The sequence below is a fragment of the Aeromonas sp. 604176 genome (assembly GCF_049170755.1).
GTDB classification, from domain to species: Bacteria; Pseudomonadota; Gammaproteobacteria; order Enterobacterales; family Aeromonadaceae; genus Aeromonas; species Aeromonas veronii_A.
Genome location: NZ_JAAKNE010000031.1, coordinates 1 through 40,801, shown reverse-complemented (window position 1 = coordinate 40,801; position 40,801 = coordinate 1). Strand labels below are relative to the sequence as shown.

At 60.3% G+C, this 40,801-nt stretch carries 37 protein-coding genes and 1 tRNA gene; 24 read left to right on the top strand and 14 right to left on the bottom strand.

The genetic code is table 11. The features are described from left to right. From G5358_RS07925 to G5358_RS07915, 3 genes are all read left to right on the top strand, one after another. On the top strand, positions 1 to 399 hold a 399-nt coding region (locus G5358_RS07925; RefSeq protein WP_421323919.1), incomplete at its 5' end, for a prolyl oligopeptidase family serine peptidase. Positions 400 to 813: 414 nt separating this feature from the next. Next, the gene (locus G5358_RS07920) at positions 814 to 1,785 is read left to right on the top strand and encodes a TAXI family TRAP transporter solute-binding subunit (protein WP_005339950.1); all 972 of its coding nucleotides are present in this window, start codon (positions 814 to 816) and stop codon (positions 1,783 to 1,785) included. A 103-nt stretch (positions 1,786 to 1,888) separates the two neighbouring features. Beyond that, positions 1,889 to 4,444: a TRAP transporter permease gene (locus G5358_RS07915; protein WP_421208897.1), complete on the top strand. Its 2,556-nt coding sequence runs from the start codon at positions 1,889 to 1,891 to the stop codon at positions 4,442 to 4,444. A gap of 75 nt (positions 4,445 to 4,519) precedes the next feature. Here the strand turns inward: G5358_RS07915 and pmbA are convergent, their stop codons facing one another. Further along, on the bottom strand, positions 4,520 to 5,863 hold the full coding sequence (gene pmbA / locus G5358_RS07910; protein WP_421323918.1) for a metalloprotease PmbA: 1,344 nt from the start codon (positions 5,861 to 5,863) through the stop codon (positions 4,520 to 4,522). Positions 5,864 to 5,977: 114 nt separating this feature from the next. Here pmbA and yjgA point away from each other — a divergent pair, with 114 nt between their 5' ends. Together yjgA and G5358_RS07900 are read left to right on the top strand one after the other, a co-directional pair. Beyond that, positions 5,978 to 6,502 carry a ribosome biogenesis factor YjgA gene (gene yjgA / locus G5358_RS07905; protein WP_005336359.1) on the top strand — a complete coding sequence of 175 codons (525 nt, stop codon included), beginning with the start codon at positions 5,978 to 5,980 and terminating at the stop codon, positions 6,500 to 6,502. Positions 6,503 to 6,894: 392 nt separating this feature from the next. Beyond that, complete coding sequence (locus G5358_RS07900; RefSeq protein WP_421323917.1) at positions 6,895 to 7,671, top strand: gamma-glutamyl-gamma-aminobutyrate hydrolase family protein; 777 nt, start codon at positions 6,895 to 6,897, stop codon at positions 7,669 to 7,671. 3 nt (positions 7,672 to 7,674) lie between these two features. On the opposite strand, the gene G5358_RS07895 is transcribed toward G5358_RS07900, so the two are convergent. Beyond that, positions 7,675 to 8,058, bottom strand: coding sequence for a hypothetical protein (locus tag G5358_RS07895; protein WP_227343122.1), 384 nt, complete (start codon positions 8,056 to 8,058; stop codon positions 7,675 to 7,677). A 145-nt stretch (positions 8,059 to 8,203) separates the two neighbouring features. On the opposite strand from G5358_RS07895, the gene G5358_RS07890 reads away from it, so the two are divergent. Both G5358_RS07890 and G5358_RS07885 read left to right on the top strand, forming a co-directional pair. After that, positions 8,204 to 9,730 carry a cyclic nucleotide-binding domain-containing protein gene (locus G5358_RS07890; protein WP_421323916.1) on the top strand — a complete coding sequence of 509 codons (1,527 nt, stop codon included), beginning with the start codon at positions 8,204 to 8,206 and terminating at the stop codon, positions 9,728 to 9,730. Positions 9,731 to 9,775: 45 nt separating this feature from the next. Then, positions 9,776 to 10,174 carry an STY0301 family protein gene (locus G5358_RS07885; protein WP_421244873.1) on the top strand — a complete coding sequence of 133 codons (399 nt, stop codon included), beginning with the start codon at positions 9,776 to 9,778 and terminating at the stop codon, positions 10,172 to 10,174. Between the two features lie 75 nt (positions 10,175 to 10,249). On the opposite strand, the gene G5358_RS07880 is transcribed toward G5358_RS07885, so the two are convergent. The 6 genes from G5358_RS07880 to lptM form a co-directional block, all read right to left on the bottom strand. Further along, positions 10,250 to 10,960: an HAD-IA family hydrolase gene (locus tag G5358_RS07880; protein ID WP_421244874.1), complete on the bottom strand. Its 711-nt coding sequence runs from the start codon at positions 10,958 to 10,960 to the stop codon at positions 10,250 to 10,252. A gap of 33 nt (positions 10,961 to 10,993) precedes the next feature. After that, positions 10,994 to 11,971, bottom strand: a complete 978-nt coding sequence (gene xerC, locus G5358_RS07875; protein ID WP_421244875.1) for a tyrosine recombinase XerC — start codon at positions 11,969 to 11,971, stop codon at positions 10,994 to 10,996. After that, positions 11,964 to 12,644, bottom strand: coding sequence for a DUF484 family protein (locus G5358_RS07870; protein ID WP_005336370.1), 681 nt, complete (start codon positions 12,642 to 12,644; stop codon positions 11,964 to 11,966). The genes xerC and G5358_RS07870 overlap by 8 nt, the downstream gene beginning before the upstream one ends. 91 nt (positions 12,645 to 12,735) lie before the next feature. Beyond that, positions 12,736 to 13,566 (bottom strand): diaminopimelate epimerase, encoded by an 831-nt coding sequence (gene dapF, locus G5358_RS07865; RefSeq protein ID WP_182969924.1) that lies wholly within the window; start codon positions 13,564 to 13,566, stop codon positions 12,736 to 12,738. A 185-nt stretch (positions 13,567 to 13,751) separates the two neighbouring features. Next, positions 13,752 to 15,002: a diaminopimelate decarboxylase gene (gene lysA / locus G5358_RS07860; RefSeq protein WP_421323915.1), complete on the bottom strand. Its 1,251-nt coding sequence runs from the start codon at positions 15,000 to 15,002 to the stop codon at positions 13,752 to 13,754. A gap of 32 nt (positions 15,003 to 15,034) precedes the next feature. After that, positions 15,035 to 15,211, bottom strand: coding sequence for an LPS translocon maturation chaperone LptM (gene lptM / locus G5358_RS07855; RefSeq protein ID WP_019444858.1), 177 nt, complete (start codon positions 15,209 to 15,211; stop codon positions 15,035 to 15,037). A 73-nt stretch (positions 15,212 to 15,284) separates the two neighbouring features. On the opposite strand from lptM, the gene cyaY reads away from it, so the two are divergent. Then, positions 15,285 to 15,599 carry an iron donor protein CyaY gene (gene cyaY, locus G5358_RS07850; protein WP_158110378.1) on the top strand — a complete coding sequence of 105 codons (315 nt, stop codon included), beginning with the start codon at positions 15,285 to 15,287 and terminating at the stop codon, positions 15,597 to 15,599. Continuing rightward, positions 15,596 to 16,249 carry an alpha/beta hydrolase gene (locus G5358_RS07845; protein WP_421323914.1) on the top strand — a complete coding sequence of 218 codons (654 nt, stop codon included), beginning with the start codon at positions 15,596 to 15,598 and terminating at the stop codon, positions 16,247 to 16,249. The genes cyaY and G5358_RS07845 overlap by 4 nt, the downstream gene beginning before the upstream one ends. Positions 16,250 to 16,312: 63 nt before the next feature. On the opposite strand, the gene G5358_RS07840 is transcribed toward G5358_RS07845, so the two are convergent. Further along, positions 16,313 to 18,832 (bottom strand): class I adenylate cyclase, encoded by a 2,520-nt coding sequence (locus G5358_RS07840; protein ID WP_421323913.1) that lies wholly within the window; start codon positions 18,830 to 18,832, stop codon positions 16,313 to 16,315. 323 nt (positions 18,833 to 19,155) lie between these two features. Here G5358_RS07840 and hemC point away from each other — a divergent pair, with 323 nt between their 5' ends. From hemC to G5358_RS07820, 4 genes are read left to right on the top strand one after another with little or no spacing between them, the layout of a single operon-like run. Continuing rightward, positions 19,156 to 20,085: a hydroxymethylbilane synthase gene (gene hemC / locus G5358_RS07835; protein ID WP_139731431.1), complete on the top strand. Its 930-nt coding sequence runs from the start codon at positions 19,156 to 19,158 to the stop codon at positions 20,083 to 20,085. Beyond that, positions 20,082 to 20,816, top strand: coding sequence for a uroporphyrinogen-III synthase (locus G5358_RS07830; RefSeq protein WP_421323912.1), 735 nt, complete (start codon positions 20,082 to 20,084; stop codon positions 20,814 to 20,816). Before hemC ends, G5358_RS07830 begins: the two co-directional genes overlap by 4 nt. Further along, positions 20,813 to 21,862 (top strand): uroporphyrinogen-III C-methyltransferase, encoded by a 1,050-nt coding sequence (locus G5358_RS07825; RefSeq protein WP_005355191.1) that lies wholly within the window; start codon positions 20,813 to 20,815, stop codon positions 21,860 to 21,862. Before G5358_RS07830 ends, G5358_RS07825 begins: the two co-directional genes overlap by 4 nt. A gap of 10 nt (positions 21,863 to 21,872) precedes the next feature. Beyond that, on the top strand, positions 21,873 to 23,036 hold the full coding sequence (locus G5358_RS07820) for a heme biosynthesis HemY N-terminal domain-containing protein (protein ID WP_421323911.1): 1,164 nt from the start codon (positions 21,873 to 21,875) through the stop codon (positions 23,034 to 23,036). 77 nt (positions 23,037 to 23,113) lie between these two features. Here the strand turns inward: G5358_RS07820 and G5358_RS07815 are convergent, their stop codons facing one another. Both G5358_RS07815 and glpX read right to left on the bottom strand, forming a co-directional pair. After that, positions 23,114 to 23,365, bottom strand: coding sequence for a YkgJ family cysteine cluster protein (locus tag G5358_RS07815; RefSeq protein WP_033115487.1), 252 nt, complete (start codon positions 23,363 to 23,365; stop codon positions 23,114 to 23,116). Between the two features lie 153 nt (positions 23,366 to 23,518). Beyond that, positions 23,519 to 24,529, bottom strand: coding sequence for a class II fructose-bisphosphatase (gene glpX, locus G5358_RS07810; RefSeq protein ID WP_421230877.1), 1,011 nt, complete (start codon positions 24,527 to 24,529; stop codon positions 23,519 to 23,521). A 221-nt stretch (positions 24,530 to 24,750) separates the two neighbouring features. Between glpX and G5358_RS07805 the strand changes: the two genes are divergently transcribed. From G5358_RS07805 to G5358_RS07770, 8 genes are all read left to right on the top strand, one after another. Further along, positions 24,751 to 25,806 carry a porin gene (locus G5358_RS07805; RefSeq protein ID WP_019444867.1) on the top strand — a complete coding sequence of 352 codons (1,056 nt, stop codon included), beginning with the start codon at positions 24,751 to 24,753 and terminating at the stop codon, positions 25,804 to 25,806. Positions 25,807 to 25,926: 120 nt separating this feature from the next. Next, positions 25,927 to 26,847, top strand: coding sequence for an ABC transporter substrate-binding protein (locus G5358_RS07800; RefSeq protein ID WP_374809753.1), 921 nt, complete (start codon positions 25,927 to 25,929; stop codon positions 26,845 to 26,847). Positions 26,848 to 26,880: 33 nt separating this feature from the next. Next, entirely contained in the window at positions 26,881 to 27,759 is an 879-nt protein-coding gene (locus tag G5358_RS07795; RefSeq protein WP_421323910.1) for an EamA family transporter, read from the top strand. A 435-nt stretch (positions 27,760 to 28,194) separates the two neighbouring features. Further along, on the top strand, positions 28,195 to 29,661 hold the full coding sequence (gene yjeM, locus G5358_RS07790; protein ID WP_279490100.1) for a glutamate/gamma-aminobutyrate family transporter YjeM: 1,467 nt from the start codon (positions 28,195 to 28,197) through the stop codon (positions 29,659 to 29,661). Positions 29,662 to 29,919: 258 nt separating this feature from the next. Beyond that, positions 29,920 to 30,831 carry a D-alanyl-D-alanine endopeptidase gene (gene pbpG / locus G5358_RS07785; protein ID WP_042053464.1) on the top strand — a complete coding sequence of 304 codons (912 nt, stop codon included), beginning with the start codon at positions 29,920 to 29,922 and terminating at the stop codon, positions 30,829 to 30,831. Positions 30,832 to 31,056: 225 nt separating this feature from the next. Further along, positions 31,057 to 32,094: an acyltransferase gene (locus tag G5358_RS07780; protein ID WP_421323909.1), complete on the top strand. Its 1,038-nt coding sequence runs from the start codon at positions 31,057 to 31,059 to the stop codon at positions 32,092 to 32,094. A gap of 291 nt (positions 32,095 to 32,385) precedes the next feature. Continuing rightward, positions 32,386 to 34,428, top strand: coding sequence for a TonB-dependent receptor (locus G5358_RS07775; RefSeq protein ID WP_120416099.1), 2,043 nt, complete (start codon positions 32,386 to 32,388; stop codon positions 34,426 to 34,428). A gap of 64 nt (positions 34,429 to 34,492) precedes the next feature. After that, positions 34,493 to 35,116 (top strand): PepSY-associated TM helix domain-containing protein, encoded by a 624-nt coding sequence (locus G5358_RS07770; RefSeq protein WP_421323908.1) that lies wholly within the window; start codon positions 34,493 to 34,495, stop codon positions 35,114 to 35,116. Positions 35,117 to 35,353: 237 nt separating this feature from the next. Here G5358_RS07770 and G5358_RS07765 read toward each other — a convergent pair. Further along, positions 35,354 to 35,439 (bottom strand) — tRNA-Leu (locus tag G5358_RS07765). Positions 35,440 to 35,582: 143 nt separating this feature from the next. On the opposite strand from G5358_RS07765, the gene G5358_RS07760 reads away from it, so the two are divergent. Continuing rightward, complete coding sequence (locus G5358_RS07760; protein ID WP_421323907.1) at positions 35,583 to 36,116, top strand: RDD family protein; 534 nt, start codon at positions 35,583 to 35,585, stop codon at positions 36,114 to 36,116. A 66-nt stretch (positions 36,117 to 36,182) separates the two neighbouring features. Here G5358_RS07760 and lptG read toward each other — a convergent pair whose 3' ends face one another. Continuing rightward, the gene (gene lptG, locus G5358_RS07755) at positions 36,183 to 37,253 is read right to left on the bottom strand and encodes an LPS export ABC transporter permease LptG (protein ID WP_216952705.1); all 1,071 of its coding nucleotides are present in this window, start codon (positions 37,251 to 37,253) and stop codon (positions 36,183 to 36,185) included. Between the two features lie 25 nt (positions 37,254 to 37,278). Further along, positions 37,279 to 38,391 (bottom strand): LPS export ABC transporter permease LptF, encoded by a 1,113-nt coding sequence (lptF, locus tag G5358_RS07750; protein ID WP_216952704.1) that lies wholly within the window; start codon positions 38,389 to 38,391, stop codon positions 37,279 to 37,281. Positions 38,392 to 38,563: 172 nt separating this feature from the next. Between lptF and pepA the strand changes: the two genes are divergently transcribed. Together pepA and G5358_RS07740 are read left to right on the top strand one after the other, a co-directional pair. Beyond that, a complete protein-coding gene (gene pepA, locus G5358_RS07745; protein ID WP_005336423.1) occupies positions 38,564 to 40,072 on the top strand; it encodes a leucyl aminopeptidase in 1,509 nt (502 codons plus the stop codon). Between the two features lie 174 nt (positions 40,073 to 40,246). Next, a complete protein-coding gene (locus G5358_RS07740) occupies positions 40,247 to 40,702 on the top strand; it encodes a DNA polymerase III subunit chi (protein WP_421323906.1) in 456 nt (151 codons plus the stop codon). Positions 40,703 to 40,801 lie beyond the last annotated feature (99 nt).

Here is a 40,801-nt window from a genome sequence, read left to right as displayed (position 1 = left end):
TATCGCGGCGTGGTGGCGCAGGTGCCGTTCGTCGATGTGGTCACCACCATGCTGGACGAGTCCATTCCCCTCACCACCGGGGAGTATGACGAGTGGGGCAACCCGAACCAGAAGCGCTACTACGACTACATGAAGAGCTACAGCCCCTACGATCAGGTCAAGGCGCAAGCCTACCCCAACCTGCTGGTCACCACCGGGCTGCACGACTCGCAAGTGCAGTATTGGGAGCCCGCCAAGTGGGTCGCCAAGCTGCGCGAACTGAAGACAGATGATAACAAGTTGTTACTGAACACCGACATGGACGCCGGCCACGGCGGCAAGTCGGGCCGCTTCAAAGCCTACGAGGATATCGCGCTGGAATACGCCTTTATCCTGGATCTGGCCACCCCGGCCAACTGATCCATTATGACCTCGGCCCTTGTCATTCAAGGGCCGCATAAGAATCCTCTCGCAGTTTTTCCCTCTTCCATTTCCCTCCATATCAAATTAATCTTCGGCAAGAAAATGAATGATCGAGGTCATGTTTCTCAAGATTAAACTCCGTGATTTTGCCATTTCGTTTGATTTATGTTGGGTGAATGTGCTTAATCGGAGTGCTTGCAACTTTTTATTTGGCCCCTCAGGGGCCAATTTATCTTCGACCGACAGGAGGTCGGTAGCCTCACCACAGGATGAGGGTGACCGCCGGAAAAGGGGGCAATCAACTCCCCCGCTTTCGCGCAACGAGAAGAGCGGGCAAGCCCGGCGCAGAACGGGATTGCCATCAATTTATCCGGGGATCGGATAAACAAAATCAAAGAAAAGGGAGAAAAAATGAAAGGATTAACTTTGGCATGCGCCCTGTCGGCGGCTCTGGTCGGTGTCTCATTCGGTGGTCCGGTACAAGCGCAGGAGCGCTTCGTGACCATAGGCACCGGCGGTCAGACCGGCGTCTACTATGTCGCTGGCCAGTCCATCTGCCGCTTCCTCAATCGCGGCGCCGCCGATCACCAGATCAAGTGCAACGCCCCGGCCAGTGGCGGTGGTGTTGCCAACGTCAACGGCATCCGCAGCGGTGAATTCAACTTCGGCATCATGCAATCCGACCACCAGTTCAAGGCTATGAAGGGGCTGCCACCGTTCCAGGCCGAAGGGGCCATGGACGATATGCGCGCCGTCTTCTCCCTGCAGAGCGAGGTGTTCACCATCCTGGCTCGCCGCGATGCCAAGATCGCCAGCTTCGACGACCTGAAAGGCAAGCGCGTCAACATCGGCAACCCGGGCTCCGGCCAGCGTGACACCATGGAAGAGATCATGGCGGTCAAAGGCTGGAAGAAGGGTGACTTCGGTCTGGTCTCCGAGCTGAAGCCGGCCGAACAGGCCTCCGCCCTCGGTGACAACAACATCGACGCCATGAGCTACTTCGTGGGTCACCCGAACGGGGCCATTCAGGAAGCCTCCACCACCACAGATGCGGTACTGGTACCTGTTACCGGCGCCGACATCGACAAGCTGCTGGCCGAGAAGAGCTACTACAGCAAGGCCGAGATCCCGGGCGGCATCTACAAGGGCAGCGACAAGCCGACCCCCTCCATCGGTGGCAAAGCGGTGCTCTCCACCAGCGCCAAAACCGATCCGGAAGTGGTCTATCAGCTGGTCAAGTCGGTGTTCGACAACCTGGATCGCTTCAAGCGCCTGCACCCTGCCTTTGCCGACCTGAAAGAGGCCGACATGATCAAGGTGGGTCTCTCTGCACCGCTGCATGAAGGGGCTGCCCGCTACTACAAAGAGCGCGGCTGGCTCTGATTGAAGGCCCCGGGGCCTTTGTCACTCTCTTCGACACCCGTCTGCCGCCTGATTGCGGGGGCGGGTGTCGCTCTTGTTGTACTCGTTGGCACAAGTTAACCCTATGCAAGATAAACAACTCTCTACCGAGGAACTGATCGCCCAGGATGTGGGCGCTCGCCTGCCGCTGGGCCCGCTGGGCTGGATCATCACCACGCTGGCACTGGCCTGGTCGCTGTTCCAGCTCTGGATCGCCTCGCCACTCCCCTTCATGGTGGGGTTTGGCGTACTCAATGACACCGAAACCCGCTCCATTCACCTCACCTTTGCCCTGTTGCTGGCTTTTCTGGTGTTCCCGGCGTTTCGCTCCTCGCCGCGGGATCGGGTCCCCCTCGGTGATATCGCCCTCGGTCTGATCGCCGCAGGCGCCGCGTCTTACCTGTTCGTGATGTATGAAGCGCTGGCGCTGCGTCCCGGCACCCTCACCACCGCCGATCTGGTGACCGCCTGCATCGGCATTCCGCTGCTGCTGGAAGCGGCGCGCCGCGCCCTGGGGCCAGCACTGGCGGTCATCGCCATCGTCTTTCTGATCTACAGCCTGGCGGGCCCCTGGATGCCGGGACTGCTTGCACATCGCGGGGTAGGTTTCACCGCGCTGGCCAACCACCAGTGGATCACCACCGAAGGGGTGTTCGGCATTGCCCTTGGCGTCTCCACCAGCTTCGTGTTCCTGTTCGTGCTGTTTGGCGCCCTGCTGGAGCGTGCCGGTGCCGGTCACTACTTTATCCAGCTCGCCTTCAGCCTGCTCGGTCACCTGCGCGGCGGCCCGGCCAAGGCAGCAGTGGTCGCCTCCGGCCTGACCGGTCTGATTTCCGGCTCGTCGATTGCCAACGTGGTGACCACCGGCACCTTCACCATCCCGATGATGAAGAAGGTGGGCTTCAGTTCAGAGAAAGCGGGGGCGGTGGAAGTGGCCTCCTCGGTCAACGGTCAGATCATGCCACCTGTGATGGGGGCTGCGGCTTTCCTGATGGTCGAATACGTGGGCATCCCCTATGTGGAGATCATCAAGCACGCCTTCCTGCCTGCCACCATCTCCTACATAGCGCTGCTCTACATCGTCCATCTGGAGGCCCTGAAACTGGGCATGCAGCCCATCGGCAACCATCAACCCAAACCCTGGCTGCGTCGCCTGACCGGTTTTGCCTTTGGCGCAGCCCTCATCAGCGGCCTGTCACTGGCGGTCTACTATGGCCTCGGCTGGCTCAAACCTGCTCTGGGTGACTACGCCCTGCCGGGGATCTCGGTACTGCTGGCTGCCGCCTATGTGGCCCTGCTGAAGATCGCTGCCAGCAATGAACCGCTGCCTGCTGAAGATCCCGACAAGCCGCTCACCGAGTTGCCCAACACCCGCGCCGTGCTGCTCTCCGGCCTGCACTTCCTGCTGCCGGTGGTGGTACTGGTGTGGTGCCTGATGGTGGAACGCCTCTCGCCGGGGCTGTCGGCCTTCTGGGGGACCGTGATGCTGGTGATCATCCTGCTGACCCAGCGCCCGCTGCTCAACTGGCTGCGCAAGGACGGCAAGCACGACTACGGCACCGTCGCTGACGGCGTGGTGGATCTGCGGGAAGGGCTGGTCGCCGGTGCCCGCAACATGATCGGTATCGGCATTGCCACCGCCACCGCGGGGATTATCGTGGGTGCGGTCTCCCAGACCGGGGTCGGTCTGGTGCTGGCGGATCTGGTGGAGTTCCTCTCCATGGGCAACCTGCTGCTGATGCTGCTGCTCACCGCCCTGTTGAGCCTGATCCTCGGCATGGGGCTGCCCACCACTGCCAACTACATAGTGGTGTCCAGCCTGCTGGCACCAGTGGTGGTGACGCTGGGGCAGCAAAACGGGCTGATCGTGCCGCTTATCGCAGTGCACCTGTTCGTATTCTACTTCGGCATCATGGCGGATGTGACGCCGCCGGTGGGACTGGCCTCCTTCGCGGCAGCGGCTGTCTCCAAGGGCGACCCCATCAAGACCGGGATCACGGCGTTTTACTACAGCCTGCGTACCGCAGCGCTGCCGTTCCTGTTTATCTTCAACACCGATCTGCTGCTGATCGACGTGGACTTCGCCCACGGGGTGCTGATCTTCATCGTGGCGACCATCGCCATGCTGATCTTCGCCGCCGCCACTCAGGGCTGGTTCCTGGTGAAGAGCCGCTGGTACGAGAGCGTGCTGCTGTTGCTGGTCGCCTTTACCCTGTTCCGCCCGGGTTTCTGGATGGACATGGTGCACGACCCCTATCGCGAGACCCCGCCTGCCCAGCTGGCCCAAACCATGGGTGAAGTGGAGGCGGAGAGCACCCTGCGGCTGCGGATCCTCGGTGAAGATGCAGTGGGCAAGCCACGCAAGTTCACCCTGCTGGTCGCCGTACCGGATGGGGCAAATGGCGAAGAGCGGCTGGCCAATCTGGGGCTGAGCCTCTATGAGCAGGATGGCAAGACGCTGATCGACAACGTCGCCTTTGGCAGCCCGGCCGCCACCATGGGGCTGGAGTTCGATCAGGAGATCCTCACCGTCAAGGCGCCCACCGATCGCTGGCGCAAGGAGTGGATGTGGATCCCGGGCTTCCTGCTGTTCGGGGTGATCGTCTGGCTGCAGCGTCGCCGCAGCGTCAAGGCCGGTTAATCCGCCAGGCAAATAAGACAGAGGGCCGCGATTGCGGCCCTCTTTTTATGGATATCGATCTCGCTGCAGCGGCGATCAGTGACCCGCCAGCTTCATATTCTCTACCAGCACCGAGCCGGTCTTGAGACTGGAGCGCTCATCCTCGTCACTACCCACCGCCACGATATGACTGAACATCTCGGTCAGATTGCCGGCGATGGTGATCTCCTCGACCGGATAGGCTATTTCGCCATTCTCGACCCAGAAACCGGCAGCGCCGCGGGAGTAGTCGCCATTGACGATATTGACCCCCTGCCCCATCAGCTCGGTCACCAGCAGACCGGTACCCATCTCTTTCAGCATGCCCTGAAAATCCTGGCCGGTATTGGAGACCTGCCAGTTGTGGATGCCACCGGCATGACCCGTAGTGGTCAGCCCCAGCTTGCGCGCAGAGTAGGAGGTAAGCAGCCAGCTCATCAGCTCGCCGTTACGGATGATATCCATGTCGCGGGTACGCACCCCTTCGCCATCGAACGGGGTACTGGCGAGCCCCCCCAGCAGGTGGGGGAACTCCTGAATGGTGAGCCACTCTGGCAGGATCTGCTTGCCCAATTTGTCGAGCAGGAAGCTCGACTTGCGATAGAGGTTGCCACCGCTGATGGCCATCACCAGATGGCCCCACAGGCCGGAGGCAGTATCGGGGTGGAACAGCACAGGGGCATGGCGGGTAGAAATCTTGCGGGCGCCGAGACGGGAGACGGTACGCTCCACCGCCTCGTCGGCGATGCGCTGCGCGCTCCAGAGCCCGTCGAGGGAACGGCTGGAGGAGTAGCCGTAATCCCGCTGCATGTCGCCATCCTGCTCGCCGATCAGCACGCAGCTAAGGGAGTTACGCGACGCCGCGTAGCCTTTGACGAAGCCGTGGCTGTTACCATAGACCTTGATGCCAAGATGGCTGGAGAAACCGGCACCGTCGGAGTGCTTGATACGGACATCGCGACCCAGAGCGAGTCGTTCGCACTCGATGGCCAGATCGATGCCGCGCTGGGGATCCAGCTCGATTTGGTGACACAGTTGCAGGTCGGGGGCATCCCAGGCCAGCAGCTCGGCGTCCGCCAGACCGGCGCAATCATCCGCCGAGGTGTGGCGGGCAATCTCGATGGCCGCTTCAACGGCGGCACGAATGGCGGGTTTGCTCAGATCGGTGGTCGAGGAAGATCCCTTGCAACCAGCGCGATAGACGGCGATGCCGAGGGCGCCATCCTTATTGAATTCAATGCTTTCCAGTTCACAACCCCGGGTGTTCACCGACAACCCGGTCTGCTTGCTGATGGAGACTTCGGCCAGCGAGGCGCCCAGTCCTTTGGCTATCTCCAGGGCTTCGGCAACCACGGCCTCGAGATGGGCTTGATCCTGGCGGATTTGGTCTTGCTGATCCATAACTCACATCTGTATGAAAGAAGGAAAGGGGGGTAAGCATATCAGACCCCTGCGCCCAGCGGGAGAAGCTGGTAACATATCCGCCAAACGTGAATGACAGGAATCAAGAGACCGATGAGTCAATATCAAGACGACAACGAGTTCGAAGACTGGGGCCCCAGCAAGAGCCAGCTCAAGCGCGATGCCGAAGCATTGCAGAAAATGGGGGAAGAGATCGTCTCCCTCAGCCACAGCGAGCTGGAAAAAATCCCGTTGGATGAAGAGCTTGCAGAAGCTGTCGAGCTGGGTCGCAAACTCAAGCCGAAGAAGGATGAGTCCTTCCGTCGCCATCTGCAGTTCATCGGCCGCCTGATGCGCAGCCGCGATATCGAGCCGATTGCCGAAGCGCTCTCCATCATCAAGAACCGTCACTCCACCGTGAATGCGCGCCTGCATCGCCTGGAGCAGTGGCGCGAGCGCCTGATCACCGAAGGTGACAGCGCCCTCAACGAGCTGATGTCCCAGTTCCACGAACTGGATCGCCAGAAGCTGCGCCAGCTGATCCGCTCCGCCAACAAGGAGCGGGAGCTGAACAAGCCGCCGGTCGCCTACCGCGAGATGTACCAGTATCTGCGCGGCGAGATCGAAGACCTGCTGTGATCCCCGAAACACGCCTCCCCTCGGGGAGGCGTGTTTATCTTGATGCCTTTTCCCCTACCCCCTCCCTGTGCGTTTAATATATCCACCACTCTGGTGTTCTTGGCATACATCCCTATCCGTTTTTCCCAGTAAAATCGGCACTAAAGAACCATTCAAAACTATGGCATTAACAATCTTGCATCATTTTGTTTGACATATTGAACAGCCTTGGCAGACTGGGGAGAGGATCCAGGCTGTCGCTGCCGAGGCTGACCGACGATTCGATTCTGCCACCCGGTAAGACGCGGGATCCCATGACCATACCTTGAGGCATGCCCTTGCCCAGCCGATGTGCAAGGGTCTGCCCAAGGTGCAGGATGAGACTTCAACGCCAGGGATAATCAGGGTGTTCTATGCCAAATTCCATACTCGTCACCAACCGTAAACCCGTCGTGCTGATGACCATGGGGGCCCAGCCCCGCAACGGCCACGCCTATCAGGTAATGACCCACAAATACATCATGCCGCTGGTCGAGATCAGTGGCTGTGTCCCGCTGCTGGTGCCCACCTGCTGTGGCACCGCCGATCTGGAGCAGTATCTGGATCTGGCTGACGGCATCTATCTGAGCGGCGCCGGCTCCAACATCGATCCGGCGCTTTACGGACAGGAGAACCTCACCCCGGAGAAACAGCAGGACAGGGATCGCGACCTGTTCGATCTGCCCCTCATTAAGGGAGCCCTCGCCCGTGGCTTGCCGATCCTCGGGATCTGTCGCGGCATGCAGGAGATCAACGTGGCACTGGGCGGCGATATCCACCAGAAGGTCTACACCGAACCGGGTTATGACGATCATCGGGAAGATGCCGACGATCCGGTCGACGAACAGTATGGGCCAAGCCATCAGATTGAGCTGCTGCCGGGCAGCTGGTTTGCCGAACTGATGGGGGCTGAACAGATACCGGTCAACTCCCTGCATGGACAGGGGCTAAACCGTCTTGGTGATGGCCTAGAGCCGCTGGCCCATGCCGAAGATGGACTGATCGAGGCCATCCATGCCCCTACCCTCTCCCCTTTCCTGCTGGCAGTACAGTGGCACCCGGAGTGGAAAGCCAGCGAGAATCCCCACTCCATCAAGATCTTCCAGGCCTTTGGTGACGCCTGCCGACGCCGTCAGAGAGATAATCGTTAACGCTTATTCACCAAATCCTCGCGCCTTGAGCTTGGGCAATCCGCCCCGCTCGGGGCGCAGGGTACGGCAAATATCCATCCCCTTGAGCCCACGCTGGATATGGTCAGGCGAATGGCCAAACACCATGCCGTTGCTGCGGTAGAGGTTGTTGTCATCCAGCTCGAACTTCTCGCCGCCGATCAGCAACTGCTCGCGGCCATTGACCGTATCACCCCGTTTGATGGGCACCTTCATATCGCTCAGCACCTCGCCGGTGGCACACCCCTCGCGCCAGCGCGCCTCGCTGGAGAAGGGGGTAATAGCTATTTCACGCCAGGAGCCATCCCGGAATTCGACCCGATACTTCTCGACCAGCAGATCGCAGCCAGCCAGTGGCAACAGGGCCATCAAACAGATGATTTTCTTTGAAAATTTCACTCAATCGCACTCCTTTGCCCGGTTCTGCACAGGATAAATAAATTGCTGCCCCAACGCACCATTTCCCCGTGCCGGAACGGCTATGCTGGAAATAAAACCATCACAAGGGGCCGTCATGTTCAGCGACAACCTCACTGCGCTACCCACACTGATATGGATCCGCGAACACCCGTTCTGGACCCTGCTCACACTCTCTCTGATGCTGCTCCACTTCTGGCGCCGCCCCGGGCAACGACGGGAGCTGCTCTCCGAGCTCAGCTTCGTGATGATAAGCACTGTCGTGATCCTGCTGATCCAGTTGGAAGGGGGCTGGTTCAAACTGCCGCTGCCCCATCAATTGCTGATCGAGATCTCCACCCTGCTGGCGGGCCTGATATTGGTAAAAGTGTGGGGGATACTGCTGTTCGAATTTCTTCTGCCCCTCTGCCAGATCAGCATCCCGCGGATCATCGCCGACATCGTCATCACCATCGGCTATATCGGCTGGGGTCTGTTTCGCCTCTACGCCTCCGGCATGGCGCTCGGGGAGATAGTCACCACCTCGGCGGTGATCACCGCGGTCATCGCCTTCGCCATGCAGGATACTTTGGGCAATCTGCTGGCCGGGGTCTCCATTCAGCTCGACAACTCCATCGCCATCGGGGACTGGCTGCAAGTGGACACCACCCAGGGCCGGGTAGTGGAGATCAACTGGCGTGCCACCACCATCGAGACCCGCAACTGGGAAACTGTGGTCATCCCCAACAGTCATCTGCTCAAACAGCGCTTCACCGTGCTCGGGCGTCGCCGTGGCGAGCCGCTGCAGTGGCGACGCTGGGTCTGGTTCGATCTGACCCTGGATACCCTGCCGACCCAGATCATCGCCCTGATCGAGAAATCCCTGCGAGAGACCAAGCTCCCCTGCGTCGCCAAGCATCCGCAACCGGATTGCCTGCTGATGAATGTCGAGGGGGGGATTGCCCGTTATGCGGTGCGCTACTGGCTGACCGATCTGGCTCGCGACGATCCGACCGACTCCATGGTACGCAGCCTGATCGATGCCGCCCTGCGTCGCAACGATCGCCGTCTTACCCCACCGATCTTCAATGTCTTTATGGCCAAGGAGAAGCAGCACCTGGATGCCCGCCACAAGCGCCACACCGCCGAACGAACCGATACCCTGCGCAAGCTGCCGCTGTTTGCCATGTTGCAGGAGGATGAGCTGATCAGACTGGCGGACCAGGTGAAGTTTGCCCCCTTCGTCAGCGGCGACATCATGCTGGAGCAGGGAGATGTCTCCAGCTGGCTGTTCGTGCTGGTCAAAGGGGAAGCCGAGATGGTGGTCAATGTCGAGGGGCGAGAGCTGAAGCTTGGTACGCTCAACGCGGGAGACTTTTTTGGCGAACTGAGCCTGCTCACCGGCGAGCCCAGCTCCTTCACGGTACGGGCGGTGGCCACCGTCGAAACCTATCGCATCAATCAGGCAATGTTTCAGGAGCTGGTGATGCAGCGTGAGGCGCTGGTCGAGCCCCTCTACCGGGTGCTGAGCGACCGCCAGCAGGAGCAGCGGGCGCTGCTGGAACGAGAGGCGGAGTCAATGAAACGGCCACCACAACAGCTTGATCTGCTTGATAAACTGATGAAGCTGTTCGGCGGCAGATGACGTAGCATGGCATCTTGTTGAGGACGTGAAGAGAGAACAGCAGCCATGTTACTGACAACCCTGGCCCTTGCCGCCAGCCTGCAATTTGATTGTCCTGCCACCATCGAGGCTCGCCAGCAGCTGCTGACCCCGCAGCAGGGCTGGCAGGCCGTGACCCGCAACGACAACGGCAAACCTGGCGAGCGCCTCACCCATCGGCTGGATCGTCTCTCCCTGTTTGACGGAAATCCCGATGAGCGGGTCCAGCTCAAACCGGATAATGGCGACAGCGACGAGATCCACTACTGGAGCCAGCTCGATGGCAGTCTGCGCCCGCTCTATCTGGTCTGCCGCTATCAGGACAGCGCCATCACCCTGCAGCAGGCGCTGCCCGTCGGCATCAGCTACTGCCGCGTCAACCAGCGCGATCGCTACACCCTGCTCGGCTTGGTTTGTCGCAAATAGCGGCGTAACCCCTTGCCATATATCGCGATTCGATGACAGCCATTACCGCCTGAGCCGGGCCACCCGCCAGCGCCATCAGAGCAGCAGCTCGGCCAGCTCCTCCAGTGCCGTCAGCTCCACGTCCGGCAACAGTTGCAGCTGTTGCCACGGTTGCTGCCGCTCGTTGAGCCAGGCGGCGCGAAAGCCGTGCAAACGAGCCCCCAGCACATCGGTCTCGGGATGATCCCCCACATGGAGGATCCGCTCTGCTGGCAGCTTGAGGGCACTGCGGGTCTGCTCAAACATATCCGGCGCCGGTTTCATTCTGGCGCCCGCCCCCGCCTTGCAGACAAGTGTGAAGTAGCGATCCAGCCCAGCCTGAACCAGATCCAGATTGCCGTTGGTGATCACCACCAGCGGGTAGCGTTCGGCTAGTCTGGCCAGCAGCTGATGAGTGGACTCGCTCACCTCGATCTTCGAGCGCTCTGCCAGAAACGCAGCAAACACCTGCTCCGCCTCGCGGCTGGCCTGCTGGTCGGCCATCCCCCCCTCAACCATGGCGGTACGGATGGTCTGCTGGCGCGCCAGGCTGACATCGTGGCGCAGCTCGGGCCGTGCCATCAACACGGCGCGTTTTAACTCCAGCCAGCGTGGCTTGTCGAGCATGGCGGTAGCCAGATATTCGCTGCGCAGATGGCTCAGCATCCACTGCTCGGCGCGCACGATGGCGGGGCCGTTGTCATAGAGGGTGTCATCGAGGTCAAACGAGATGGCAGCAATCGGCTGCCAGCGGCGATAGAAGTGCATGGACTCTCCTCTGCATCGCGGGCTCAGGGCCCGTTATTCATCGTCCCGCGCATCCGGGTCACGCTTGGCCCTGGGGTGGGCACTGTCGTAGACCTTGGCCAGATGCTGGAAGTCGAGGTGGGTATAGATCTGGGTGGTGGAGAGATCGGCATGCCCCAGCAGTTCCTGCACCGCCCGCAGATCGCCGGAGGACTCCAGCATATGGGTGGCAAAGCTGTGGCGCAGTTTGTGGGGATGGACATGGGCGTTGAGCGCCTGCTTGTTGCCCCAGCCATCGAGGCGGGCTTGCACCGAGCGGGCCGACAGCCGCTGCTTGCGGCTGGAGACAAACAGCGCCTCGCTCTCGTCCCCGGCCAGCAGCGGGCGCACCTTGAGCCACTTCTGCAGCCACTCGACCGCCATCCGGCCGATGGGCAGCACCCGCTCCCGCGAGCCCTTGCCGGTCACCTTGAGCTGGCGGTCGTCGAGCTTAAGATCCACCAGATTGATCCCCACCAGCTCGGCCAGACGCAGCCCTGAGGAGTACATCAGCTCCATGATGGCGCGATCCCGCACCGCCAGCGGATCCTGTTCATCGGTAATGTTGAGCAGCTGGTGCATCTCGTCCACATCGAGGTTTTTCGGCAGCGGCCGCCCCTGTTTGGGGGTGACGATGCCGCGAGCCGGATTGGCGGTCAGCCGACCCTGCCGCACCTGCCAGTCGCAAAAGCTGCGCAGGGCAGAAACCTTGGTGGAAAGGGAACGAGGAGCAAGGCCCGCCTTGTGCATCCGGGTCACCAGAGTGCGCACCTGACTCGCCTCGAGCCGACCCCAGTCAGCCAGACCCAGCGTTACCAGCTCGGCGGTCATCGCCTCCAGATGGGCTTGATAGTTATTGCGGGTATGAGGGCTGAGCTGACGCTCGACCCTCAGGTATTCGATAAAGGCCGCCAGCTCTTCCGCCAGTGCCGCGGGCAATGGCGGTGCGACGACGGGTGCTTTGGCAGGCCCCTTGGCGGGTGTTCTAGCCATGAGTCAACTCGGGCAGACGCAGTTGCAGCAGGCGCCCCAGTTGGCCCAGCAGCAGGGTGTCGTTGTGGGGAGTAAAGTGGCCGGGATCCGAGCTGGCGAAGGCCAGCACACCGAGATCGCCGAGCCGCATCAGGGCCACCGAGTTGACCAGCACATCGTGGCCAAACAGCGCCTGCTTCTCGCTCTGGCTCAGGCGGCCAAAGTAGTAATCCTGCCCCGGCAGACGCTGACCCAGCAGGGATTCGAGCTGCTTGCCCTGTGCCAGAAAGCGCTGCTCGGGCCCGCTCAGGGCAAACTTCTTGGGATTGAGCCAGAGCCGCAACCCGGTCAGGCGCAGCCGCTGTACAAAGGCCTTGCCCATCACGGCACTCACCTCGAACAGGGTCTGGCAACCGTACAGCTCGCCGTAGAGATCGGCATAGACCCGGAAGATCCGCTCGTTCTCGCTGGCGATCCCCATCAATTCGGTGATCTCCTGCTCCAGCTGTTCGATCCGCTCGCGCTGACGCTCCAGCTGGCGCTCGACCAGCGAGACCGACCCTTTGCGTTCATGGGGAATGCGGATCCGATCCAGCACGGCGGCATGGCGTTGGAAAAACTCGGGATAACGGGCCAGGTACTCCAGCACAGTGGCTTCATCCACCGATTGCTCCTGCCGTTTGAGTTCGCTCATAAATTGGTTGATCCATCAGAGAAATGGGGCTCGCTGCCCCGACATCATGGGCAAAGGGGGCCAACGCCCCCCGCACCTGAACCTTTATCGGCTAAACCTCTATCTGGCCGTCAAACACATGCTCGGCGGGGCCTGTCATATAGACCGGCTGGCCCGGCCCCTTCCAGGCGATGGTCAGCTTGCCGCCCGGCAGACTGACGGTGACCCGCTCCTTGAGCTTGCCCTGACTGATGCCAATCACCGCCGCCGCACAGGCGCCGGTACCGCAGGCGAGTGTCTCCCCCACCCCACGCTCGAACACCCGCAGCTTGATCTCGGTGGCGTTGACCATCTCCATGAAGCCGACGTTGACCCGCTCGGGAAAACGCTCGTGACGCTCCATGATGGCACCGAGCGTCTCGACGGGCGCATCGGCGACCGAAGGCACCTCGATGACGCAGTGGGGATTACCCATGGAGACCACGCCACACATCACGGTATGCTCCTGCGCCCGCAACAGATAGGTTTTCTCTGCCTTCTGGGCCCGGAACGGGATCTTGCCCGGCTCAAACTGGGGAACACCCATGTTGACCGTGACCTGATTCTCCCCCTCCAGCTGCAACACGATGCGACCCCGGGCGGTACTGACCGCGATGCGATCCCGGTTGATCAGCCCCTTGAGACGCACGAAACGGGCAAAACAGCGGGCGCCGTTGCCGCACTGCTCCACCTCGCTGCCATCGGCATTGAAAATGCGATAGTGAAAGTCGAGTTCAGGGTCATAGGGCGGCTCCACCAGCAGCAGCTGGTCAAAGCCGATCCCGAAGTGGCGATCTGCCAGCTTCTTGATGACGTCATTGCTGAAAAATACCTTCTGGGTGACGCCATCCACCACCATGAAGTCGTTGCCCAAGCCATGCATCTTGGAAAAATCTATCAACATCGTGCATTCCTGTGCTGTTAGGGCTGTAAAAATTCACCGAACCAAGGGTCGCTAAACGCCATGAAGTCGTTGTCCAAAGCCCCATGCATCCTGGAACAATCTGTCAACATCGTGCATTCCTGTGCTGTTAGGGCTGTAAAAACTCACCGTCAACCGTTATGAAATCATTGTCCCAGCCTGCGCCATCAGGGCAGCAGGTGCTCACCGCGCCAGAGATCGGCCAACTGCTCACGCTCGCGGATCAGGTGCGCCTTGGCACCATCCACCAGCACTTCGGCTGCGCGCGGACGGGTGTTGTAGTTGGATGACATGGTAAAGCCGTAGGCTCCGGCCGAACGCATCGCCAGCAGGGAGCCCTCGGCAATGGCCAGGGTGCGCTCCTTGCCGAGGAAGTCGCCGGTCTCGCACACCGGGCCCACCACGTCATAGAGCGCGGGAGCATGGCCGGCACGGCTATCCACCTCGATGATGTTCATCCAGGCGCCGTAGAGCGAAGGGCGCAGCATGTCGTTCATGCCGGCATCGATCAGCGCGAAGTTGCGGGTCTCGCCCGGCTTCAGGTACTCGACCCGGGTCAGCAGCACGCCGGCATTGGCGACGATGGCGCGGCCCGGCTCGAACAGCAGGGTCAGATCCCGGCCCGCCAGCTTCTGCTTCAGCGCTTCGGCGTACTCGGTCGGATGGGGCGGCTGCTCGGAACCGTAGTTGACCCCAAGGCCGCCCCCCACGTCCAGATGATGGATATGAATGCCTTCCGCTGCCAGACCGTCGATCAGCCGCAGCAACTTATCAGCCGCTTCCATAAAGGGATTCAATTCAGTGAGTTGCGAGCCGATATGGCAATCCACCCCGACGATCTCGATGTTCGCCATCGCGGCCGCCTTGCGATAGATGGCGGGCGCCAGCTCGATGGGAATGCCGAACTTGTTCTGCTTGAGGCCGGTGGATATATAGGGGTGAGTACCGGCATCGATATCCGGATTGACCCGCACCGAGACGCGAGCCTTCTTGCCCATGCTGCCCGCCACCCGATTGAGGCGCTCCAGCTCGGCTTCCGACTCCAGATTGAAGCAGAGGATCTCTTTATCCAGCGCGAGGCGCATCTCCGCTTCACTCTTGGCGACCCCGGAGAAGACCACTTTGGCCGGATCACCGCCCGCCGCCAGTACCCGCGACAGCTCGCCACCGGAGACGATGTCAAACCCCGAGCCCAGACGGGCCAGCAGGTTGAGCAGCGCCAGGTTAGAGTTGGCCTTCACCGCATAGCAGATCAGATGGGGAATATCGCCAGCGGCCTTGTCGAAGGCGTGCCAGTGGCGCTCGAGGGTCGCACGGGAGTAGACGTAAAGCGGGGTACCGTACTGCTCGGCAAGCTGTTGCAGCGAGGTTTGCTCGGCCTGAAGCTGGCCGTCGGCGTCGTAGTTAAAGTGATCCAAGGGGGCGGTTCCTTCCTAGAATGGGTGCGGCATTAGTGCGGCGCGGCCTCGGTGGCAGCCTCAGTGGTCGCAGGCGGCGCTGCTTGCGGTGTACTCTGGCTCTGTGGCTGCTCGGGGGGCGGCATATAGAGCGGCCCCTTCAGACCGCACGCGGCCAACCCGAGGGACAGAAGAGTGGCAAGCAGACACTTGGTGAACTGGGTGATCATAATGGTTCGCTGCGAAAAAATTTTTGGCCCTCTATAATCGCACTCACATTGTTAAAAGCAACAGGATAAACCGATGAAGGATCACGAGTATCACGCCCTGACCGACGCCTTTTTCCAATATGTGGAAGACACGCTCGACGAGGGGTATCCGGATATCGACTGCGAACGCAACGGTGGCGTATTGACCCTCTCTTTCGAGAACAAGACCAAGGTCATCATCAACAAGCAGGAGCCACTGCACCAGATTTGGGTCGCCACCCGCGAGAACGGCTTCCACTTCGAACTGCAGGGTGACACCTGGATCGACAACCGCTTCGGCCACGAGCTCAAGGCGCTGTTGAGCCAATCCTGCTCCGCCCAGGCGGGTGAAGAGGTGATGTTTCCATGATCGACCTGCACCCGCAGGGCGCCCGTCACGCGGTGATCTGGCTGCACGGGCTGGGTGATTCCGGCGCAGGTCTCGCCCCGCTGGTGGACGCGCTGGATCTGCCCGCCGAGCTGCCGGTGCGTCACCTGCTGCCGGATGCCCCCGAGCGCCCCATCACCATCAACATGGGCTACAAGATGCGCGGTTGGTACGACATCAAGAGCTTCGAGGATCCCGCCGAGCGGGCCGTGGAGTCCCATGTCCGTGAATCGGCCGACCAGATTGCCGCCCTGCTCGATCAGCTGGTGGCCGACGGGTTTTCCCCCGAGCATATCGTGCTGGCAGGTTTCTCTCAGGGCGGGGTGATTGCCTCCTTCACCGCGCTGCGCTATCAGACAACGCTGGCGGGCCTGCTCTGCATGTCCACCTATCTGGCAGCCCCAGACAAGCTGCTCGGCGAGATGAGCGAGGCTGCTCGCACACTGTCCATCTGCTACATGCACGGCATCTATGACGATGTGGTGAGCCTGTCGCTCGGTTGGGATGCCAAGAACCGGCTTGAAGCTGCCGGGCTCGCCCCCGAGTGGCACGAGTACCCAATGCGTCACGAGATCTGCCGTCCGCAGCTGGGCGACATTCGCAGCTGGCTGCTGGCCCGCCTCGGCGCCTGAGCAACCGCAAAAGCAAACGGCCTGCATCTGCAGGCCGTTTTTATGGCGACTTACCCTCGCGGGTCACCCGACATCACGAGTGGGTGACACCTGCTCACGCGGAGCTCCCTGGCTGCGATAGGGGATCACTGCCAGCTCGCTCCCCTGCTGCACTATCTCGTAGTACTGGGGCAGGTTGAAGTTGATGAACTGACCATCATCGCTGAACCGCTCGTGGTTGGAGGTGTAGAAGCGGTTGACCCCCGCCACCAGCTCATCCTTGTTGCCGGCAAAGTGCTGGTAGATCTCCACCCGGTTCGCCTCATCGAGGATGTAGATGTTGGTGCCCGCATCCCGGGTATCGAAGAAGAACTGCACCAACCCTTCGCTGGCGTAGGCATCGACTATGCTCGGCAGATGCTGGCTGTGGGTCTTGTCGAGCCGCAGCGGCAGGTGATCCAGCTTGTTGTGGGAGATGTGACGGTAAAAATCGATGGCGTTCTCCAGCTTCTTCACCGACACCCCGCGCCGCTCGAAGAAGATGCCGTACTTCTCGCGGCCAAGGGCCATGGTCTTGACTAGCTGCTGCTTGTCGCGGGCAAGGCGCAGATCGATACACTCCGCCACCAGCTTCTGGAAACGGGAGCGCACCAGAGATCGGAAGTGCTGGCTATAGCAGAACACCTCGATCATCTCGGGGGCGGCGGCATCCTGATGCATCTTGCCGAGGATGGTGGTGAGGGCATCGACCACAGCTTCATCCCCCTGGAAGTGCAGGGTACGGATCTCGCTCCAGGAGTTGCGGTAGACCAGATCTACAGATCCCACCAGACACTCCTGATTGCGACCAAACGAGAAGACATCCACGGTGTTGGCGTCAAATTCGATCACCTGACCGACCCAGTGGCTGGTCGGGTCCATCTCCAGGTTGAGGAAGATGGAGAGCTGACGGATCTCGCACGGCCGACTGAGCGCCAGGTTGGTGGCCAGCGGGTACTTCTCGGGGAAGCAGCCGGAGAGATCGCGGCAGAACTGGTGCAGATTGTCGATGTGCAGATCCGAGCCCTGATTGAACAGGTGCACCCGCGACTGGGGGGTCAGCAGATCGTTGAAGTAGGCCCAGGAGACCAGCTTGCTGATGTAGCCGTTGAACTCGAGCGGCGCGCGACCAATGATGTCCACCGGCTCCAGCGAATGTTTGTATAGATACCAACCGGCGCGGTTGAGGCGACCGTGGGGCACCTGCACGAAGCTGAGATCCGGCTCGCTCAGATCTGGCGCTATCTTGAGGTTCACCCGCTGCACCTTGCCCGGCAGGCTCTCGAACGCGGCGTATAGTTTACGCGACAGGATGCCGATATCTTCCGGGTTGATCGACTCGCTGATGTTGTTGCGGCGGGCGAACTGGATCAGGTTGCGGTAGCTCTGCATCAGGGCTTCCAGCAGCTCGGCGTGAGCGATCTTCACCTCCTCGACCTTCCACTCGTGGCGATGATCGAGGTGGTACAGTTTATCCTGGCTCCAACCCCAGTAGGAGACCAGTTGGCTCATCTGCTCGCGGCGCCACTCGGGGGAGTGATCATCCTTGGGATGGCTGAGACCGTCGCACACCTTGAGGTAGAAGCAGCGGCGCACCAGATCGAGCCGCGCCATGTCGCCGATGGACTTGAGGTAGTTGGTCACCTTGTCCAGCATCAGACAATAGTTGTCGAGCCGGTAGTGCATCCCCTCGTTGTGCTGGAACCAGTCGCGACCAATCATCGACAGCAGGCGGGTGTTGGGATACTCGTGGGAGTAGGCTTCCATCAGCACCGACTTGAGCACCGCCTTGTAGGGAGAGTCGATCCCCTTATAGAGCTGCCACAGGGCGGAGCCGAAATACTCTTCGGCCGGAATACGGTCAAAACTGCCGAGATCGAGCCAGTCGTCCTGCTTGAGCTTGCCGCTCTCGAACAGCTCGTTCACATACGCATCGTAGTGATCATCACACTCGGTGGGCACCAGATACCAGATCAAGCGTTTGCCCGCGATACGCATGGCACTGCGGTAGAACTCGTCGAGCAGCAGCAGGTGCTGGGCACTGCCGCAGCTCTCCCCCTGCATCTGGGCATCGTTGGTCTGGCGGAACTTGTCTTCCGGGATCAGGAAGAAGTTGAGATCGACCCCGCGCTGTTCGGCCCACTTGGAGAGTTGCTGGCACTTCAGCTCCAGCAGATCGAGCCGCTCCTGCGACAAACCGGCCACGTGGCAGACCCAGATATCGAGATCGGAGTGACAGCATTGACCGATGGAGGAGGTGCTGCCCATGGAGTAGAGCCCCTGAATGGCCCGATCATGGGTGGCAAGGCCGCTCTGACAGTTGGCGTTGCGGCAGAGGTCATCGATAAAGGCTTGCTGCTCGGCGGTGGCGCTGAAGCTCCAGATGCCATGAGGGACATCACCGGAGACATAACCGGGCAGCAGGGGATGATTGAAGTGCAGCATGACAGGCAGCAGTTGGAATACCTGCTGCCCATAGCGACTCATGAGGCCTAACGCCCGCTGCGTCTTGAGACGGGTAATGTCGTCATAACGCGCAACCAGCGTATCGATGTGTTCCTGCAATGCCCTGCCTATCACCTAAGTGAAAATGACGCACCAAAAGGGGGATACGTCAAAAAAGTGTGATCATGTTAACAATGCAAACAGCGGTGGTAAACAAGCCTTCAGCTAAACGCCAGATTATTTCTGGTATGACCACATCAAGTATCAGGGGAAATCATTAAATTCCAATACATTCAATGAATTAATCAACACCCCTTGCTTAATGAAAATCATTTTCAGCATGCATTTTTGAGCTTGGCCCCGCTTTTGCCGGCTCCGCCATGAAAGCCCGGGCAAAGGGTGGTAATATCGATTTCCTTCTAAAAATGAAACAACTGATTGATATGGCAGCCCGAACCCTGAAAATTGCCACTCGCAAGAGCCCTCTGGCCCTGTGGCAGGCCAACTTTGTCAAAGACCGGCTCGAAGCCCTGCACCCGCAGTTGCAGGTCGAACTGGTGCCCATGAGCACTCAGGGTGACAAGATCCTCGATACCCCGCTGGCCAAGGTCGGTGGCAAGGGGTTGTTCGTCAAGGAGCTGGAGACCGCCATGCTGGAAGGGCGGGCCGATATCGCCGTTCACTCCATGAAAGACGTGCCGGTGGAGTTCCCCGAGGGACTTGGTCTGCACACTATCTGCGAGCGGGAAGATCCCCGCGACGCCTTCGTTTCCAACCGTTTCAAGGCTATTGCCGAACTGCCGCAAGGGGCCGTGGTCGGCACCTCCAGCCTGCGCCGCCAGTGCCAGCTGCGCGCCGCCCGCCCGGATCTGGTGATCCGCGACCTGCGTGGCAACGTCAACACTCGCCTCGCCAAGCTGGATGCGGGTGAGTACGATGCCATCATCCTCGCCGCCGCCGGTCTGAAACGACTGGAGATGGCGCACCGCATCACCGCCTTTATCGAGCCGGAGCAGAGCCTGCCGGCCAACGGTCAGGGGGCTGTCGGCATCGAATGCCGTCTCGACGATCACGAGCTGCACGCCCTGCTGGCGCCGCTGGAACACGCCGAGACCCGCGCCCGGGTGCTGACCGAACGCGCCATGAACCGCGCCCTGCAAGGGGGATGTCAGGTCCCCATCGGTGCCTACGCACTGGTCGAAGGCGAGCAGATCTGGCTGCGTGGTCTGGTGGGTAGCCCGGATGGCAGCCAGGTGATCCGCGACGAGATCCGCGGCCCACTGGCCGATGGTGAGGCCCTCGGCGAGCAACTGGCCCAGCGCCTGCTGGCCGCCGGTGCCGACGAGATCCTCGCCGAGGTCTACCGCACATGATCCCGCTGGTGGTGCGTCCGGCCGCCCAGGCCGCCGAGCTGGTGCAGTTGCTGCGCCAGCACGGCCATGCACCACTCTGCTGCCCGCTGCTGGAAACCGTGGCGGGCAGCGAACTCCCTCTCCTGCCCGACCTGCTGCGCAGTGCTGACGCGGTTATCGCCGTCAGCATCCATGCCGTTCATTTTGCACACGATTTTCTGTTGCAAACTGGTCAGACCTGGCCACATATTGAGTACTTTGCGGTGGGTCAGGCCAGCGCAGATGCGTTTGACGCCATCGGCATCACGGCAAGCTGCCCGGATGACCCGCGCAGCGAAGGGCTGCTGGCCCTGCCCGCCCTGCAGCAGGTAGCAGGCAAACGGGTGCTGATCCTGCGCGGCAATGGCGGGCGGGATCTCATCGCCAGCACACTGGCCTCACGCGGTGCTCTGGTGCACTATTGTGCGGCCTATGAGCGCCACTACCCCGAGCTAGACGGGGACAGATTGACCCGCCACTGGCAGGCAGCGGGGCTGGACAGCCTGCTCATTACCAGTGGTGAACTGCTGCAACGGCTGCTGGAGCTGGTTCCCGACCACCAGCGGCCCTGGCTTTTTGACCGCCTGCTGGTGGTCCCCAGCCCGCGCGTGGCCGAGATGGCCAGTGCTGCGGGCTTTATCCATATCACGATTGCCCAAGGTGCATCCAACCAGGCCCTGACGGCCGCACTGGAACTGAGGAAGATGGAATGACAGAACAACAAGAATCCCAGGTAAAACCCCAGCCGACCGCTGCGGTCAATGGCAGCAAGAGCCGCTCCGGTGCCGTACTGGGAGGGGTCGCCATCCTGCTGGCCCTTGGCCTGACCGGCGGTCTCTATCTGCACGGTCACAAGAATGCCGTGGCCCAGCAAGCCGAACTGGCCCAGCTCAAGCAGCAGCTGGCGAGCGCCCTGAGCAAGATCGACCAGACCAGCAGCAAGGATGCCGAGCAGCTGGCCGCGCTGGATCAAACCCAGCAGCGGCTGCAAGGGGAGATGCAGGGTCTGCAGAACCGGGTACTGGATCTCAACGATAAACGCCCCAACGACTGGATGCTGGCCGAATCCGAGTATCTGGTTCGGATGGCGGGTCGCAAACTGTGGCTGGAGCATGACCTCGTCTCCGCCATCACATTGCTCGGCAATGCCGACGAGCGGATCGCCGCCCTCAACGACCCCAGCCTGATGCCGATCCGCAAGGCGCTGGCCGAGGATATCGCCAAGCTCAAGGGGATGCCGCGCATCGATCGCGAGGGGCTGACCCTCAAGCTGGCCGCGCTCTCAGATCAGATCGAGCTGCTGCCCCTCTCCACCGTCAGCATGCCGGAAGCCAAGGCCGAGCCGGATCAGGCGGTCAGCGCCAATCCCGACGAGTGGGAGAGCAACCTGAAGAAAAACTGGGTCAAGTTCACCGAGAACTTCGTCACCATCCGTCGCCGCGATGGCGCGGTCGAGGCGCTGCTCTCGCCGCAGCAGGAGATCTTCCTGCGTGAAAACCTCAAAACCAAGCTGTTGCAGGCCCAGCTCTCCGTCTATCGCGAGCAGCAGGCGCTCTACGAAGACAGCCTGGACAAGGCCCAGCGCTGGCTGACCCAGTATTTCGACACCGACAACAGCGCCACCCGCTACATGCAGGGCGAGATCGACAAGCTCAAGGGTGAGCAGATCCAGATAGACTATCCGGCCCAGTTCAAGACCCAGGCCATGCTGGAGCAGGTGCTGACCGAACGCCTGCAACGCATTCTGGCAAGCAGCTGAGGAGGGCACCATGATCCGTATAATCATTCTGGTTGCCGTGATGGTCGCAGGGCTGATCTTTGGCCCGCAAGCCTCCGGTAACAAGGGCTATGTGCTGATTGCCCTTGGCAATTACACCATCGAATCCTCCGTCACCAGCGCGGTGATCCTGGCCGTGCTGTTCTACGGCGCCCTGCTGATCGTCGAGTGGCTGCTGGGACGGGTATTCGGCCTGCGCCGCAAGACCCTCGGCTGGTACGGCTCGCGCCGCCGCCGCAAGGCCAATCAACAGACCGTCGCCGCCACCCTGGCGATGGCCGAAGGGCACTACAGTCAGGCTGAAAAGCTGATGATCAAGGGGGCCAGCAACAGCGACACCCCGCTGCTCAACTACCTGAGCGCCGCCAAGGCGGCACAGGCCCGTGGTGACGACGCCCGCCGGGATCAATACCTGCAAAAAGCGCAGGAGGAAAATCCCAAAGCCGAGCTGGCGCTCACCCTGACCCAGACCCAGTTGCAAATCGAGCAGGGACAGTACGATACCGCGCTGGCGATGCTGGAGTCGGTCTACGCCCTCAACCCGCGCCACCCCATGGTGCTGGACCAGCTGCGTCAGGTACATCTGGCCCGTCAGGACTGGAGCGCCCTGTGCGACCTTATTCCCAGCCTGCACAAGGTGGGCAAGCTGACCCCGAAACAGGAAGAAGATCTGCTGCAACAGGCTTGGTCTGGTCGCCTGCAACAGGCTGCCGGCAGCCTCGAGACCCTCAAGGCGGTGTGGCAGGATCTGCCGCGCAAGCTGCGCCTCGAGCCAGAACTGCTGGCCTGCTACGGCGATCTGCTGCGCCAGCTGGGTGCCGACGGCGAAGCCGCCACCCTGTGGCAGGAGGCGCTGCGCAAACAGCCGATGCCGCAGCTGCTGGCTCGCCTGCCCAAGCTGAAACTCGACAGCTACCAGCCGCTGCTGGCGCTGCTGCAAAAGCAGCAGGGGCAACCGGAAGTGGACACTGCACTGGCCCAGCTCTATCTGCTGGCAGGCCAACTGGATGATGCCCAGAAGCTGCTGGAGCAGGAGGTGGTGCGGGCGCCGAGCGCCGCCGCCTACCACGCCCTCGGCCAGCTGATGGACAAGCGCCGCCTTACCAACAAGGCCAATGAGTACTACCGTCAGGCACTGGAACTGGCAGGGATTTGATCCTCAGACTACAAACAGCAAAAAGATAAGAGGCCGCACAATGCGGCCTCTTTTTTTATCTCTTTGCCCAGCCCTCGTCAGGTGGTAAGCCGCTCCAGCTCGCCAATCAGCCAGATGGCCTCGGCGCGGTGGCTACCGCACACATCCGCCATCGGACGAAAGCCGCCACATACCGCCGGCCTTTCGGGCTGACCGAAGATCTTGCAGCCAAGGCGCGCATCAAGCTGGATGCAGGGGACGCCAGCCGGTTTGCCATCGGGCATACCGGGGATGGCACTGCTGATACTGGGAGCGATGCAACAGGCACCGCAACCGGAACGACACTCCATACAACCCACTCCTGTCACAGGATCAACCTGCACTGTCGGACTCTCTGCCACCATAGCCCAGGCCAGATGACAAACGTAGAGGGCAGGCAGCAAAAAGCCCGACCGCGAGGCGATCGGGCTTGATTCACTACCGCATGGCGGGCAGAGCCATCATCACAGGATGATGTCGCGGACCACGCTGTCTTTGCGTTCCAGATAATGGATCGACTTGATACGGCGGATGGTGCGCGATTTGCCACGGATCAGCAGGGTCTCGGTGGTCGCCATCACGCCATCGCTGGTGATGCCGTCCAGCAGATCACCCTTGGTGATGCCGGTGGCGGAGAAGATGACGTTGTCGTTCTTCGCCATGTCTTCCAGCTTGAGCACCTTGTTGACGTCGATGCCGAGCGCTTCGCAGCGGGCAATCTCCTGCTCACCCAGCGCGATCACCTCGGGGCTGTCGCCCTTGACCCGGTGACGCGGCACCAGACGGGCCTGCATATCGCCATCCAGCGCGCGGATCACCGCAGCGGAGATCACCCCTTCCGGTGCGCCGCCAATGCCGTACAGCATGTCCACTTCGCTGTCCGGCAGACAGGTGAGGATGGAGGCTGCGACGTCACCATCGGGAATGGCGAAAACGCGCACGCCCAGACCCTGCATCTCCTTGATTGCCTTGTCATGACGCGGCTTGGCCAGGGTAATGACGGTCAGACGGGAGAGCGGCTTGCCCAGCGCCTTGGCCACGGACTTCAGGTTCAGCTCGAGAGCCTGATCCAGGTCGATGGCGCCTTTGGCCTTGGGCCCGACGATCAGCTTTTCCATGTACATGTCAGGCGCTTTCAGGAAAGAACCCTTGTCGCCCACCGCCAGCACGGCCAGCGCGTTGGCCTGACCCATGGCGGTCATGCGGGTACCCTCGATGGGATCGACCGCGATATCCACCGCGTCGCCGTGTCCGGTACCAACCTTCTCGCCGATATAGAGCATCGGCGCTTCATCAATTTCACCTTCGCCGATCACAATCTCACCATCGATCTCGATCTGGTTGAGAATGTGGCGCATGGCCGCTACGGCCGCCCCATCAGCGATATTCTTGTCACCACGTCCGAGCCACTTGTAGCCAGCCAGTGCAGCCGCTTCCGTCACTCGGGAAAACTCGATTGCCAGTTCACGTCTCATCGCATATCCAACCTATGGAGCTCGAAAACGGGCGGCATTCTACCACAAGGGCAAACCTTTGCGCACAAAAGTAGCCGCTGCGAGCAAGAATGTAGCCAATTCATCCAATTGCAACCCAATTGCCATCGACTCTTCATCCAACTGTCACCCCGCTGTCATCCACGCTGCCTAGCATGACCCCGTTTTCAAAACAAAAGCTTGCAACACCACAAGGGATTAAGATGAAAAAGCTGACTGTAGTGGCACTGGCTCTCACCGCAGCCTTCCAGGCTCAAGCCGTTGAAGTGTACAAAAATGACACCTCCATGCTGGATCTCTATGGCCGTATCTACGCTGGCCACTTCTTTGGTGACAAGAAGGAACTGGATGCCAGCGGCAAACCGAAAAGCGAATACAGCGACAAACAGGGTGCCAACCAGTTTGTCCGTTTCGGCGCCAAGGCCGAGACCCAGATCCAGAGCGGCCTGAAGGCTCTGGCTCAGTACGAAGTACAGATGTATATCAATGACAGCGAGAAGACCATCAGCGAGAACTCCGACAACCTGCGCACCCGTCTGGCGTTCGCCGGTGTCGGCGCTGACTGGGGCACCGTGACCTTCGGTCGCCAGAAAGGGGCCCCGGGTTTCCTGGCCGACTGGACTGATGTTTCCCTCTCCGACGGCTACGGCAACGAAGCGCTGGGCGCCAAGACCGACACCTTCGCCACCAACCGCGCCGGTTCCGTGCTGAAATACTCCGGCCTGTTCAATGGCTTCCAGCTCGACACCAGCTACAAGTTCGACGGTGGTGACACCGAAGAGACCACCAGCAAGGATAGCGACGCCGCCTACGGTGCTGCCGTGGCCTATACCTTCCCGTTCAACCTGTCACTGGGTACCGCCTACAACGTCGGTATCCGCGACAAGAGCGGTGAAGAAGATGCCAAGCTGTGGCTGATCTCCGCCAAGTTCGACAACAAGGCCGCCTACGCCGCCCTGAGCTATGCCGATGGCAGCGACTTCCTGGCGACCGGCACCGATCACACCGGTTGGGAAGCCGCGCTGGGCTACAATTTCGAGAACGGCTTCGGTCTGATGGCCCTGTGGAACAAACAGGAGCAGGACAAGGCTGGCATCAAGAAAGACAACGTGGATTACTACACCCTGGGTGCCCAGTACAAATTCAACAAGAACCTGCGGGTGATTGGCGAATACCGTATCAACAATCTGGACAGCAAGGAGAGCGGCAAGCTCAACGTCAAGGATGACTTCCAGCTGGCTGCCCGCTACGACTTCTAATCGAGGTTTTGCGGATCCCCAAAGCGCGATGGCTTGCCATCGCGCTTTTTGCTAAGCGTCGCTCACGACCGGAGAAAGTGGCCTAGGCTCAACAGTAGATGTATCGCCGGAGAGATGATCATGGTCAGGCTGCTTTTCGTCCTGCTGTTGCTGCTGGCTCTTCCCGCTCACGCCCTCTCTATCGCCATGGTGCTGTGGCGCGGTGAAACCGCAGCCGAAGCGGGCTTTCGGGCAGAGCTGACCCGCCTTGGCTATCAGGCCACCATCACCACCTATAACGCCGATCAGGATCGTACGGCGCTGGCAACCATGCTGCGCCAGCAGATGCTACCGAAACTGGCCGAATACGACTACATCTACACCTTTGGCACCACCGCCACCACCATGACCAAGAGTCTGGTGGCCAACCGCAAACCTCTGATTTTCAATGTGGTCTCCGATCCGGTCGGGGCAGATATCCTCTCGGAAGATAAAGCCCAGAACAGCATGGTGGCCGGAGTAAGCAACATGGTGCCGATGGCGCTGCAACTGGCCAACGCCAGCGAGCACCTGGCCACCGGCAAACGGCTGTTGCTGCCCTTCAATCCCCGTGAGCAGAACACCCTGCTGGTGGCCGATATGCTGCTCAATGAAGCGAAACGCTACCAGTGGCAGATGGTCACCTGGCGAATGGCCCCTGACCCACGGCGGCTGGACAACGAACTGAAGCGGCTGCAACAGGATGCCAAAAACGACATCGTCTTTCTGGCCGCAGACAGCTATCTGCTCTCCATCGCCCCCCGTTTGCTGAATGCACTCAACGCAGCTGCCATCCCTACCATCTGCAGCGCCGAGCTGTTCGTCGAACACGGCTGCAGCGTTGGCACCATCAGCAGCTACGAGGCGCTGGGCAAGATGGCCGCCGGGATCATCCATCGCCATCAGCAGGGAACAGAGTTGCAGGATATTCCGCTGCAGACCGACCCCCATCCCAAACTGGTGCTGGGGCAGCTGGGTAACGCCACCACGCAGGAGGAGAGCCCCACAAAGCCGAAGCCTTGATAAAGATCTCGGCCAATCAGGCTCCGGGCGGGTATGCTGTTGACCCCCATCGCCCGAGAGTCCTTTCCCATGAGCACCACCGTCTTTTTTGCCGTTCTGCTGGCAGCCCTGCTTCACGCCAGCTGGAATGCGCTAGTCAAAATTGGCGAAGAGCGGCTGGTGGGCGTGTCACTGGTGGCGATCTTCTCAGGGCTTATCGCCGCCGTGGCGCTGCTCCCCATGGGGCTTCCCTCTGCTGCCGAGCTGCCCTGGCTCGGCCTCTCAGTCCTGCTCCATATCGGTTACTGCCTGTTTCTCAGTCATGCCTACAATCAGGGCGATTTTGGCCAGATCTATCCGCTGGCCCGTGGCAGTGCCCCGCTGCTCGCCATGGCGTTAAGTGCCATATTGCTGGGGGACTACCCCGGTTACGGCGGCATCATCGGCGCCTGCGTGCTGGTCATGGGGGTCTTGCTGATGGCCTGGCGAGGCGGGCAGCAGCGCCTTGACAGCAAGGCAGTTCGGGCTGCACTGATCACGGCCATGTTCACGGCGACCTATACCCTCTCGGATGGAGCCGGCGCCCGCGCAGGGGGTGAACCGGTACGCTACACCCTCTGGCTCTTTGCCTGTACCGGGCTGGCGATGCTGCTGGTGTTGCTCGTCCACCAGAAACGCAACGCATGGCGCCAGATCCGTCGTCATGCGATGGCGGGAATGGCAGGAGGTGCCATGTCACTGCTCGCCTACGGGATTGTTATCTGGGCCATGACCCAAGCCCCCATTGGCGTGGTCGCGGCTCTGCGCGAAAGCAGTGTGCTGTTTGCCATGCTGCTCTCGGTCTGGCTGCTGAAAGAGCCGCTCGGGCGCATGCGGCTGACGGCGGCGGCCATTATCACCGGCGGCGTGCTGCTGACCCGGCTGGGAGGATAAGCGCTGTCGCCATTGGTGCAGATTTATCTGACAGGATGGCGTAATTCATTCCGCCAAATATGCCGAATACCAATAATGGAAATAAGTGTCGGCCCGGGCGTAAATGTTTACATCCGCAACGTATCAATTAACTGGCAGGTCTGTTTATTTCAACCACAGCTTCATTCGGGAAACTTACCTGCCAAGCAGCATTAATGATAAAATCGTTCACAGTTAATTTTCGGCAACGCTGACCAATACCGCGCATGGCACAGACCATGCCGCTCCGTCCATACATTCATTGACCGCCTGACGGGTAAGCCAGCCCGGTCAGAGATGACCCGATCGCGCCCACCACAGCAGGATGGCATGGCGCTACCGCGTTATTAATGGGCCCAGTTTCGTCTGTTTAATTTTTGATTATTTTAAATCCAGCACCATCAGGGAGTTTTTAATATGTCAGCAAAAAAGCTGAAGTTGGGCGCCTTTATATTGATGATATTAACATCGGTATTTGGCGTCACTAATATCGGGATCGGTTTTTACCGAATGGGATATGCCGCCATTCCGATGTTCGTGATCGGCGGTCTGTTCTTCTTCATCCCGTTCATTTTGATGATGATTGAGTTTGGTACCGGTTTTCGCAAAGAGGCGGGCGGCATCTTTACCTGGATGCGCCACTCGGTCTCGACCCGATTTGCCTTTATCGGTCTGACCATGTGGTTCGCCTCCTACGTCATCTGGATGTTTGGCAAGGCGCTTTCCATGTGGGTGCCCCTCTCCTTCATGCTGTTTGGCCGCGACATCACCGTCATCCCCGTCACCCTGGGCACCGGCATCGACTTTGGCCCCTTTATTCTGGGTGTGGTCGCCATCGCGCTGGTTGCCACCGTCACCAAGCTCATCACTCTGGGCAGCGCCCGCTTCGCCAAAGTGGCGGCCATCGGCGGCCTCTCCGTGGTGGCACTCAACGTGTTGCTGCTGGTCGGTGGCGTCTTCACCTTCGCGGTGAGCGGCATGACTCTGCAGGAACCCTTCACCCAGGCATCGCTGACGGCTTCTCCCAATGCCGCTTTCAACGACATCATCCCCTTCCTCGGCTTTATGGTGTTCGCCATCTTCGCCTACGGCGGGGTCGAGGCGATGGCCGGGGTGGCTGACGAGCTGGAAGATCCGGAGCGCGACCTCAAGCGCGGCATCTTCCTCTCCGGCGCCTTCATCGTGCTCTGCTACATCATCGGCTTTCTGGCGGTCGGCTCAATCATGCGCTGGAGCGACTTCCCGGCCGAGGGGATCACCTCTCTCTCCGCCCTCTTCATCATCATGCTGGAGCTGGGGCGCCATCTCGGTGGCGAGTGGCTGGGGCAGCTATTCATGCGCTTTGCTGGCCTTGGCATGTTCCTGAGCTATCTGGGTGCCTTTATCGCCCTCTCCTACGCGCCACTGCGCCAGTTCATCACCGGCACCCCGAGTTACTTCTGGCCGGAGCGTTTCCAACGCGAGAACGAGAATGGCGTGCGGATTGAAGCCCTCAAGGTGCAAGCCTGGGTGGTCTGTCTGTTCATTGCCGCCAAGTCCATCTTTACCCTGATCAACCCGGAAGGGGCCGCCGCCCTCTACGAGCTGATCATCACCATGACCAACGTCGGCATGACCCTGCCCTACATGTTCCTCATCTACGCCTGGTATCGCTATCGCAACAACCCGGCGCTGGGCAAGGACCTGATCTTCTTCAAGAGCGCGGGCTCGGTACTGCTTGCCACCATCATCAGCCTGATCCTGGTCGCCTTCGGCAACGTCTTTACCGTGGTCGCCCCCTTTATCTCCGGCGATATCTCCACCGGCGTCTGGACCATCATTGGCCCGCTGCTGTTCGTGGTGATCGCCATGCGCTTCAAGATCAAGCAGGAAGATGCCCACTAACCGGCAGGCAATGCTCCATGCCAATCGGGACCGTTCTGGTCCCGATTTTTTTAGCGCCGGCTTCCGCTCGCCATCACGGCCAGTCCATAGTTTCAATGCAAAAAAGACTCTATGGAGACCTCTTTTACGCTCTCCTCGCCGTCAGAGCACGCTCAACGCCGTAAATTATCAATATCAAGGTGAGAATGATTGTGAAGCGCCAGTTCACGACATATAACTTAGCGAGATATCCCTGTATTTCGTCCGGTAGAGCTGATCATGATGATGCGTTCCCTCCTTCCCCTGTTGCTTGGCGCAGTAATGCTGCCGGCCACTATGGACAGTGCCCATGCCAACCCCTTTTCCGCCAGCAGCAAGAGCAGCAGCGGCTTTCTCGAGCGACGGGATGTGCCCAACCTCAGCTCGGCTGCCTTCGTGGTGGCCAACCACAGAACCGGCGAGGTGATCTCCGAGCGCAACGGCAACCGGGTAATGCCCATCGCCTCACTCACCAAGCTGATGACGGCGCTGGTAGTGCTGGATGCCAACCTGCGCCTCAACGAAATGCTCACCGTGACCAATGCCGACATCGACCGCATCAAGGGAACCGGTTCACGCCTGGCCATCGGCTCTAGGCTCAGCCGCGCCGAAATGCTCCATATCGCCCTGATGTCCTCTGAAAACCGTGCCGCCTCGGCACTGGCCCGCCACTATCCCGGCGGTCAGCGCGCCTTTGTCGAGGCGATGAACGCCAAAGCCCGCATGCTGGGGATGTGGAATACCCACTATGCAGACAGCACCGGGCTCAACCCGCGCAATGTCTCCACCGCGCAGGATCTCGCCAAGCTCGCCGCCGCAGCGGCCTCCTATCCGCTGATCCGCCAGTACTCCACCGACGAGCAGAGTTATGTGCGCACCAACAAGCGTCAGCTGCACTACCTCAACTCCAACCGGCTGATCCGCGAAGGGCAATGGGAGTTCACCCTCTCCAAGACCGGCTATATCCGCGAAGCGGGCCGCTGTCTGGTGCTGGGCACCAAGGTCAATCGTGAGCCGGTGATCATGGTGTTGCTCAATGCCGAGACCACCAACGATAGGGTCGCCGATGCCAAGCGGATCAAAACCTGGCTGGAGAGCTCGGGCAGAACCACCCTGGCAGCCAACCAGAGCAGCATGCTGACTCACCAGTAAGCTCGAGATCCCCAACCAAGCGAGGCACCTGCCTCGCTTTTTTTTTATCTGCATGAGCGCGCCCAAAAAATGGGATCCAGTTCCCGCTACAGGTAACACCTTCCGCCATCCCGTTACAAAACGTAACTACTCAACAGCGTGATTCACACTAATAGAATCAATTGGTTGTAACCTGGCAGCAAGAATTTTAGCGTGCCATCACAACCCCTGTAACGACGAGCCACCATGCGCATTTCCAGTATCGAGTGCGGGCGGGTACTGGCCATTCTGGCCGTGATGACCATTCACGTATCCCCCTTCGCCAATCCGTTCAATCCCGCCCTGTGGGGAAGTGGATCCTGGCTCTGGCTGAGCGGCACCATCAACCAGTTATGCCGCTTTGCCGTGCCGCTGTTTTTCCTCTGTGCCGGTTACTTTCTGCAGCCGAGACTGAGCCGCGAAGCGCCGCTGACCGTGGCCTGGCGCTACTGCCACCCCTTGCTGCTGCTCTGGCTGGTATGGAGTCTGCTCTACCTGCTGGTGCCGTTCAATCCGCTGGATGCCGTGCAGCAAGGCTATCTGACCTCCCTGCGCGGGCAGTGGCAATTCCAGCTCGGCGACCCCCTCAATGGCTGGCTGGTGGGCGGCATGATCCACCTCTGGTTCCTGCCAGCCCTGATCATGGCGGTGACCCTGCTGGCACTCTGCTACCGGCTTGGCAGACCAGAGCTCACCCTCTGGCTGGGTCTTGGCCTCTACCTGCTGGCGCTGCTGGGGGGCTCCTATGCCAAGCCGCTGCTGGGCGCCGAGTGGCCACTGCTCACCCGTAACGGCCCCTTCTTCTCCCTGCTGTTTGTGGCGCTCGGGGCCCTGTTGCGCCAGCGTCAGTGGCAGCCCGATGCCCGCACCGGCTGGCAACTGCTGCTGGCGGGCGTGACGCTCTATGGCTGTGAAGCCTGGGCGCTGCAGCACTTTGCCGCAGTGCCGCTCACCCGCCACGACTTCCTGCTCGGCTCCCTTCCCTGGGCTCTCGGCCTATTTGGACTGCTGCTGGCCAACCCCGAGTGGGGCAAGGGCAGCTGGCTTGAACGTCAGGCCCCCAAAGTGCTCGGGATCTACTGCCTGCACATGATGCTGGTGGTCTGGCTCTTCGTGTTTGGCCCGCAGGCCGCATCCATCCTGTGGGAGATCGCCAAGGTGCCGCTGCTGCTGGGATCGTCTCTGCTGGTCTATCGCCTGCTGGCGACTATCCCCCTCACCCGCCGACTGCTGAGCTCTCGCTGAGTCCGATATCCGGCCCGTCCTATCGGGCCGGATATCGCTTCACATTTCGCACCTTTTTCTTCCGCTACGCCCTTCTCCCTCGCTTCGTTCTCGCGGTTTGCTGTAATGGCTCTGCTTTTCAGCCGAGCTCTGCCGACCACACAACACGCACCCAAAGCCCCCTCCATTTTCACCTTGCCAGACAAATGAAAATCAATATCATTGGCATCCCGCTTAAGCGGGTCAGGCTAATTATAATTAAATCAATATGTTCGAGCCGTCAGGTCGACATCCAAAGAGTCAATATTGAATATGCAGCACCCTCACTTTCGCAGAACGCTGGTCTCGCTGGCACTGCTGGGCACCGGCTTCACTGCCCAGGCCACCGATGAAACCATGACTGTGGTTGGCAAACGCTCCCAGCATCAGGAAGTTGCCACCGCAACCCGTACCAATACGCCAGCCAAGCTGGTTCCCCAGACCATCGACAGCGTCAAGGTCAGCGAGCTGACCGCCTTCGGCCAACCTACGCTGAGTGAAGCCCTGAGCGGCATTCCCGGGGTCAACGCAAGCGGTGATACCCGCTTCGACGGGGTCAATATCCGCGGCTTCAGCGCCAGCAACGACTTCTATCTCGACGGATTCCGCGACGACATGCAGTACACCCGGGATCTCGGCAACATCGAGCGGGTGGAAGTGCTCAAGGGCCCGGCTGCCGTGCTCTACGGCCGCGGTAGCACGGGGGGCATCGTCAACCGGGTCAGCAAGAAGCCGCAAAAAGGGCAGGAGTCCAGCGTCACCGCCCGGGTCGGCAGCTTTGACAGTCAGCGACTGGCCGCCGACCTCAATGGCGAGGCGAGTGAGCAGGTGCAACTGCGCCTCAACATGGCGCAAGAGGACAAAGATAGCTTCCGCAACGGCGTGAAGAGCAAGCGCACCCTGCTGGCCCCCTCCGCCAACTGGGAGATCAGCGACAACCTCAACTGGCTGGTGCAGTACGAGCGCAACGAACATGACCGCACCCCGGATCGCGGCATTCCCGGGGTCAATGGCCGTCCGGCCGATGTGCCGCGAGAGTATGTCTACAGCGATACCAGCCGCGACTTCATCGATGACGTGGCACAATCCACCCGCTCACGCCTCTCCTGGGATATCAACGATCAGTGGCAGTTGCGCCAGCAGCTCGGTTACTCCACCCTCGACAGCCAGTTTGACAACACCTATGTCACCAGCGTCAAAGGGGATCAGGTGACCCGCTCCCGCTGGCAGCAGGATCTGAAAGCGAAGAACCTGATCAGCAACACCGAGGCAGAAGGTCTGTTCCAGACCGGCCCGGTGGAACATCGCCTGCTGGCCGGCTTCGAGCAGAACTGGCAGGAGCGCACACCCAAGCTCTACCAGAACGCCACCGCCATCCCGTCCGGCAACCTCTACGACCCGGGCTCACTGCCTACCTACAATGGCGCCATGAAGCTCTCCAGCGACGCCAAACACAAGGTGCGCGGCAATGGCCTCTATCTGCAGGATCAGCTCAGCCTGGGTGACTGGCATCTGGTGGGCGGGCTGCGCCGTGACGACTTCACCGTCACCAGTCGCCGCTACGACCTCAACAAGGAGGAGAGCGTCTCGGTCAACAGCCTGAGCCCGCGCCTCGGTCTGGTGTGGAATCCCCTCGAGGATCACGCCTTCTACACCTCCTACAGCAAGACCTTCACTCCGGTGGGCGGCGAGCTGATCGGCATCACCCCGGGCGACAAAAACAACGGGCTGGAACCCCAGCACACCCGCCTCTACGAAGGTGGGGTGAAGAGTGACTGGCTGAACGGCAAGCTGGCGACCACTCTCTCCCTCTATCGACTGGAGATGTACAACAAGCGCACCAAGGATCCGCTGGATCCCACCAAGGTGATCCTCACCGGCCTGCAGCGTACCGAAGGGGTCGAACTGAGCGCCCGCGCCGAGCTGACCGACGAGATCTATCTGCGTGGCGGCTTCGCCATTCAGGATGCGGAGCAGGTCAAGGCGGATGCGGATCTGCAGGGCAAGCGCCCGATGAACGTCTCCCGCCAGAATGGCCAGTTCTATCTCGGCTACAAGAGTGGTGAGCAGGGCTGGTTCGGTGAAACCGGCGTGACGGCGGTGGGCGATCGCTTTGCCGACAACGCCAACACCACCACACTGCCCGGTTACGCCCGCTTCGATGCGCGCGCCGGTTATCGCTGGCAACAGTGGGAAGCCGAGCTGAGCGCCGAGAACCTGACTGACCACGAGTACTTCGTCAGCGCCACCAGTGCCACCCAGATCATGCCGGGCACACCCCGTCAGCTGAGCCTGACCGGTACCTACCGTTTCTGATCTCTGTGACAACCACCCCGACTGGCCAGCCCCTGCTGGCCAGTTTTTTTATGAAGCAACCACGATGAAACGCAGAAGAGTTCCCCTTCACAACAACAAATGGGTACGCCGCCTCCATGCCTGGGCCGGCTTTTTTACCCTCGCCCTGATGCTGATGTACGGCATCACCGGTCTCTGGCTGCAACACCGTGCCGTGTTGCCCATTCCCGGCCCCCACACCGACAAATCGAGTGAAGAGATAGTGCTCAAGGCGCCGCTCGCCAGCCCGGAGCAGCTGAAAAGCCTGCTGCAACAGCGCTATCCCGATACCTTTGCCGACGGGCGAACCATGATCACCCCGGCCCAGACACTGCCCACCCCGAACGGCCAGCTCACCATACCCGCCAAGTGGGAGATGCGCGGCGTCACCCTCAGCCAGAGCGTGGCCGCCAGCTATGTCGAGGGCACTCTGCTGGTACATACCGACCTGCAGCAAGCCAACTTTGCCGCCAGCCTCAACCGGCTGCACCGCGGCATGGGTACCGGCCTCGGCTGGCAGCTGTTTGGCGATATCGCCGCCCTGGCCCTGCTGCTGCTGGCCCTCACCAGCCTGTTTATGTGGACCAAGCTGCACGGCACACCCAGAGCCATCATAGTGCTGACGCTCGCAGGTACCCTCGGGACCCTGCTGTTTGCCCTGCTGGGATAGCGCAACCAGCATGTTTCATGCGCCGCAAGACATGAAAAAAAAGCAATAGAAACAGTCAGCTGGCGGCGATGCCGTCAGCGGCTATATCAAGAAAAGGAAATAACGGAGAGCGGGAAAAGAGAAGGGATACCAAGAGGTAACGGGAAGTACTGCCTACTCAGCAGTAACGCTCCAATGTGCAGGAACGCTAAAAAACAAAAGGCCATCATTGCTGATGGCCTTTTGTCATGAATTTGATGGTGCCCGGGGTCGGACTCGAACCGACACGGTTATTCACCGGCGGATTTTGAATCCGCTGCGTCTACCGATTTCGCCACCCGGGCAACTGCGAGGGATTATACGAATGGCGCGATGCCATGCAAGGTGTTTTTCGATTGAACACTCCCGTTTGTTCATTTATTCAACGCCTTGCCGATGCGGGGCCAGTTACATAGAATGCCGCCATCATCTTAATGGAATAAAAACGATGGCCAAGCCTAAAAAAGTCCAACAAAAATCCCCCTCTCCCGCCACTCAGCCATACCCGTCAGCAGGTCTGCTGCGTCGCCTCGGCGCCCTGATCTATGATGCGCTGGTGGTGACTTCGCTGCTGATCATCGCCGGCTTTATCGGCATGGGGGTCGCCAAGCTGTTGCTGATCACCGGCATGGCAAGCGTACCGGCGGGTGAAGATACCGTCTGGTTGCTGACCCGCCACCCCCTGAGCCTGATCTACACCCTGTGGCTCGCCTTCGTCATCTGCGGTTTCTACACCTGGTTCTGGACCCGCGCTGGCCAGACCGTCGGCATGCGCGCCTGGCGGCTGCGCATTCAGAACGAAGATGGCAGCCATATCCGTATTACCCAGGCGCTGATCCGTCTCGCCACTGCCGCCTTTGGTCTGGGCAACCTGATGTGCCTGTTCAACCGCAAGCGCCCACGGGCGTTCCAGGATATCTGGGCCGAATGCGAAGTGATTGTGCTGAGCAAAGAGGCCAATCTGGAATTGTTGAACAAGTAATACCGGATCAATGCAATAACGAAAGAGGGCACCAGCAGGTGCCCTCTTTGTATTACCACGTGTGAATTACTGCTTGCGGCTGAGGATGTAGAAGGAGATGCCGCCAAACAGCAGGCTGGGCGCGACAGCCGCCAGAATGGGCGGTACCGCATAGACCAGACTGATGGGGCCAAACACCCGATCACTCACATAGACGGCGAAACCGGTCATGATCCCCATCAGCATCCGCGCCCCCATGCTCACCGAACGCAACGGGCCGAAGATGAAAGAAGAGGCCAGCAGGATCATCGCCACCACCGAGAGCGGTGACAGCAGTTTGCGCCACATCTCCAGCTTGTAGCGACCGGCATCCTGCTTGTTGGCGTCCAGGTAACCGATGTAGTCGAGCAGACCGGAGACCGAGAGATTCTCGGGGTCGATACTCACCACCCCCAGCTGCTTGGGCGTCAGCTCCGAGCTCCACTCCATCTTGTCGTGCTCTTCACTGCGGATCTGAGCCGGGTCGTCGAAGCGGGTAACCTGCGTCTGCTTGAGCAGCCAGTGATGCCTTTCAAATACCCCCTCCCGTGCCTGCACCACGTCGATCAGCTTGCGCTCGGGGGTGAAACGATAGAGGGTGATGCCGGTCAGGGCACCATCGTTGCGCACCCCGTTGATATTAACGAAGTTGTTGCCATCCCGTGCCCACACCCCGTAGGCCGAGACGGTAAGCCGCCCTTCCGACATGGCACCGGCACGGATATCATCCGCCATCCGTTTGGCGACAGGGGCCACATACTCCCCCATCAGTCCTACCAGGATCATCAGCGGGATCGCGGTTTTGAGCGCCGCCATTACAATACTGATCTTGGAGCGGCCCGCCGCCTGCATCACCACCAGCTCGGAGCTGGTCGCCAGCTGGCCCAGACCGATCAGACCGCCCAGCAGTGCCGCCAGCGGGAAGAAGAGCACCGCCTCCTTGGGCATGGAGAGCAACACATAGTAGAGAGCATTGAGCATGTCGTAGTTGCCCTCTCCGACAGACTTGAGCTGTTCCACATACTTGATGAGCGCCGCAAGACCAACGAGCGTGAGCTCACACAGCAGGATCGACATAAAAATGACCCTGCCGATATATCTATCGAGAATGCCAAACATCAGCGGTAGTTCCTATGTGGCTTCATCATTTTGATTTGTTTATGAAATATTTGCTCTTTACCCCGTTCCACCAGCTGGTGCCCTGCAAATTGAGGGGCAGGCCAATAAACAGCAGATAACCGAGCGGAACCAGGAACATCCCCGGCCAGTAGGGCAACCGGCCACTGTCGATAGCCGAGCGGGCAGCACTGAGCAGCAGGAAGTAGGAGAGATAGAGCATGATGGCCGGCAACAGCTTGGCGTAGCGCCCCTGACGGGGGTTGACCCGAGCCAGCGGAACTACCAGCAGGGTGAGCACCGGAATGGAGAGGGGCAGCGAGATACGCCATTGCAATTCACCCATCATGTCGTTTTCCTGGGTACCCAGCAGCTCCATGGTGGGTTTGGCCGCCGCCTTGCGGTTGGAGCGCTCCATCTCCTGCTGACGGATCACCAGACCATACTCGCGAAAATCGGAGATCTGGAACTGCTTGCCGGAGAAGTTGCCTTCATAGCGGGAACCATCCTTCAGAGTCAGCCACTGCAGACCATTCTCATCGATCGTCACCACCCCTTCGCTGGCCACCACCACCGAAGGGGGGTTGCTGCCTTCGGCCCGCTGCAGCACGAAGATCTTCTGCAGCTTCGAGCCGTTGTCGTTCAAATCCTGGATATAGGCAACCAGGCGCCCCTTGTCGAGCTCCATAAAGCGGCCCGCCTGCAGGAAAGAGATCCCCGGATCCGACTTGAACTCGTCGATCACCTGATACTCTCGCTCCTTGGCCTGCGGGGCGATCCAGCCGGTGTTGAACGCTGCGACTGCAGCGGTCAGCAAGGCCAGCAACATGGCGCTGCGCATTACGAAACGGTGGCTGAAACCCACCGCATGCATCACCGTCATCTCGCTTTCGGCGTAGAGGCGACCATGGGCAAACAAAATGGCTAAAAAGAGACTGATAGGCAGCATCAACAGCGCCATATTGGGCAAGTTGAGCAGCAGCAGGGTGGAGACCAGACGTGTCGGCACCTCGCCATCGGCGGCATCACCGATGATCTTGATAAATTGTTGGCTGACAAAGATAAGCAGCAATACGAATAACACTGCCAGCTGGGTTTTCAGGGTTTCCCTGAACAAATATCGGAAAACGATCACAGTCATTCCCAAGTAAACTTGTGTTTTTAGTCGAATGCCTGAAAAATAGGGCCGTATATTGGATTTTTACCAGTTTGAACTGCGGAGCCTGTGGCTGTTCGCTCCGCCTCTGATACCCCAACAAGCACCGCATTATTCAATAAAAGGTGCCTTTTGTCTTTAGGATGTAGGAGATTCCATGGAGTTCAGTGTAAAGAGTGGCAGTCCAGAGAAGCAACGGAGCGCCTGCGTCGTAGTCGGCGTATTTGAGCCGCGTCGCCTCTCTCCGGTTGCCGAACAACTGGACAAGATCAGCGATGGCTATATCAGTTCGCTGCTGCGCCGTGGCGACCTGGAAGGGAAACCAGGCCAGATGCTGCTGCTGCATCAAGTACCGGGCGTGCTCAGCGAGCGCGTACTGCTGGTCGGATGCGGCAAGGAGCGGGAACTCGACGAACGCCAGTACAAGCAGATCATCAACAAGACCATCACCACCCTCAACGAAACCGGCTCCATGGAAGCGGTCTGCTTCCTCACCGAGCTGCACGTCAAGGGTCGGGATACCTATTGGAAGGTGCGCCAGGCGGTAGAAACCACCAAGGCGGGCCTCTACAGCTTTGATCAGTTCAAGACCAACAAGGCCGAGCCACGTCGCCCGCTGCGCAAGCTGGTATTCAACGTGCCGACGCGTCGGGAACTGACCATTGGTGAAAAAGCCATCGCTCACGGTCTGGCCGTGGCCAAGGGTGTGCGGGTCTGCCGCGACGTGGCGAACATGCCGCCCAACGTCTGCAACCCGGCCTATCTGGCCTCCCAGGCCCGTCGTCTGGCCGATGCCTACGACAACATCACCACCAAGGTGGTGGGCGAGCAGGAGATGGCCGAGCTCGGCATGAACTCCTACCTGGCGGTGGCCCGCGGCTCCGATAACGAAGCCATGATGGCCATCATCGAATACAAGGGTCATCCGGATGCCAAGCCCATCGTGCTGGTCGGCAAGGGTCTGACCTTTGACTCCGGCGGCATCTCCATCAAGCCGGCCGACGGCATGGACGAGATGAAGTACGACATGGGTGGCGCCGCCTCCGTGCTCGGTACCATGCATGCGCTGGCCCAGCTGCAACTGCCGATCAACGTCATCGGCGTGCTGGCAGGCTGCGAAAACATGCCGGGTGGCAACGCCTATCGCCCAGGTGACATCCTCACCTCCATGTCCGGCCAAACCATCGAAGTGCTCAACACCGATGCGGAAGGTCGTCTGGTACTGTGTGATGCGCTGACCTATGTGGACCGCTTCGATCCGGAAACAGTGATCGACGTGGCGACCCTGACCGGTGCCTGCGTTATCGCGCTGGGTCACCACACCTCGGGTCTGCTGGCCAACCACAACCCGCTGGCCCACGAGCTGCTCAACGCCTCCGAGCAGGCGGGTGATCGCGCATGGCGTCTGCCGCTGTTCGATGAGTATCAGGAGCAGATCGACAGCCCGTTCGCCGACATGGCCAACATCGGCGGTCGTCCGGCCGGCACCATCACCGCAGCCGCCTTCCTGTCACGCTTCACCAAGAAGTACAACTGGGCCCACCTGGATATCGCCGGGACCGCCTGGAAGAGTGGCAAGGATAAAGGCTCCACCGGTCGTCCGGTGCCCCTGCTGACCCAGTTCCTGCTGAACCGGGCTGGCGTGGATATCGAAGAGAAAGAGTAACTCTCCGGCCCCTGCCGATGGCTGCATCGGAAGGGTTGGCGTTACCCTGAACCACAAGGAAGAGGCCCGCCTCTTCCTTGTTTCATTCTTGAATCAGTGAGCTGCGGACGGGAAACGCCCCGTCAGCCTCATGAGGCGGTCAACAGTCCGTCACCGCAAAACGGGATCAACCTGATGAGCCAAGTGACCTTTTACCTGATGAGCGAACAGGATAACGCGCAGGCCTCCGCCGTCGAGCGACTGGCCTGCACTCTCGCGGCCGAGTCGTGGGGGGCGGGCCATATCTACCTGTTCTGCAACGATGAGGCCCAGGCCCTGCGTCTGGACGAACTGTTGTGGCAATTGCCGCCGGAGCGCTTTGTGCCGCACCAGTTGCAGGGCGAAAGCGGCATGGCCCCGGTGGAGATCGGCTATCAGCCACCGAAACGGCGCTACGCCCGCCTCATCAATCTGGCCACTGCGACACCTTTGTTTGCAGGACACTTCGCTCAAGTGGTAGATTTTGTCCCCACTGACGAAACACAAAAGCAGCAAGCTCGCGAGCGCTACAAGCACTATCGCCAGGCAGGCCATGCCCTCGAAATGAGGGATCAGCCCGTCCTTGCCGCACCGGATCCGGCGCAGCCCTGACTGCAACCAATTGATCCATAAAGAATCAACACCAGACTCCATCCATCCAGATTACGGCGAGACCATGGAAAAGACTTTTAATCACAACGCCATCGAACA

Coding starts and splice junctions, on each gene's coding strand:
- G5358_RS07920 (WP_005339950.1), top strand. CDS start 814: ATGAAAGGATTAACTTTGGCATGCGCCCTGTCGGCGGCTCTGGTCGGT.
- G5358_RS07915 (WP_421208897.1), top strand. CDS start 1,889: ATGCAAGATAAACAACTCTCTACCGAGGAACTGATCGCCCAGGATGTG.
- pmbA (WP_421323918.1), bottom strand. CDS start 5,863: ATGGATCAGCAAGACCAAATCCGCCAGGATCAAGCCCATCTCGAGGCC.
- yjgA (WP_005336359.1), top strand. CDS start 5,978: ATGAGTCAATATCAAGACGACAACGAGTTCGAAGACTGGGGCCCCAGC.
- G5358_RS07900 (WP_421323917.1), top strand. CDS start 6,895: ATGCCAAATTCCATACTCGTCACCAACCGTAAACCCGTCGTGCTGATG.
- G5358_RS07895 (WP_227343122.1), bottom strand. CDS start 8,058: ATGGCCCTGTTGCCACTGGCTGGCTGCGATCTGCTGGTCGAGAAGTAT.
- G5358_RS07890 (WP_421323916.1), top strand. CDS start 8,204: ATGTTCAGCGACAACCTCACTGCGCTACCCACACTGATATGGATCCGC.
- G5358_RS07885 (WP_421244873.1), top strand. CDS start 9,776: ATGTTACTGACAACCCTGGCCCTTGCCGCCAGCCTGCAATTTGATTGT.
- G5358_RS07880 (WP_421244874.1), bottom strand. CDS start 10,960: ATGCACTTCTATCGCCGCTGGCAGCCGATTGCTGCCATCTCGTTTGAC.
- xerC (WP_421244875.1), bottom strand. CDS start 11,971: ATGGCTAGAACACCCGCCAAGGGGCCTGCCAAAGCACCCGTCGTCGCA.
- G5358_RS07870 (WP_005336370.1), bottom strand. CDS start 12,644: ATGAGCGAACTCAAACGGCAGGAGCAATCGGTGGATGAAGCCACTGTG.
- dapF (WP_182969924.1), bottom strand. CDS start 13,566: ATGTTGATAGATTTTTCCAAGATGCATGGCTTGGGCAACGACTTCATG.
- lptM (WP_019444858.1), bottom strand. CDS start 15,211: ATGATCACCCAGTTCACCAAGTGTCTGCTTGCCACTCTTCTGTCCCTC.
- cyaY (WP_158110378.1), top strand. CDS start 15,285: ATGAAGGATCACGAGTATCACGCCCTGACCGACGCCTTTTTCCAATAT.
- G5358_RS07845 (WP_421323914.1), top strand. CDS start 15,596: ATGATCGACCTGCACCCGCAGGGCGCCCGTCACGCGGTGATCTGGCTG.
- hemC (WP_139731431.1), top strand. CDS start 19,156: ATGGCAGCCCGAACCCTGAAAATTGCCACTCGCAAGAGCCCTCTGGCC.
- G5358_RS07830 (WP_421323912.1), top strand. CDS start 20,082: ATGATCCCGCTGGTGGTGCGTCCGGCCGCCCAGGCCGCCGAGCTGGTG.
- G5358_RS07825 (WP_005355191.1), top strand. CDS start 20,813: ATGACAGAACAACAAGAATCCCAGGTAAAACCCCAGCCGACCGCTGCG.
- G5358_RS07820 (WP_421323911.1), top strand. CDS start 21,873: ATGATCCGTATAATCATTCTGGTTGCCGTGATGGTCGCAGGGCTGATC.
- G5358_RS07815 (WP_033115487.1), bottom strand. CDS start 23,365: ATGGAGTGTCGTTCCGGTTGCGGTGCCTGTTGCATCGCTCCCAGTATC.
- glpX (WP_421230877.1), bottom strand. CDS start 24,529: ATGAGACGTGAACTGGCAATCGAGTTTTCCCGAGTGACGGAAGCGGCT.
- G5358_RS07805 (WP_019444867.1), top strand. CDS start 24,751: ATGAAAAAGCTGACTGTAGTGGCACTGGCTCTCACCGCAGCCTTCCAG.
- G5358_RS07800 (WP_374809753.1), top strand. CDS start 25,927: ATGGTCAGGCTGCTTTTCGTCCTGCTGTTGCTGCTGGCTCTTCCCGCT.
- G5358_RS07795 (WP_421323910.1), top strand. CDS start 26,881: ATGCTGTTGACCCCCATCGCCCGAGAGTCCTTTCCCATGAGCACCACC.
- yjeM (WP_279490100.1), top strand. CDS start 28,195: ATGTCAGCAAAAAAGCTGAAGTTGGGCGCCTTTATATTGATGATATTA.
- pbpG (WP_042053464.1), top strand. CDS start 29,920: ATGATGATGCGTTCCCTCCTTCCCCTGTTGCTTGGCGCAGTAATGCTG.
- G5358_RS07780 (WP_421323909.1), top strand. CDS start 31,057: ATGCGCATTTCCAGTATCGAGTGCGGGCGGGTACTGGCCATTCTGGCC.
- G5358_RS07775 (WP_120416099.1), top strand. CDS start 32,386: ATGCAGCACCCTCACTTTCGCAGAACGCTGGTCTCGCTGGCACTGCTG.
- G5358_RS07770 (WP_421323908.1), top strand. CDS start 34,493: ATGAAACGCAGAAGAGTTCCCCTTCACAACAACAAATGGGTACGCCGC.
- G5358_RS07760 (WP_421323907.1), top strand. CDS start 35,583: ATGGCCAAGCCTAAAAAAGTCCAACAAAAATCCCCCTCTCCCGCCACT.
- lptG (WP_216952705.1), bottom strand. CDS start 37,253: ATGTTTGGCATTCTCGATAGATATATCGGCAGGGTCATTTTTATGTCG.
- lptF (WP_216952704.1), bottom strand. CDS start 38,391: ATGACTGTGATCGTTTTCCGATATTTGTTCAGGGAAACCCTGAAAACC.
- pepA (WP_005336423.1), top strand. CDS start 38,564: ATGGAGTTCAGTGTAAAGAGTGGCAGTCCAGAGAAGCAACGGAGCGCC.
- G5358_RS07740 (WP_421323906.1), top strand. CDS start 40,247: ATGAGCCAAGTGACCTTTTACCTGATGAGCGAACAGGATAACGCGCAG.